This window comes from Streptomyces sp. NPDC052301, assembly GCF_044593395.1.
GTDB lineage: Bacteria > Actinomycetota > Actinomycetes > Streptomycetales > Streptomycetaceae > Streptomyces.
Map to the genome: position 1 here is coordinate 1 of NZ_JBIUBE010000013.1, position 53,479 is coordinate 53,479.

The 53,479-nt window shown below is 72.4% G+C and carries 55 protein-coding genes, 1 tRNA gene and 6 pseudogenes (1 of these 62 cut by a window edge); 34 read left to right on the top strand and 28 right to left on the bottom strand.

Going from position 1 to position 53,479, the window contains the following annotated elements:
* Positions 1-210 precede the first annotated feature (210 nt).
* Positions 211-285, top strand: a tRNA-Leu gene (locus tag ACIHEJ_RS30250).
* Between the two features lie 27 nt (positions 286-312).
* Here ACIHEJ_RS30250 and ACIHEJ_RS30255 read toward each other — a convergent pair.
* Both ACIHEJ_RS30255 and ACIHEJ_RS30260 read right to left on the bottom strand, forming a co-directional pair.
* Positions 313-762 (bottom strand): hypothetical protein, encoded by a 450-nt coding sequence (locus ACIHEJ_RS30255; RefSeq protein WP_400140270.1) that lies wholly within the window; start codon positions 760-762, stop codon positions 313-315.
* Between the two features lie 128 nt (positions 763-890).
* Positions 891-1,196 (bottom strand): annotated as a pseudogene (locus ACIHEJ_RS30260) (TetR family transcriptional regulator C-terminal domain-containing protein); the annotation flags it as partial.
* Between ACIHEJ_RS30260 and ACIHEJ_RS30265 the strand changes: the two are divergent.
* Both ACIHEJ_RS30265 and ACIHEJ_RS30270 read left to right on the top strand, forming a co-directional pair.
* Positions 1,196-1,670, top strand: a pseudogene (locus tag ACIHEJ_RS30265) (SDR family NAD(P)-dependent oxidoreductase); the annotation flags it as partial. The pseudogenes ACIHEJ_RS30260 and ACIHEJ_RS30265 overlap by 1 nt on opposite strands.
* 162 nt (positions 1,671-1,832) lie before the next feature.
* Positions 1,833-2,885 (top strand): LAETG motif-containing sortase-dependent surface protein, encoded by a 1,053-nt coding sequence (locus ACIHEJ_RS30270; protein WP_400140271.1) that lies wholly within the window; start codon positions 1,833-1,835, stop codon positions 2,883-2,885.
* Between the two features lie 246 nt (positions 2,886-3,131).
* Here the strand turns inward: ACIHEJ_RS30270 and ACIHEJ_RS30275 are convergent, their stop codons facing one another.
* Together ACIHEJ_RS30275 and ACIHEJ_RS30280 are read right to left on the bottom strand one after the other, a co-directional pair.
* Positions 3,132-3,215, bottom strand: a complete 84-nt coding sequence (locus ACIHEJ_RS30275) for a hypothetical protein (RefSeq protein ID WP_400140473.1) — start codon at positions 3,213-3,215, stop codon at positions 3,132-3,134.
* Complete coding sequence (locus tag ACIHEJ_RS30280) at positions 3,212-3,484, bottom strand: winged helix-turn-helix transcriptional regulator (RefSeq protein WP_400140272.1); 273 nt, start codon at positions 3,482-3,484, stop codon at positions 3,212-3,214. Before ACIHEJ_RS30280 ends, ACIHEJ_RS30275 begins: the two co-directional genes overlap by 4 nt.
* Before the next feature lie 111 nt (positions 3,485-3,595).
* On the opposite strand from ACIHEJ_RS30280, the gene ACIHEJ_RS30285 reads away from it, so the two are divergent.
* Complete coding sequence (locus ACIHEJ_RS30285) at positions 3,596-4,450, top strand: MBL fold metallo-hydrolase (protein WP_400140273.1); 855 nt, start codon at positions 3,596-3,598, stop codon at positions 4,448-4,450.
* A gap of 59 nt (positions 4,451-4,509) precedes the next feature.
* On the opposite strand, the gene ACIHEJ_RS30290 is transcribed toward ACIHEJ_RS30285, so the two are convergent.
* Positions 4,510-5,040 (bottom strand): winged helix-turn-helix transcriptional regulator, encoded by a 531-nt coding sequence (locus ACIHEJ_RS30290; RefSeq protein ID WP_400140274.1) that lies wholly within the window; start codon positions 5,038-5,040, stop codon positions 4,510-4,512.
* A gap of 119 nt (positions 5,041-5,159) precedes the next feature.
* Between ACIHEJ_RS30290 and ACIHEJ_RS30295 the strand changes: the two genes are divergently transcribed.
* The 4 genes from ACIHEJ_RS30295 to ACIHEJ_RS30310 all read left to right on the top strand — a co-directional run bounded on the left by ACIHEJ_RS30295 (position 5,160) and on the right by ACIHEJ_RS30310 (position 7,789).
* Complete coding sequence (locus ACIHEJ_RS30295; RefSeq protein ID WP_400140275.1) at positions 5,160-5,687, top strand: SRPBCC family protein; 528 nt, start codon at positions 5,160-5,162, stop codon at positions 5,685-5,687.
* Positions 5,687-6,733 (top strand): LLM class flavin-dependent oxidoreductase, encoded by a 1,047-nt coding sequence (locus ACIHEJ_RS30300; RefSeq protein ID WP_400140276.1) that lies wholly within the window; start codon positions 5,687-5,689, stop codon positions 6,731-6,733. The genes ACIHEJ_RS30295 and ACIHEJ_RS30300 overlap by 1 nt, the downstream gene beginning before the upstream one ends.
* Before the next feature lie 246 nt (positions 6,734-6,979).
* Complete coding sequence (locus tag ACIHEJ_RS30305; protein WP_400140277.1) at positions 6,980-7,450, top strand: flavodoxin family protein; 471 nt, start codon at positions 6,980-6,982, stop codon at positions 7,448-7,450.
* Positions 7,451-7,537: 87 nt separating this feature from the next.
* Positions 7,538-7,789, top strand: coding sequence for a hypothetical protein (locus tag ACIHEJ_RS30310; RefSeq protein WP_400140278.1), 252 nt, complete (start codon positions 7,538-7,540; stop codon positions 7,787-7,789).
* On the opposite strand, the gene ACIHEJ_RS30315 is transcribed toward ACIHEJ_RS30310, so the two are convergent.
* Positions 7,786-8,466 (bottom strand): hypothetical protein, encoded by a 681-nt coding sequence (locus ACIHEJ_RS30315; protein ID WP_400140279.1) that lies wholly within the window; start codon positions 8,464-8,466, stop codon positions 7,786-7,788. The genes ACIHEJ_RS30310 and ACIHEJ_RS30315 overlap by 4 nt on opposite strands.
* A 74-nt stretch (positions 8,467-8,540) precedes the next feature.
* Positions 8,541-9,056, bottom strand: coding sequence for an NUDIX hydrolase (locus tag ACIHEJ_RS30320; protein ID WP_400140280.1), 516 nt, complete (start codon positions 9,054-9,056; stop codon positions 8,541-8,543).
* Between the two features lie 53 nt (positions 9,057-9,109).
* Here ACIHEJ_RS30320 and ACIHEJ_RS30325 point away from each other — a divergent pair, with 53 nt between their 5' ends.
* The 8 genes from ACIHEJ_RS30325 (at position 9,110) to ACIHEJ_RS30360 (ending at position 16,833) form a co-directional block, all read left to right on the top strand.
* Complete coding sequence (locus ACIHEJ_RS30325) at positions 9,110-9,853, top strand: PIG-L deacetylase family protein (protein WP_400140281.1); 744 nt, start codon at positions 9,110-9,112, stop codon at positions 9,851-9,853.
* Between the two features lie 171 nt (positions 9,854-10,024).
* Positions 10,025-11,053, top strand: coding sequence for a 3-oxoacyl-ACP synthase III family protein (locus tag ACIHEJ_RS30330; RefSeq protein ID WP_400140282.1), 1,029 nt, complete (start codon positions 10,025-10,027; stop codon positions 11,051-11,053).
* Positions 11,050-11,790 (top strand): glycosyltransferase family A protein, encoded by a 741-nt coding sequence (locus ACIHEJ_RS30335; protein WP_400140283.1) that lies wholly within the window; start codon positions 11,050-11,052, stop codon positions 11,788-11,790. The genes ACIHEJ_RS30330 and ACIHEJ_RS30335 overlap by 4 nt, the downstream gene beginning before the upstream one ends.
* Entirely contained in the window at positions 11,790-13,268 is a 1,479-nt protein-coding gene (locus ACIHEJ_RS30340; RefSeq protein ID WP_400140284.1) for a class I adenylate-forming enzyme family protein, read from the top strand. The genes ACIHEJ_RS30335 and ACIHEJ_RS30340 overlap by 1 nt, the downstream gene beginning before the upstream one ends.
* The gene (locus ACIHEJ_RS30345) at positions 13,265-14,032 is read left to right on the top strand and encodes a glycosyltransferase family A protein (protein WP_400140285.1); all 768 of its coding nucleotides are present in this window, start codon (positions 13,265-13,267) and stop codon (positions 14,030-14,032) included. Before ACIHEJ_RS30340 ends, ACIHEJ_RS30345 begins: the two co-directional genes overlap by 4 nt.
* 41 nt (positions 14,033-14,073) lie before the next feature.
* Positions 14,074-15,153 (top strand): cytochrome P450, encoded by a 1,080-nt coding sequence (locus ACIHEJ_RS30350; protein ID WP_400140286.1) that lies wholly within the window; start codon positions 14,074-14,076, stop codon positions 15,151-15,153.
* Positions 15,150-16,139: an NAD-dependent epimerase/dehydratase family protein gene (locus tag ACIHEJ_RS30355; RefSeq protein ID WP_400140287.1), complete on the top strand. Its 990-nt coding sequence runs from the start codon at positions 15,150-15,152 to the stop codon at positions 16,137-16,139. The genes ACIHEJ_RS30350 and ACIHEJ_RS30355 overlap by 4 nt, the downstream gene beginning before the upstream one ends.
* Positions 16,132-16,833, top strand: coding sequence for a class I SAM-dependent methyltransferase (locus tag ACIHEJ_RS30360; RefSeq protein ID WP_400140288.1), 702 nt, complete (start codon positions 16,132-16,134; stop codon positions 16,831-16,833). The genes ACIHEJ_RS30355 and ACIHEJ_RS30360 overlap by 8 nt, the downstream gene beginning before the upstream one ends.
* 9 nt (positions 16,834-16,842) lie before the next feature.
* Here the strand turns inward: ACIHEJ_RS30360 and denD are convergent, their stop codons facing one another.
* Complete coding sequence (gene denD / locus ACIHEJ_RS30365; protein WP_400140289.1) at positions 16,843-17,844, bottom strand: D-erythronate dehydrogenase; 1,002 nt, start codon at positions 17,842-17,844, stop codon at positions 16,843-16,845.
* 233 nt (positions 17,845-18,077) lie between these two features.
* Between denD and ACIHEJ_RS30370 the strand changes: the two genes are divergently transcribed.
* The 3 genes from ACIHEJ_RS30370 (at position 18,078) to ACIHEJ_RS30380 (ending at position 20,997) form a co-directional block, all read left to right on the top strand.
* Positions 18,078-18,245, top strand: coding sequence for a hypothetical protein (locus ACIHEJ_RS30370; protein WP_400140290.1), 168 nt, complete (start codon positions 18,078-18,080; stop codon positions 18,243-18,245).
* A gap of 87 nt (positions 18,246-18,332) precedes the next feature.
* On the top strand, positions 18,333-19,718 hold the full coding sequence (locus tag ACIHEJ_RS30375; protein WP_400140291.1) for a Fic family protein: 1,386 nt from the start codon (positions 18,333-18,335) through the stop codon (positions 19,716-19,718).
* Positions 19,719-19,818: 100 nt separating this feature from the next.
* Positions 19,819-20,997, top strand: a complete 1,179-nt coding sequence (locus ACIHEJ_RS30380) for a DSD1 family PLP-dependent enzyme (RefSeq protein WP_400140292.1) — start codon at positions 19,819-19,821, stop codon at positions 20,995-20,997.
* A gap of 136 nt (positions 20,998-21,133) precedes the next feature.
* Here ACIHEJ_RS30380 and ACIHEJ_RS30385 read toward each other — a convergent pair whose 3' ends face one another.
* Entirely contained in the window at positions 21,134-21,541 is a 408-nt protein-coding gene (locus tag ACIHEJ_RS30385; protein ID WP_400140293.1) for a peptidase inhibitor family I36 protein, read from the bottom strand.
* A 170-nt stretch (positions 21,542-21,711) separates the two neighbouring features.
* Here ACIHEJ_RS30385 and ACIHEJ_RS30390 point away from each other — a divergent pair, with 170 nt between their 5' ends.
* Together ACIHEJ_RS30390 and ACIHEJ_RS30395 are read left to right on the top strand one after the other, a co-directional pair.
* Positions 21,712-22,722 carry a helix-turn-helix domain-containing protein gene (locus tag ACIHEJ_RS30390; RefSeq protein WP_400140294.1) on the top strand — a complete coding sequence of 337 codons (1,011 nt, stop codon included), beginning with the start codon at positions 21,712-21,714 and terminating at the stop codon, positions 22,720-22,722.
* A complete protein-coding gene (locus tag ACIHEJ_RS30395; protein WP_400140295.1) occupies positions 22,719-23,198 on the top strand; it encodes an HIT family protein in 480 nt (159 codons plus the stop codon). Before ACIHEJ_RS30390 ends, ACIHEJ_RS30395 begins: the two co-directional genes overlap by 4 nt.
* Positions 23,199-23,218: 20 nt before the next feature.
* Here ACIHEJ_RS30395 and glpK read toward each other — a convergent pair whose 3' ends face one another.
* Both glpK and ACIHEJ_RS30405 read right to left on the bottom strand, forming a co-directional pair.
* Positions 23,219-24,733, bottom strand: coding sequence for a glycerol kinase GlpK (gene glpK / locus ACIHEJ_RS30400; RefSeq protein WP_400140296.1), 1,515 nt, complete (start codon positions 24,731-24,733; stop codon positions 23,219-23,221).
* 42 nt (positions 24,734-24,775) lie between these two features.
* Entirely contained in the window at positions 24,776-25,543 is a 768-nt protein-coding gene (locus ACIHEJ_RS30405; protein ID WP_400140297.1) for an IclR family transcriptional regulator, read from the bottom strand.
* Positions 25,544-25,734: 191 nt separating this feature from the next.
* Between ACIHEJ_RS30405 and ACIHEJ_RS30410 the strand changes: the two genes are divergently transcribed.
* Positions 25,735-26,160 carry an ATP-binding protein gene (locus ACIHEJ_RS30410; RefSeq protein ID WP_400140298.1) on the top strand — a complete coding sequence of 142 codons (426 nt, stop codon included), beginning with the start codon at positions 25,735-25,737 and terminating at the stop codon, positions 26,158-26,160.
* A gap of 20 nt (positions 26,161-26,180) precedes the next feature.
* On the opposite strand, the gene ACIHEJ_RS30415 is transcribed toward ACIHEJ_RS30410, so the two are convergent.
* The 3 genes and pseudogenes from ACIHEJ_RS30415 to ACIHEJ_RS30425 all read right to left on the bottom strand — a co-directional run.
* A complete protein-coding gene (locus tag ACIHEJ_RS30415) occupies positions 26,181-27,338 on the bottom strand; it encodes a PP2C family protein-serine/threonine phosphatase (RefSeq protein ID WP_400140299.1) in 1,158 nt (385 codons plus the stop codon).
* Positions 27,339-27,430: 92 nt separating this feature from the next.
* Positions 27,431-28,189, bottom strand: a complete 759-nt coding sequence (locus tag ACIHEJ_RS30420) for an IclR family transcriptional regulator (protein ID WP_400140300.1) — start codon at positions 28,187-28,189, stop codon at positions 27,431-27,433.
* A gap of 54 nt (positions 28,190-28,243) precedes the next feature.
* A pseudogene (locus ACIHEJ_RS30425) lies at positions 28,244-28,621 on the bottom strand (LysR substrate-binding domain-containing protein); the annotation flags it as partial.
* On the opposite strand from ACIHEJ_RS30425, the gene ACIHEJ_RS30430 reads away from it, so the two are divergent.
* The 3 genes and pseudogenes from ACIHEJ_RS30430 to ACIHEJ_RS30440 all read left to right on the top strand — a co-directional run.
* Positions 28,620-28,796, top strand: a complete 177-nt coding sequence (locus ACIHEJ_RS30430; RefSeq protein WP_400140301.1) for a hypothetical protein — start codon at positions 28,620-28,622, stop codon at positions 28,794-28,796. The pseudogene ACIHEJ_RS30425 and the gene ACIHEJ_RS30430 sit on opposite strands and share 2 nt — an antisense overlap.
* Before the next feature lie 193 nt (positions 28,797-28,989).
* A pseudogene (locus ACIHEJ_RS30435) lies at positions 28,990-29,223 on the top strand (aldehyde dehydrogenase family protein); the annotation flags it as partial.
* A gap of 56 nt (positions 29,224-29,279) precedes the next feature.
* Positions 29,280-29,504, top strand: a pseudogene (locus tag ACIHEJ_RS30440) (MFS transporter); the annotation flags it as partial.
* On the opposite strand, the gene ACIHEJ_RS30445 reads toward ACIHEJ_RS30440, so the two are convergent.
* From ACIHEJ_RS30445 to ACIHEJ_RS30455, 3 genes are all read right to left on the bottom strand, one after another.
* The gene (locus ACIHEJ_RS30445) at positions 29,497-30,564 is read right to left on the bottom strand and encodes an alpha/beta hydrolase family protein (RefSeq protein ID WP_400140302.1); all 1,068 of its coding nucleotides are present in this window, start codon (positions 30,562-30,564) and stop codon (positions 29,497-29,499) included. The pseudogene ACIHEJ_RS30440 and the gene ACIHEJ_RS30445 overlap by 8 nt on opposite strands.
* 247 nt (positions 30,565-30,811) lie before the next feature.
* The gene (locus tag ACIHEJ_RS30450; protein ID WP_400140303.1) at positions 30,812-31,246 is read right to left on the bottom strand and encodes a nuclear transport factor 2 family protein; all 435 of its coding nucleotides are present in this window, start codon (positions 31,244-31,246) and stop codon (positions 30,812-30,814) included.
* 71 nt (positions 31,247-31,317) lie between these two features.
* A complete protein-coding gene (locus ACIHEJ_RS30455) occupies positions 31,318-32,238 on the bottom strand; it encodes a zinc-binding dehydrogenase (protein ID WP_400140304.1) in 921 nt (306 codons plus the stop codon).
* 118 nt (positions 32,239-32,356) lie between these two features.
* On the opposite strand from ACIHEJ_RS30455, the gene ACIHEJ_RS30460 reads away from it, so the two are divergent.
* Complete coding sequence (locus tag ACIHEJ_RS30460) at positions 32,357-33,406, top strand: LysR family transcriptional regulator (protein ID WP_400140305.1); 1,050 nt, start codon at positions 32,357-32,359, stop codon at positions 33,404-33,406.
* Between the two features lie 310 nt (positions 33,407-33,716).
* Positions 33,717-33,962 carry a hypothetical protein gene (locus ACIHEJ_RS30465; protein ID WP_400140306.1) on the top strand — a complete coding sequence of 82 codons (246 nt, stop codon included), beginning with the start codon at positions 33,717-33,719 and terminating at the stop codon, positions 33,960-33,962.
* Positions 33,963-34,081: 119 nt separating this feature from the next.
* Here the strand turns inward: ACIHEJ_RS30465 and ACIHEJ_RS30470 are convergent, their stop codons facing one another.
* From ACIHEJ_RS30470 to ACIHEJ_RS30480, 3 genes are all read right to left on the bottom strand, one after another.
* Complete coding sequence (locus tag ACIHEJ_RS30470; RefSeq protein ID WP_400140307.1) at positions 34,082-34,678, bottom strand: DUF4232 domain-containing protein; 597 nt, start codon at positions 34,676-34,678, stop codon at positions 34,082-34,084.
* A 128-nt stretch (positions 34,679-34,806) separates the two neighbouring features.
* Positions 34,807-36,438 carry a sigma-70 family RNA polymerase sigma factor gene (locus tag ACIHEJ_RS30475; RefSeq protein ID WP_400140308.1) on the bottom strand — a complete coding sequence of 544 codons (1,632 nt, stop codon included), beginning with the start codon at positions 36,436-36,438 and terminating at the stop codon, positions 34,807-34,809.
* A 198-nt stretch (positions 36,439-36,636) separates the two neighbouring features.
* Positions 36,637-37,452, bottom strand: coding sequence for an SAM-dependent methyltransferase (locus ACIHEJ_RS30480; RefSeq protein ID WP_400140309.1), 816 nt, complete (start codon positions 37,450-37,452; stop codon positions 36,637-36,639).
* 295 nt (positions 37,453-37,747) lie between these two features.
* On the opposite strand from ACIHEJ_RS30480, the pseudogene ACIHEJ_RS30485 reads away from it, so the two are divergent.
* Together ACIHEJ_RS30485 and ACIHEJ_RS30490 are read left to right on the top strand one after the other, a co-directional pair.
* A pseudogene (locus ACIHEJ_RS30485) lies at positions 37,748-39,042 on the top strand (MFS transporter).
* Positions 38,990-39,649: a dienelactone hydrolase family protein gene (locus ACIHEJ_RS30490; RefSeq protein ID WP_400140310.1), complete on the top strand. Its 660-nt coding sequence runs from the start codon at positions 38,990-38,992 to the stop codon at positions 39,647-39,649. Before ACIHEJ_RS30485 ends, ACIHEJ_RS30490 begins: the two are co-directional and overlap by 53 nt.
* A gap of 80 nt (positions 39,650-39,729) precedes the next feature.
* Here the strand turns inward: ACIHEJ_RS30490 and ACIHEJ_RS30495 are convergent, their stop codons facing one another.
* The 3 genes from ACIHEJ_RS30495 to ACIHEJ_RS30505 form a co-directional block, all read right to left on the bottom strand.
* Entirely contained in the window at positions 39,730-40,014 is a 285-nt protein-coding gene (locus ACIHEJ_RS30495; RefSeq protein ID WP_400140311.1) for a hypothetical protein, read from the bottom strand.
* 65 nt (positions 40,015-40,079) lie between these two features.
* Positions 40,080-41,213: a CapA family protein gene (locus ACIHEJ_RS30500; protein WP_400140312.1), complete on the bottom strand. Its 1,134-nt coding sequence runs from the start codon at positions 41,211-41,213 to the stop codon at positions 40,080-40,082.
* 63 nt (positions 41,214-41,276) lie between these two features.
* Positions 41,277-41,636, bottom strand: a complete 360-nt coding sequence (locus ACIHEJ_RS30505; RefSeq protein ID WP_400140313.1) for a hypothetical protein — start codon at positions 41,634-41,636, stop codon at positions 41,277-41,279.
* 159 nt (positions 41,637-41,795) lie between these two features.
* Between ACIHEJ_RS30505 and ACIHEJ_RS30510 the strand changes: the two genes are divergently transcribed.
* From ACIHEJ_RS30510 to ACIHEJ_RS30520, 3 genes are all read left to right on the top strand, one after another.
* Entirely contained in the window at positions 41,796-43,064 is a 1,269-nt protein-coding gene (locus ACIHEJ_RS30510) for an MFS transporter (protein WP_400140314.1), read from the top strand.
* A gap of 180 nt (positions 43,065-43,244) precedes the next feature.
* The gene (locus tag ACIHEJ_RS30515) at positions 43,245-43,805 is read left to right on the top strand and encodes a DUF2243 domain-containing protein (RefSeq protein WP_400140315.1); all 561 of its coding nucleotides are present in this window, start codon (positions 43,245-43,247) and stop codon (positions 43,803-43,805) included.
* 20 nt (positions 43,806-43,825) lie between these two features.
* A complete protein-coding gene (locus ACIHEJ_RS30520) occupies positions 43,826-44,629 on the top strand; it encodes a cytochrome c oxidase assembly protein (protein WP_400140474.1) in 804 nt (267 codons plus the stop codon).
* A gap of 7 nt (positions 44,630-44,636) precedes the next feature.
* Here ACIHEJ_RS30520 and ACIHEJ_RS30525 read toward each other — a convergent pair whose 3' ends face one another.
* Complete coding sequence (locus ACIHEJ_RS30525; protein ID WP_400140316.1) at positions 44,637-45,257, bottom strand: TetR/AcrR family transcriptional regulator; 621 nt, start codon at positions 45,255-45,257, stop codon at positions 44,637-44,639.
* 162 nt (positions 45,258-45,419) lie between these two features.
* Between ACIHEJ_RS30525 and ACIHEJ_RS30530 the strand changes: the two genes are divergently transcribed.
* Both ACIHEJ_RS30530 and ACIHEJ_RS30535 read left to right on the top strand, forming a co-directional pair.
* A complete protein-coding gene (locus ACIHEJ_RS30530; protein WP_400140317.1) occupies positions 45,420-47,612 on the top strand; it encodes an MMPL family transporter in 2,193 nt (730 codons plus the stop codon).
* 44 nt (positions 47,613-47,656) lie between these two features.
* The gene (locus ACIHEJ_RS30535; RefSeq protein ID WP_400140318.1) at positions 47,657-48,355 is read left to right on the top strand and encodes an LmeA family phospholipid-binding protein; all 699 of its coding nucleotides are present in this window, start codon (positions 47,657-47,659) and stop codon (positions 48,353-48,355) included.
* Between the two features lie 37 nt (positions 48,356-48,392).
* Here the strand turns inward: ACIHEJ_RS30535 and gap are convergent, their stop codons facing one another.
* From gap to ACIHEJ_RS30555, 4 genes are all read right to left on the bottom strand, one after another.
* Complete coding sequence (gap, locus tag ACIHEJ_RS30540; RefSeq protein WP_400140319.1) at positions 48,393-49,388, bottom strand: type I glyceraldehyde-3-phosphate dehydrogenase; 996 nt, start codon at positions 49,386-49,388, stop codon at positions 48,393-48,395.
* Between the two features lie 104 nt (positions 49,389-49,492).
* Positions 49,493-50,449 carry a GlxA family transcriptional regulator gene (locus tag ACIHEJ_RS30545; RefSeq protein ID WP_400140320.1) on the bottom strand — a complete coding sequence of 319 codons (957 nt, stop codon included), beginning with the start codon at positions 50,447-50,449 and terminating at the stop codon, positions 49,493-49,495.
* 244 nt (positions 50,450-50,693) lie between these two features.
* Positions 50,694-53,441 (bottom strand): bifunctional YncE family protein/alkaline phosphatase family protein, encoded by a 2,748-nt coding sequence (locus ACIHEJ_RS30550; protein ID WP_400140321.1) that lies wholly within the window; start codon positions 53,439-53,441, stop codon positions 50,694-50,696.
* A gap of 4 nt (positions 53,442-53,445) precedes the next feature.
* Positions 53,446-53,479 carry the 3' portion of an ABC transporter permease gene (locus ACIHEJ_RS30555; RefSeq protein ID WP_400140322.1) on the bottom strand. It continues 1,328 nt past the right edge of the window, so the window shows 34 of its 1,362 coding nt (coding positions 1,329-1,362); the start codon falls outside the window, past its right edge — the gene reads right to left on this strand; the stop codon is at positions 53,446-53,448.

The following is a 53,479-nucleotide window of genomic DNA, read 5'->3' on the forward strand; positions in this document are numbered from 1 at the left end:
CGCCTCACCGGCGAGAACACCATCTCCTGGCGCGACCCGACATCACCGGAACAAACCCGCATCACGGGATAAAACACCGGGATGAAACGACCTCTCAGGACGGTGGCTGACATCGGGTGCAGTGGCTGGTTCCGTGCCCTCCCCCTGGTGCCCGGTCGACGGCAGTCCCCCGCCGTGCCCACCGAGTTCCGGGTTATGATCAACGGCAAGGCGGGGTCGTAGCACAGAGGTAGTGCGCCGCGACAGCATCTCGGAGGACGTCGGTTCGAATCCGACCGCCCCGCCCCTCACCTGCCTCACCCGCCTCGCGCGTCAGCCGGCGAAGACCTTGCCCTGCTTGACGACGTAGTGGGTCGGCCGGGAGCAGCCGATCGACGGTGTGATCAGCAGGCTCACGCTCAGCGGTGCGGGCTCCGTGCTCGCGGTCGAGAACTCGCAGACGGCTCCGCTGCCCGTGAGCGGGTACCAGAACCACCCGTCGGCCTCGCCCACGGTGACCCGGTCGGACTCCTTCCACGCCCCCTTGGTGTGCGTGTAGACCTGCAGCCGCACGGACGCGGCGTACGGATCCTGCGCCGACCGCAGCGCGGTCAGCGTGACCTTGTAGTCGCTCCCGAGTGCGGAGGAGGCGATCAGCCGGGTCCTCGGTGCCGCGGTGCCGGCGCCGGACGCCCCGGCCTCGGCGGCACCGAGGCCGATCGCCATGAGGAGAGCGCAGGCGGCGGTCGCGACGCCGCGGACGTGGGTGCGGACGATGCTCATGGGGTCCCCCGTTCGAACGAGTTGTACCGAAAGGCCGGTTTGGTTCGTACGGTGATGCAGACCCGCCAGGCGGCTTCAGGGTTGTACGGCTGCGCGGCGGATTCACCGGACGACACGGCCCCGGGCTGTCAGGTGCGATCCGGCTCGCCGGTCGTCGCCGCGGCCGCACGGAAGTGCTCGATGCCCGTGTCGAGAGCCGCTTCGAGGTGGGTGGAGTCGGCCGTGGACATCATGATGGCCACGCCTCCCCGGATGCCCGCCAGCAGCGCGGCGGCCGTCCGGTCCACCTCGAGGGCCGCCGACACCAGGCCGTTCGCCTGCAAGGCACGTATGCCGTGGGCGAGTTGCTGCTGCCATTGACGCATCAGCTCCGTCACGACGGCCCGGGCACCGGGGCGGGACCTAACGACCTGCATGAACAGTGATCCCAAGGGACCTCGACGGCAGCGCGGAGGCGTCGCAGGACCTGGCCGATCGGGCCCGGAAGGCCCTGGGCGGGCGGATCGACATCCTGGTGAACAACGCCGGCGTCCACCCCGCCGTCCGGTGGCGGGGCGATCATCAACCTCGGCTCATGGATCGCACGCCTGGGCGTGCCCCTCGGCGCGCTCCACAGCTCCACCAAGGGAGCCGTGGAGACGCTCACGCGGGCGTGGGCCGCGGAGTTCGGCCCGCTGGGCGTGCGGGTGAACGCCGTCTCGCCGGGCGTCATCCTGCCCCCGGCCCCGGAGGGCAGTGAGCCCCATCCCGGCGAGACCATGATGAAGGGCACCCCGGCCGGCGGCGTCGGCACGCCGGACGCCGTCGCGCATGCCGCGGTCCGGCCGGCCAGTGACGAAGCGGCCTTCGTGCACGGCACGGTGGTGGACGTCGACGGGGGCAGGACGGGGGTGGCCGTCATCGCCGCACGGGAAGCGGGTGCGCGAGGCCTGCTCTCGCGCGCTCCACAGCACACTTTCAGCCATGTGTGACGTGACTCACATAAAGAAAGTGTGAGAGATCGTGCAACTCTTGACGGTCTCCTCGGGTCATGACTGCGAATACATTGATCACTCCCGCCCGAGGTTCACATGAAGCTTCGCCGTTCCCTGGCCCTCGCCGCCGCTACGGCCGCCATCACCCCGGCCGTGTTGCTCACGGCCCCGATCGCGTACGCGGACGAGGAGGGTCCGACGTCCGCCGTCACCGAGACGGCGCCGTCCGTGGACGAGTCCACGCCCGCTGCCGACGACACCACTCCGTCCACCGACGACACGACGCCGGCCGGTCAGGAATCCACGCCTGCGGCGGACGACAGCACGCCGGCGGCCGCTGGTTCCAGCCCGGCGGCCTCCGGGTCGGCGTCGCCCAGTGCCGTGACCTCCCCCTCGGCCTCGGCCTCGGTCTCCGCTTCGCCCTCCCCCTCCGGGTTCCCGACGGAATGTGCGGACAGTGACGAGCCGAAGTTCGACAAGGAGCTGCACACCAGCCTCTCCGGTCTGCCGTCGAAGATCGTCGCCGGCAGCGGCTTCCACGGCTTCACGCTGAACGTGAACAACACCGGTGACCACGCCTACCAGCGCGTGGACCTCGGCGTGTTCGCCACGCAGGTGAACGAGGACGACTTCTTCGACGACACCAGCCACCTCACGCTGCAGTTCAAGGACCCCTCGTCCGGCACCTGGGAGAACATCTCCCTGGACGAGAACGACGAGGGCGCGGGCTACGTCGGCTACACCGAGGTCAAGGCCCACGAGTCCTTCTCGATCGACATGCGCCTGAGCGTCGACAAGTCCGCCCCGGCGGGGCTCGGCTACGCCGTCAGCATCGGCATGTACGCCGACGACGAGGGCAACTGTGTCTACTCCGGTGACGACAGCTTCTACGAGTTCGACATCCTCAAGGCGGGATCGACCCCGGGCGACCCCGGTGACGCCAAGCCGCAGGGTGGCAAGAAGCCCCTGCCGAAGAAGCAGCCCACCGGCAACAACAAGATCGAGCCGCAGGGTCACCTCGCCGAGACCGGCTCCGACTCCGCGCTGCCTCTGATCGGCCTCGCGGGCGGTGCCGCGGTCGCGGTCGGCGCGGGCGCCGTGTTCGTCGTACGCCGTCGCAAGAGCGCCGGCGGCGGCGCGGCCGTCTGACCCACCGAGTGGTGAGCGGGAAGGGGCCGCACCCGTGGTGTCCATGGGTGCGGCCCCTTCGTGCGGACTGACACATCGGGCATCGCTCGGGGCCCGAGGTCCGCACGCTGTCGCGTCGGGCGGGGGTGAACGCGTGGTACAGGCGGCCGGGCGACCGGGGCGAAGTCGGCGAACGCGGCGGCACGATCCACGCGGCGGATCGTGTCGCACGGGTCCGACAGCGCCCCCGCCCGCACATCTCCGGAATCAGCCGAGAGTGTTCCGGCGTGCCAGGCCCCACTCCCACATGCTGTGCACCACGGGCTCCAGGGCACGGCCCTGGCTGGTCAGTACGTAGCGGACCCGGGGCGGCCAGCCCGGGGTGCGTGGCGCTCGATCACCCCCGCACCGGTCAGCTGGGCCAGCCGATCGGACAGCACCTTGTCCGAGAGGGCGGGCAGGGCGGCGGACAGCTCGGAGTACGTGGCCTGGCCACGGCGGAGGAACTCGCGGAGCACCAGCGGTGTCCACCGGCCGGCCACCACGGCGAGGGTGATGTCGACGGGGCAGCGCGGTTCGTGCGCGGGTGGGACGAGGGCGCTGTCCGGACAGTCCGCCAACGGACCGACCTCGCCCCCCGACACGTGTCCAACCGTTTGGTGAGTCACGAAAACGCCCCCTAACGTCCGTCCTGACCAGCCCGCCCACCCAGCGCGTCCTCAGGGGGCCTTGTGCGTGTCCACCACCTCAACTGCGGTTCTCTCCGGAAGATTCCACCGCTCGGCGACGAGCCCACGGCGGGCGCCGCGCATCGCGAACTGGCCGCCGTCTGCCATTGCCTGCTCATCGAGACGGACTCGGACGGGCTGATCCTGGTCGACTCCGGCATCGGCACCGGCGATGTACGGCACCCTGACCGGTCGCTGGGCGCGGACTGGGTGGCGTACGCCCAGCCCGCGCTGGACCCGGAGGAGACTGCGCTGCGCCAGGTCGTCCGTCTGGGATACGCGCCCGAGGACGTACGGCACGTCGTGCTCACCCATCTGCACCGCGATCACACGGGTGGGCTGCCGGACTTCCCTGGGGCGCGGGTGCATGTGCACCCCGACGAGTACCGGGCCGTCACCGACCCCGCGGCAGCACATCACCGGCACAGCCTCGACCGCTTCATGCCGGCGCACCGGGCGCACGGCCCACTGCTGACGCCCGCACCCGTGGCGAAGGGCACGGAGTGGTTCGGCTTCCCCGACGTGGCGCGACCGGAGGGTCTGACGAGCGAGGTGCTGCTGGTCCCGCTGGCCGGCCACTCGGCGGGGCATGCGGGTGTCGCCGTGCGCGACGGTGACGGGCGGTGGCTGCTGCACGCCGGGGACGCGTACATGTATCACGGCGAGCTGGCGCGCACGCCGCCCCTCGCCCACCCCGTCCTCGAGCCGGTCCAGCACGGAGCGCAGATCGACGCGACGGCCCGCGTCACCGCCCGCGACCGGCTGCGCGGCCTCCACCGCGATCACGGGGACGAGGTCACTGTCTTCAGCGCACACGACCCGTGGGAGTTCGCCCGCCTCGCTGCCCGCACCGCCTGAGAGGGCGTGCCGCCCGGCTCGTGCGGTCCTTGAACGCCGGCGAGCCGGGGTCGAGCAGGTCAGCCGACGACGGGCTTCGGATCTCCCGGGGCGTCGAGCTTGAACCTCCGTCGGACGTCCGGGCGGTCGAGCAGTTTGGGCGGGTATCCCGGGCCCGGTCGTGGGGTGACATCCTCCCAGGCCAGGGGCTGTTTGCAGTGCGAGCAGACGACTTCGGCGCGGGTGTCGTGGCCGCACGGCTCGTGGCGGGCGGCGACCGGCGCTCCCGTCTCCTCGGCGAGCCAGCGGTCGCCCCAGGCGCTGATGGCCAGGAGCACGGGGAAGAAGTCGCGGCCCGACTCGGTGAGCAGGTACTCGTGCCGGGTCGGCTGGGTCTCGTAGACGCGCTTCTCCATCAGGCCCGCGTCGACCAGCCGGCGAAGGCGTTCGGTCAGGGTGTTGCGGGCGATGCCCAGTTCCTGCTGGAAGTCGTCGAACCTGCGGATGCCGTAGAACGCCTCCCTCAGCACGAGGGGGGTCCACCAGTCGCCGAGCAGATCCATGCTCCTGGCCACCGAGCAGGGCCAGTTCGCGAACGTCGTGCGCCTCATGAGCCGATGATACGAGTCTCTCACCGAAACTCAGCAGGCCAATGCCTGTCCCAGACCTTGCGGCAGTCAGTCTTAATACGCAACTATGCACGTCATCTGCGAAGAGGAGTCACGCGCCCATGGAATGGACGGGACAGGTCTACGCGGACACCCCGACGGTGTCCGCGAGCACGTACATCGACGCACCGGTGGAACGGGTGTGGACGCTGGTGAGCGACATTCGCCTGATGCCGAGGCTGAGTTCCGAGCTTCAGGAGGTCGAGTGGCTGGACGGGACGGCCGTGCCGCAGCCGGGCAGCCGCTTCCTCGGCCGTAGCGCCCACCCCGACCTCGGCAGCTGGGAGACGATCAGCACCGTCGTGGAGTGCGCGGCCCCCCGGTGCTTCGGCTGGGCGGTGGGCGACCCCGACCGTCCCTCCAGCGTGTGGCGCTTCACGCTGACCCGGCGGGGTTCGGGGACCGTGCTGGAGCAGTGGGCGCAGATGGGCCCGGCGCCCTCCGGGCTGAGCTTCGCCATCGAGGCGATGCCCGACAAGGAACAGAAGATCGTTTTCGTCAGGCTCCGCGAGTTCGAGAGCGGCATGAAGGCCAACCTCGCAGCCCTCAAGGATCTCGCGGAGAAGGATCTCGCGGACGAGGAGAAGTGATGCGCACCGCGACCACCATCGAGGCCTCGGGCGGCGCCTGGCGCGAGACCGCCGACTTCGTCCTGGAGGCCGAGAAGCTGGGGCTGGACATCTGCTGGGTGGCCGAGGCCTGGGGCAGCGACGCTCCCTCACCGCTGGGATATCTGGCCGCCCGCACCGACCGGATGCTGCTGGGCTCCGGCGTCATCCAGCTCGCCACCCGCTCCCCGGTGACCATCGCGCAGACGGCGATGACCCTCGCCGAGTTGTCCGAGGGCCGCTTCCTGCTCGGTCTCGGCGCGTCCGGCCCCCAGGTCATCGAGGGCCTGCACGGCATCCCGTTCGCGCGTCCTCTGGCCCGGATGCGGGAGACCGTCGAGATCATCCGCAGCGCCTTCGCCGGGGACAGGATCGCCTACCAGGGGCGCCAGTTCACCATCCCGCTGCCCGGCGGCGAGGGCCGCTCCATGCGGCTGAGTCTGGCGCCGGTGCCGGTACCCGTGTACCTCGCCACGCTCTCCCCGAAGATGCTGGAGCTCACCGGTGAGATCGCCGACGGCTGGCTCGGCACGAGCTTCGTCCCCGAGGGCGCCGGCGCCTACTTCACCCCTCTCGACACGGGGCTCGCCCGTGCCGGCCGCACCCGGGCCCAGCTCGACGTGTGCCAGGGGGCCGAGATCAACATCGTCGCCGACGAAGACGACCTCGCCGGCATCGTGGGCAGCCGCAAGAAGGAACTCGCCTTCTCGCTCGGCGGCATGGGCTCCGGTTCCACCAACTTCTACAACAACGCGTACAGCCGCCAGGGATGGGCGGACGTCGCCGCCCGGGTACGGGACCGCTGGCAGGCCGGTGACCGCGACGGCGCCGCCGCACTGGTCACCGACGACATGGTCCTGGCCACGACTCTGATCGGCACCGAGCGCATGGTCCGCGAGCGCCTCGAGGTCTGGCAGCGGGCGGGCGTGGACACCGTACGCCTGTACCCGGCCGGCGACACCCTGCAGGCACGTCTGGACAATCTCGGCCGGGGTATCGACCTCGTCCGCTCGATCGCACCTCGCTGAGACCGGCCCGGCCGGGCGGGAGGACAGGGTCGGCCCCGGTCATCCCGCCCACCACGGTGTGTTCCGGGGCGCCGTGGAGGACTTGGGGAAGCTCGGGACAGGCACGACTCTCCTTCGAAGGCCGGCCCGGGCACCATGACACTGGAGCAGTGCTCCTGACGCCGGACCACTCCATCCGTCCGGAGGTGTCACATCCGGCGCGGCTGCGTGGTCCTCCCTGCACAAGCCGGAGAGGGGATCGTCAGGATGAAGGTCGTCATCGTGTGTGCCTCCGTGTCGCACGGCAATACGCGCCGGGTCGCCGACACCATGGCCCGGGTACTGGACGCGCAGGCCGTCCGACCCGGGGAAGCAGATCCGGCCCAGCTGGCCGGGGCCGATCTCGTGGGCTTCGGCTCGGGCGTCTTCCACGGCAGGCTCCATCCCGGCCTGAGCGAGTTCGTCAAGTCGCTTCCGCCCAGCCGTGGCCAGGCGTTCGTATTCGCCACCAGCGGGCTCCCCGAACTGCCGCCGACGCCCTTCACCCGGTCGCTGGTCCGGCTCCTCGAAAGCAAGGGCTTCGCGGTGAACGGGAGCTTCTCCTGCCGGGCGTTCGACACCTGGGCGCCCTTCAGGCTCGTCGGCGGCATCAACAAGCAGCGCCCGAACGCCGCGGATCTGGCCGCCGCACGGGCATTCGCCGAGCGGCTGAGGGACGGGAAGGGTGCGGTGTCCTGAAACACCCGGCGTCGACGAAGACTTGACTTTCCCTCAGCGGGAGACCTGAGGCAGCTCGCCATGATGGGCGAAGCGGAGAGGCGCCGCTTGATCGACGAGTTCCTCGTCGAAGAGTGTCTGGCGGATCTGCGCGAGGACGCCGCCGGGCCGCCACGCCCGGACGTCGTCGCCGTCACCCGGGGCGTCGTCGAAACGGCCGTGGCCTCGGGCATCAGTCCGGACTCGCCGCGGGCCGATTCCGTGGTCGCCACGCTCACCGCCGGGTGTGCGCTCGCCGTGGGCCGGCCCGACGAAGCCCGGACACGTCGTACCGCAGCACCTCGGACATACGCGGTCTAGACCCCCTTCCGCCGGGACCACCCGCGGCGCGGCGCGGGAGGGGCGGCGGTCGGGGCTGGGGACGGCGTGGGGCCGGTGAACGGCGGCAGGGTCTTGAACTGGTCGTGGAGAGTGATCGTGGGTGTGATGCGGTGCAACGCGGCGCGTACCAGGGTGAGGGGGTGGTCGGGGAACTGGGCGTCCCACTGCTCCAGGTCGGCCACGTGGTACGGCAGGCCGCCGAACTGGCCGCCGCCTGCGTAGGGATGAGGCTTGAAGTAGTCGGCCGGTCCGACCTGATTCATCACCACGGCTTCCCGCAGACCGGTGGTCGCGCCCTCTGCGGCCTGCACCTTCACCACCGTGCTGCAACGGTCCTTGGGCAGCGTCCAACTGCCGATGAAGGCCTGCCCCGGCCTGCTCTGCAGTGGCATCTTGAGCAGCTGGCACAGTGCCGGGAGCCCGTCCACCGTTCCCACGGTCGCCTCGACGAGGCCGCCACCGGCCTCCGCCGTCCCCTCGGCACAGCCGTACCTCAGGCGCTCCGGTTCGTGCAGCGGGGCCGGCAGGTCAGGGACGAGGGGGAAGAAGTGGACCGACAGGACGAGCCCCGCCTCGTCGGTCCACGAGCCGGGTTCGCGCTCGGTGAACCCGGTGAGGTCCAGGCCGGTGATCGGGGTCTGGGCGATCGACGTCATGCCGATCATCATGCCGGTTCGGTGGGAGGACGGGACACCTGGAGGGGGCCTCGGCGGTGTGGGTCGAGGCCGAGTCAGATCCATTCGAAGTTGGTGTCGTCCAGGGTCGGCAGGAAGGCCTGGGCGGCGTCCAGCGGTGCGGTGGGGGCGGGGAGTTCGGCGAGCGGGACCGGGGGGAAGAGTGCCTTGGCGGCCGTGTCCTTGTAATGGCTCCACGTGAGGTGGCCGGCGCCGACGGTGCCGTCGTATTCGACGGTCCGCAGGCGGGTGCGGACGTGGTGGGCGATGTGGACGCGGAAGACCAGGTGGAGCTTGCGCGGTGGGGTTGCGCCGGGGCGGGTGACCATGGCGTCCCGGATCCAGGTCAGTCGCGGCGCGCCGCTCGCCTCCGTGAGGTCCAGGCCCAGTTCCTCGTCGAGTTCGCGTGCGAGTGCCCCGAGAACGGGTTCGCCGGATTCGACGTTGCCGCCCGGCAAGGTGTAGTGGTCCTGGCCGCTCCTGGTGCGGTGGATGAGGGCGACCTCGTCGCCGTCGAACAGTGCCGCGGCGACACGGATCTTGATGCGGGCGAACGGTTCGGCCGGGGTCACGAGATTCTCTCCTTCGATGGGCCGGGTGCGCGGTCGAAGTAGTCTTCCGGTCCATGACCGAACCGAAGGTTACCGAGTTGCAGCCGATGCCCGGCGACTGGCAGCGGGCCCTCGCCGTGGTGGCACACCCCGACGACCTGGAGTACGGCTGCTCGGCGGCCGTCGCCGCCTGGACCGACGCCGGCCGTGAGGTCGCCTATGTGCTGGCGACCCGCGGCGAGGCGGGTATCGACACCCTCGACCCGGCTGTCTGCGGCCCGCTGCGCGAGCGCGAGCAACGGGCGAGCGCGGCCGTCGTCGGCGTCACCCGTGTGGAGTTCCTCGACCACCGGGACGGCGTGATCGAGTACGGTCCCGCGCTGCGCCGGGACATCGCCGCCGCGATCCGCCGCCACCGCCCCGAACTCGTCATCACCCTCAACCATCGCGACACCTGGGGCGGCGCCGCCTGGACCACCCCGGACCACGTGGCCGTCGGCCGGGCGACCCTGGACGCCGCCGCGGACGCCGGCAACCGCTGGATCTTCCCCGAACTCGCCGAGCAGGGCCTGGGACCCTGGAACGGCGTTCGCTGGGTGGCCGTCGCCGGTTCCGTCAGCCCCACGCACGCCGTCGACGCCACCCCGGGTCTGGAGCGTGCCGTGCGTTCACTCCTCGAACACCGCACGTACATAGAGGCGTTGACGGACAAGGATCCGGAGACCTACGTCCGCGACTTCCTGACCGCTCGGACGACAGCCGTCGCCGCGCGCTTCGGTGGGACGCCGGCGGTGGCCTTCGAGCTGTTCGGCCGGTAGTCCTTCCGCCGCTGCGAGGGGCTTGCATCCCGCTCGGCGCGTGCGGGCCCCGCCGGTCTTCGGCCCACTCCCGCGGCTCGGCCGTCGGCCTCCGCGAAGGACCGTGTACCCATGCCGGTTGAGTACGCGTGCTCAGGCCGGCCGTCCGGATCCGCTCGTAGCGTCGACCCCATGCACATAGACCACGCTGGTCACGGTCGGGCGCCCCGGGTGGGCATCACGGCGGTGGGTTCCTGCCTGCCCCGGCTCGAAGTGACGTCCCAGGAACTGCAGGAGCAGATCACCACGGCGTCCGGGCTGCGCCTGCCCGCGCGGATGCTCGAACGGGTCACCGGGATCGTCTCGCGCCGTGCCGTGACGGAGGGCGAGTACGCCTCGACGCTCGCGGTACGGGCGGCGCGCACGGCGCTGGCCCGGGCCGGGCTGACCCCGTACGACGTCGACCTGCTGGTCTTCGCCTCCGCCACGCGGGACATGGCCGAACCGGCGACCGCCCATGTGGTGCAGGCCGAGCTGGGGTGCCGGGCACATGCCCTGGATGTCACGAACGCCTGCAACAGCTTTGTCAACGGCATCGACACGGCTCGGGCGATGATCCTCGCCGGCCGGGCCCGCCGGGCCCTGGTGGTCACCGGGGAGACCCCGAGCCGGGCGGTACGGCGCGCCCCTTCCGGCCCCGACCAGCTCCGGGACGGCTTCGCGGGCTACACCTTCGGTGACGCGGGGGCGGCGGTGGTGCTGGAGGCGGTGGACCGGGGCGGCATCCTCGACGTCGACACCGAGACGCACTCCGAGCACTGGCACGTCGGCGGCATCTTCGGCGGCGGTTCGCGCCACCCCCGCGGTGACGAGCACACGTACTTCCGCGGCGACGGAGCCGAGCTGCGCGAGGTGTTCGAGAAGGTCGGCACGTCCGTGCTGGACCGTATGAGGGAGCGCACCGGCCTGGCCTGGGGCGACTTCCGGCACATCCTGGTGCACCAGGTCACCGTGCCGTACCTGGAGCGGTTCGTGGAAGTCACCGGCGTGCCGCGGGACCGGCTCGTCGTCACGGTCCCCGAGCTCGGCAACATGGCCGGCGCCACGCTGGGGGTACAGCTCGACCGCGTCCACGAGGGGCTGCTGCCCGGCGACCGGGTGCTGTTCGTGGGACTGGGCGGCGGCGTGAGCATCATGACGATGGTGTGGGAGAAGGCATGAGTGCCCTGTGGGTGGTGGTGCCCGCGCACCAGGAGGCCACGCGGATCGGCGCGACGCTGGACGCTCTCGCGGCCCAGCGGGACCGCGACTTCACGCTCGTCGTCGTGGACAACGCCTCCACCGACGGCACCGCGGCCGTCGCGCACGACTTCGCCCGCTGGGCCCCCTTCCCAGTACATGTCCTCGGCGAGCCGGAGAAGGGGGTGGGCTGCGCGGTGGACACCGGCTTCCGGTACGCGATCCGCAACGGCGCGACGCTGCTCGCCCGTACCGACGCCGACTGCCTGCCTCGCCCGGGCTGGACGGCCGCCGCCCGCGGTGCCCTCCGGCAGGGCGCGGGCCTGGTGTGCGGACGGCTCGACGCGCGTCGTGACGAGCACGGGCCGCTCGGGCGTGCCGTCTTCCGGGCCCTGGTGCGCGTCGCCGCGTTCTTCGGCCGGGTGCGCCCGGCCCACTGGCGCCGGCACGGCTACCTCACCCCGTACCGGATGCACGCCGGCAACAACATGGCCATCACGGCCGCCCTGTACGAGGCCGTCGGCGGCATGCCGCGCCGCCCCTCCCCGACCGACCGGCTGTTCCTGAACCGGGTCCGGCGCCGCACCACCGCCATCGTCCACGCCCGCGCGATGGTCGTGGAGAACTCCACCCGGCGGCTGCGCGCGTACGGGCCGGTCGGCACCGCCCGCTGGTACCTGGACAGGGGTCCGGGCCGTCATCAGGAGGACCCGCGCTGATGCTCGACGCTCTCGCCCACTCCCTTCGTGCGCACCCGGACCGGCCGGCCGTCCTCGGTACGACCCGGGCCGGGGCCGTCCGTGTCAAGACCACCCGCGGGGACCTGGCCGGCCTCGCCGACCGTTACGCCGCCGCCCTGCACGCACGCGGCATCGCACGCGGCGGCACCGTCGGCGTCGCCGTACGGCCCGGCCCCCGGGCGCTGGCCGTGATGCTCGCCGTCCACCGGCTCGGTGCGCGGGTCGCGGTCCTCGACCCCGGCGCCGGACCTGACGTGCTGCGCGCCCGGCTCGCCCTGGCCCGCCCCGATGTCGTCCTCGCCGACGCCACCGCCCAGGCGGTCGCCGGGTGGGCACGCCCGCTCGCCCACCGGGCGCGCCTGGCCCTGCCGGATCTCGCGGAGCTGGGTCCGGTCGCCACGGTCGGGCCCCGAACTCCCGGCTGTGCCGCTTCCCTCGACACCGGAGCACGGGCCGGGACGCTGCCGCGTCCGGTGGACGAGGACGGTGACGCCGTCATCGTCTTCACCTCGGGCACCACCGCGCGGCCCCGCGCCGTGGTGCACACCCGTTCCTCACTCGCCGCCGGGATGACCGCGGTGACCGGGCTCGTCGGACCGACGGCCGGGCGGCCGGTCCTCGGTGGCACGTTCTTCGTCCTCGTGCCGTCCCTCGCGAGCGGCGCGCCGGTCGCGCTGCCCGCCCGCTCGCCGCGTGTCCTGGCCCGGCAGATGAGCCGACTCCGCCCGCAGGCAACGTATCTGACGCCACCTCAGTTGCGGTCGGCGCTGGCGGCCGGGGCCCGGTTCACCGGGCGGGCGTGGACGGGATCGGCGCCGGCGAGCGCCGACCTGCTGACGCGCGTCAAGCAGGCGGGAGCCGAGGAGGCATGGGGGGTGTACGCGCTGACCGAACTGTTTCCCGCCGCTGCGGTGGAGCAGGCCGACAAGGCCGCGTTCACCGGGCGCGGCGACCTGGTGGGCGCCCCGCTTCCGGGGGTGACGGCGAAGACGGACGCCTCCGGTGAGCTGCTGCTGTGCGGTCCCGCCGTCCGCGACCGCTGTCTGGGCGAGGAGCCGGACCCGTGGGTCGCCACCGGCGACCGGGCCCACCTCGACGGCGGCCGGATCGTGCTGGAGGGCCGCTGCAAGGACATGGTGCTGCGGAAGGCGGAGAACATCTACCCAGGGCTGTACGAGCCCGCGTTGCACGTACCCGGCGTGGAGTTGGCGCTGCTGGTCGGCGTGCCGGCCGGTGACGGCGACGAGCGCCTGGTCGCCGTGGTGCAGCCGCGCCCGGACACCGACCGTGAGTCGTTGCGCGCCTCGCTGGCCGGTCCGCTGGAGCGGATGGGGTCCGCCCGGCCGGACGCCGTACTGCTGGCGGACGTCCCGCTGTCCGGCCGTTCCCGAAAGCCGGATCGCGGCGCCACCGCGCGGCTCGCCGCCGCCCGGCTCACGGACGGGGACCGGGGATGACCGCGCCGGGTCAGGGGCCCCTGTGGGTCGTGGTGCCGGCCTGCGACGAAGAGGCCGGAATCGGGGCCACGCTCGCCGCGCCGGCCTGCCAGAGCGACACCCGCTTCGCTCCGGGCGTCGTCGACAACGCCTCCACCGACGCCACCGCCGCCGGGGTACGCCGTTTCGCCGCCGGCGCGCCCTTCCCCGTGCACCTCGTCCACGAGGACCGGCCGGGCACCGCAGCCGCCGCGGACACCGGATTCCGGTACGGCATCGGGCCGGGTGCAGCGCTGCTGGTGCCCACGGACGCCGACTGCGTGCCCGCGGCGGACCGGATCGCCGCGGCCCGCGCGGAGTTCGGGCGCGGGACGGAACCGGCCTGCGGCCGGAGTGTGCCGCGCCGGGACGAGCGTCCCGCGCTCGCCGAGCGGTATGCGCTGCCGGCGGCGATCCGGGCGGCGGCCCTGTACGGCCGGTACCGCGGGGAGCACCGCCACCTGCGCTGCCGCGCGCCCCACGTGCTGTGTCACGGCCACAATCCCGCCGTCACGGCCGCCTTCCACCTGCGCTGCGGAGGCACTCCCAGCGAGCCGCTCGAAGGGCCGCCCGAGGACGTCGCCTTCCGGGCGCGCGAGCACAGCGGCCGGATCGCGCGGGCCGAGCGGATGGTGGTGCACACCAGCCTGCGTCGGCTGCGTGCCCGGGGCGCCCGCCGGACCCTGCCGTGGTGCTGGGACCGCCGGTACCGCCCCGCCGACCTGAACGAGGTGCACGTGCGATGAGACCTGCCCCTGTGCAAGCGGCACGCCGCCGGGACCGGCGCGTGTACACCCGTTCCCACCCGGTGCTGTTCGCCCTGCTCGCCGCCGGCCGCCGCCGCACCGTGACACGGATCGGTGGGGCGCTGCTGGTGCACGGCAGCGATGCGTACCGCCGTGCCCTCACCCGTGTCCCGCTGGACCGTACGGCGGCCGGGACGACCGGCGGCGCCGCCCGGGACGTGTCCGTCGGCGGGACCCTCTTCGACCAGGAGGGCACCGGCCACCGCGACACCCGGCGCGCGGTCGCGGCGTCCCTCGGGGCATCCGGTGTGGAGCGGCTGCGTCCGGTGTGGCGGGAGGTGCTGGCCCGCCGGCTCGTCCCGCTCGGCACGGGCGGCACCGTCGATCTCGTGCCGCTGGCCCGCGAGTTGGCCGGGGCCACCGTCCGCGGACTCCTCGACGCCTCCGGAGACCCGGAGCGCCTCGCCGAGGCGGCCGCCCGTGTCGCGGCCGCCGCCGTACGCGAGCACCTGCCCGGTCCCCGCCCGGCCGGCGCGGTCCGGGCCGTGGCCGCGGCGACGGCCCGGCTGGAGGACCTGCTCGCCGGGGACGCGACCGGCGGGAGCGGGGAATCGGCGTTGCGGGCGATGCTCGCGGTCGCCGCCGTCAACACCACCGTGGCGGCCCTGCCGCGTGCCGTCGCCTGGTGCGCCGACGCGCAGTTGTGGGACCAGGCGGCCGACGACCGGCTGCGGCCGGTCCTGGTGGGCGAACTGCTGCGGGTGATCGCCCCGTCCCCGCTGCTGCCGCGAGTGGCGGCAGCCGACGCCGTCCTCGACGGATGCCCGGTGCGGGCCGGGGACCGTCTGATCCTGGTCGCGCGGCACGCCGCACGCGCCCACACCGATCCCCCGGACGCCCACCACCCCGCGCCGCCCGCCGTGGCCCAGCTCGTCTTCGGTGCCGGCAACCATGCCTGCCCCGGGGCACGGCTGGCCCGCGCGCAGCTGGACGACACCCTCGCCGCGCTCGTCCCGTACCGGCCCACCGTGGTGCGTGCCCGGGTCGACCGGGGCGCGGCCCTGCCCGGCTGGCGCTCCCTCACCGTCCGTGGCACGACCGGCGCTGGGGAGGAACGATGACCACGGTCGCCGTCACCGGGGCGAGCGGCTTCTGCGGCTCCCACGTCGCCGCGACGGCCGCCGCCCGCGGCGCGGACGTGCTGTGCGTCGGGCGCCGCCCCGGTCCGGTCGGCCGGCACCGTGCGTGGGACGCCGCACGCGAGGTGCCGGACCTGTCCGGCGCCGACGTCGTCGTGCACTGCGCGGCGGCGGTCGGCGACCCCGTGCCCGGCTCCGGGGCCGAGGCGGCGATGCGGGCCGTCAACGTCGACGGCACCGCGCGGCTGCTGCGGGCGGCCGCAGGCCGGCCGGTGGTGTGGGTGAGCAGCGCCAGCGTGTACGCGCCCGGGCCAGGCCGTGCCCTGATCACCGAGGACCATCCGGTGCGCGGCCAGCTCAACGCGTACGGCCGTACCAAGGCCGCGGGTGAGGCTCTCGCGCTCGCCGCCGGCGCCGTGGTGCTGCGCCCCCGTGCGGTCTACGGCGCCGGGGACCCCCATCTGGTGCCGCGGCTGCTGTCCCGCGTCCGTCGCGGCCTGCTCCTGCTGCCGGGGCCCAGTGTCCGCCTCAGCCTGACGGCCGTCGAGAACCTCGCCGAAGCGTGCCTCGCCGCCGCCGACTGGCCGCCCGGCGCGTACAACATCGCCGACCCGGAACCGTACGAGCGGGACGAGGCGGTGCGGCAGGTTCTGCGGGCCCATGGCGTACGGGCGCGGATCCGCCACGTTCCGGCGACGGCCGCCCGCAGCGTGGCGAGCGCGGCTCAGACGCTGGCCCGGCTGCGTCCGCACGCGGAGCCGTTCCTGACCCGGTACGCGGTCGACCAGTTGGCCCATGGCGTGGTCCTGGACGTGTCGAAGGCCGAGTCCCGGGGGTGGGCGGCCGGCCGAACCCTCGAGGACTATGCGGCGGCCCTGCCTGTCGCGCAGAACGGCCGCGCCACGCCGTCCTTCGGAGGAAGATGCTCTGTCGGTGGGAAGGACGGCCGGGACGGTGGACATGGATGAGCGCAGGGAGCGGGTCCGCGAGGTGCGGCGTCGGCTCGCGCGCGAGGGGCCCGGGTGGACGCGGGACCGTGAGGCGGACTTCGAGACCGTGACCGTGCCCGGACGCCACTGCGACCAGCTGCGCGACCTGCTGGTCGCCGAGGGTGTGCAGACGGTGGTGGAGGTCGGTCTCGCGTACGCCAGTTCGGCGCTCGCCATCGGTGAGGCACTGATCACTGTCGACGCGCCGCGCCCCCGGCATGTCGTCATCGACCCGTTCCAGGCACGTGACTGGTGCAACGTCGGCTGGGATCTGCTGTGTTCCGCCGGGCTGGACGCGATCGCCTCGCTCGTCCTCGCTCCGTCGTCGATCGCGCTCCCCCAGCTCCTCGTCGAGGGTCTCGTGGCCGACGCGGCGTTCGTGGACGGCAGCCACCGGTTCCATGAGGTCTTCGTCGATCTCTACTTCCTGCGCAAGATCGTCCGGCCGGGCGGGCTGATCGTGGTCGACGACGACTGGGCGCCGTCGGTGCGCACCGCTGTGCGCTACTTCGAGCGGAACCTGGGATGGTCGGTGATCGCCGACGCCTTTCCCCTCGAAGCGGTGACGGTGGAGGGTGCCGGTCCCCCGGCCGGGCCGAGGACTCGATTCCGGGCTCTTCGCCTGCCGGATCCCTCGTTCGAGCCGCCCTTCGAGGAATTCGACGCGTTCTGAGGCGGCCGTTCAGGACGCGTCCGTCTGCTCGGCGAGGTGGTCCCGCACCACCGACAGGAAGTCCGGGTCGGGTTCGAGGCCGAGGGCGCCGGCGCGTGCGTTGTCGAACACGGCGGGCCACGAGCCCACGACGGCCTCCACGGCAGGGTCGGGCGTGACGGTCACCAGATCGGCGACGGCGTCTCCGGCCACCTGTCGCAGCGTGGCCAGCATCTCGGCGACCGAGATCGTGAGGGCCGGAAGGTTGACCGGCAGCGGCCCGTCGAGCTGTCCGGGCCCGGCCCCGCGCTCGGCCTCCGCGAGCCGGAGGATCGCCTGGACCGTGCGGCGCGGTGAGGCCAGTGCCACACGCAGGCCTGGGTCGACCGGGCAGGTCGCCGGGCGCCCCGCGAGGGGTTCGCGGATGATGCCGGACAGGAAGCCGGAGGCGGCCGCGTTCGGCCGGCCCGGCCTGACCGCGACGGTCATCAGGCGGGCGACACGTCCGTCGAGGAAGCCGCGGCGGGTGTAGTCGGCGATCAGGTGCTCGCAGATCAGCTTCTGGATTCCGTAACTCGACTGCGGCAGCGGCAGCGTCGACTCGCTGATCGCCGGTGGCAGGGGCAGCGCCGGGTGGGAGCCGTAGACGGCGAGGCTGCTGGAGAACACCACCCGCGCCCTCGGCCCGCCATCGGCCGTCTGGGCCCGGGCGGCGTCGAGCAGGGCCCGGGTGGTGTCCACGTTGGCGCGCAGGCCGAGGTCCAGGTCGGCCTCGCACTCGGCCGAGACGGCGCCGGCGAGATGGAACAGGACGTCGACCGGGCGCGCGAACACGTCGTCGAGGCGGTCGGCCAGGTCGCCGTGCACGACGTCCACCACAGGGTCGGTCGCCGCCGGGGAGCCGGGCCGTACGATCCGGTCGGCGAGGACCAACTGTTCGATCGGCGTGCCGCCGAAGCTCCGTGTGCGCAGCAGCGCGTCGGCGAGCCGGCGCCCCAGGAAACCGAACGCGCCCGTGATGACGACCCTCATGTGACCTCCCCTCGGTGGCGGTCCCCTCCGGCTGAGAACCTGCACGGCGAGCTGCCGGGCCAAACCCCCGGCAGCTCGCCGGTGACCGGCGGACCGGGCGGGGCCCACGACGTGCGCTGGGCTCGACGAGCCGTCGGCAGGGCCGCGTGACAGGCTGTGCGAGAACGGCGACACCGGCGCCGTCCCGGGCAGCACCGGCACCGGCACCGGCACCGAGGGATCGGAGACAGACCATGGAACAGCTGGGTGACAAGCCGGAGGAGGTGCGCGAGCACCTCGAGAAGGAGCAGGCGCAGGCCGGCAAGGAGAAGCCGTCGCGCACCGCCGAGCCCAAGCGGGAGGAACGCGCCGAAGGCCGGGCCGCGGACCCGGAGCCCGGCTCGTCCGCGGCGGACCGCTAGCCGGCTCGCCGACCTGGCGTTGCCCGTCTTCCGGACCCGCGGAAATTCGCTTGCACGGGAACCCGGTCGACCCGGCAGCCTTGGGCGGTGATTCTCGCTCATTCTCCCGGCAGTCTGAGCTGGGACGAGGTGGACCCCGCCCGGCTTCCTTTCGACAGTGCGGCGGCGGCGCGGGTGGTGCGCTCTCTCGCGCCGGCCCGGCGTGTGCCACGCCGCCCCGACGTCGCCATCGTCGATCCGGCCTTGTACGCCTGGTGCCGGGAGAAGGGCGAGCCCTGGGCCGACGCCATGTCGCACGCCCTCGTGGAACACTACGGCCGCTGGACCGTCGGCTGGCGCTGGTCGCACGACGAAGGGGACTTCGACGGAGGGCCGGTCGGCCACTGGTGCTGCCCGCGGGACTCGATCACCACCCCGGAGGAGACGCTCGACCGTGCCGTCGCGGCGCTCTGCGAGTGGCGCGAGTGGCTGGAGCGCCTCGCCTGGCGGTTCGAGGCCCACCCGCTGGATCTGGGCGACATCGAGGACCAGCGGATCCTGTGGGAACGCGCCGCCCGGAACCTGATCCTGCAGGTGACCGACCGCACTGGTTGCGGCAGCGGCTGGTACGGGCACTGCAAGCAGGTCCTCAGGTGGTTCCTCAGCCGCTGGGGTGTCGCACCCGATGTGGCGGGCGACCTGGTCGACGAGGCCGTCGGCGGCCGGTTCCTGAGCTGGACCGGCCCCGACGACGCGCTGGTCGACGATGTCGCGGAACGGCTCGCGCTGTCACTGCGGCCGGATGCCGCGGCAGCACCCGCCGAGCCGACGCCCGACCACCTGCAGCGCTGGCTGGCGATACGCGACGCCGTGCCCTGGCAGGACTGCCCGCAGGACGGCGGAGCCGGACCGGTGACCCCCGTGCGCGACGGCGCCGCCGAGGACATCCGCGTGTTCGACCACGCCGTGGACCCCGCCCGCGCCGAAGGCCTGCTCGCCGCCCTGGAACTCGTGCGCTCCGCCGCGGCCGGCGACGCCCTGCTCGACTTCGAGCTGCTCCGCGGCTGGCAGCAGCACGTGCTGGGCACACCGCAACCCCCGCCGTTGCGCGAGCTGCCCGCCTTCGCCAAGCGCGGCCGGGAGCGCTACGGCATCGGCCCGGACACCCGCGTCCGTCTCGACGCCTGCCTGGCCGAGAGCGCGAAGGACGCAGAACGGCCCCTCCCACTGACCGCACGCGCCGCACGTGCCTGTCTCGACGTCTGCTTCTTCCACCCCTTCGACGACGGCAACGCCCGGTCCGCCTTCCTCGTCCTCGTGTTCGTGCTGGCTCGCGAGGGCGTCGCGCTGGACGCGGTCGGCCTGCTCCGCCGTATCACGTTCCAGGCGGACAACCCGCTGGACGGACCGGCCCTCGCCCGGTACATCGACATTCATCTCACGCAGACCCGCCGTGGGGCGTCGAAGGTGGTGCAGCAGCCGGACCGACCTTGAGCGACACCGTGGAGGGTGGACAGCCACAGGGAAGATCCTTAGGCTGATTGTCCAGATCTAGATAACCAGTCCAGTCAGGCGAAGGAGCGGACACCTTCCTGTGAACACGCCCGCGAGCACCACCCTCCCCGAGGCCGCCCTGACCCTGGCCGACCCCGACACCCCGTTCGCCGTCGTCGACCTCCACCGGGCCAGGCGGAACATCGAACGCCTGGCCGCCAGGGCCGGCCGGCTCGGCGTCGCGTTGCGTCCCCATGTGAAGACGGCCAAGAGCCTCGACGTCGCCGCCCTCCTGGGGCACGGCACGCCCTGCCCCGTGACCGTCTCCACCCTGGCCGAGGCCGAGGCGTTCGCCGACGCCGGCTACACCGACATCACCTACGCCGTCGGCATCGACCCCCACAAGCTCCCCCGCGTCCTCGCCCTACTGCGCCGTGGTGTCCGACTGCGCATCCTGCTGGACAGCTCCGAACAGGCGGCGTTCGTCGCCGAAGCCGCCCGCCGGGCCGGTCTTCCGATCCCGGCCCAGATCGAGATCGACTGCGACGGCCACCGCGGCGGCCTCAAGCCCGACGCCCCCGGGCTCCCGGAGATCGGCCGCGTCCTGCACGAGGCGGGCTGCCTGGACGGCGTGCTCACGCACGCGGGCGAGTCCTACCACGCCTGCACCGCCGAGGACCGGCGCCTGGCGGCGAAGAACGAACGGGACAGCGCCGTCGCCGCCGCCGCACGGCTGCGCGCGGCCGGCCTGCCCGTGACCACGGTCAGCGTCGGCTCCACCCCCACCGCCCACGCCGCCGAGGACCTCACCGGAGTCACCGAACTGCGCGCGGGCAACTACGTCTTCTTCGACCTGGTGATGGCCGGCCTCGGCGTCTGCGGTCTCGACGACCTCGCCCTGTCCGTCGTCGTCACCGTCATCGGCCACCGCCCCGAATACGGATGGATCATCACCGACGGCGGCTGGATGGCCCTGTCCCGCGACCGCGGCACCGCCGCGCAGGCCCAGGACCAGGGCTACGGCCTCGTCACCGACCTGGACGGCCGTCTGATCCCCGGCCTGGTCATGACCGCCGCCAGCCAGGAACACGGCACCCTCACCGCCCGCGACGGCGCCCACCTGCCCGATCTGCCCGTGGGCACCCGGCTGCGCGTCCTGCCCAACCACGCCTGCGCCACCGCGGCACAGCACCGCGGTTACCACGTGATCGACAGCGCGCAGCCGGCGACGAAGGCCCCGGCCGTACAGGCACGGTGGAACCGCATCAGCGGCTGGTGAGCACGACCCTCCCCCCGTTCAGCAGGACCGTCCCCGCGTCCGCGACGTCTTCCCGGAGCTCACCGCAGAGCCGATGAGCTTCCGCACCGCACCCCGTCCGGAGGGACAGCCGTACGGCCCCGGCCATCGGTGCGGATCAGCCGCAGGAACCGTCCACCCACCGGTGTGAGAGCACCTTGTACGACCCCTGCAGGTTCCCGCCGTGCCCCTGCCGGGTGCAGCCGACGCGGTCGCCGTAGTTCTTCTTCAGGTAGTACGCGACGCCGGTGAGCGACGGGTCGGTGCCGGCGTTCCACACCGACATCACGTTGTTCTTCGTCGCCCAGGAGCACTTGTACGTGCCGGACGTCCAGTCCGGATCCTGCACGTCCCACTTGCACGGCGTGCCCTTCCAGTCCTTGTAGCGGTAGAAGCAGACGAAGCCGCTGGGACAGCTGTCCTTGACCGCCGCCTTCGGTGCCGCGGTGGCCGTACCCGGAGCGGCCACGACGACCGCCACGGCCGCCGCGGCGACCGCCATCACCCCCGTGCGCATCGAGCGCATGAACTCGCTCCTTTTCCTCCGTGTGTGTATCGGTGGCTTCATCATGCGGACGAGGCATGCGTCCGGTCGTCAGCGGTGAGCGCACTCGGCTTGGCTCGCAACGCACTTCCGCCCGCTGCGCGGCACCGCGGATCATCGAGGGTGACCGCACGACCTGTTGGGGGAACGCCATGCCGACCACGGTGCTGGACACAGCTCAACTGCCGCCCGCGGAGAGGAGAGCGGCCTGGAGCGAGACCACGGAAGCGGCCCTCATGCCGACCCGGACCAGCTTTGCCGACGGCAGCGGAATGAGGGCGCGGATCCAGACCATGACCTGCGGCCCCGTCCAGCTCTCGGAGCTGTCGTACACGCCGCTCACCTCCCGGCGCACGCCCCGCCTCATCCGCAGGGGCGACCCCGAGCTGTACCAGCTCGCATGGATCGTCTCAGGTGGCCAGGGCATGGAACAGGCCGGACACCGCACCGCACTCGGCCCGGACGACCTGGTGTTCTACGACAGTTCACGGCCCTTCGAAGCCATGGTGGGCCCGCGACCGGACGGCGACGACGCGCGCAGCCTCGTCCTGCAGTTCCCCAGGCGTCTGCTGCCCCTGCGCGAGCAGATCGTGGCGCCCCAGTGCGGCAGAGCGTTCTCCGGGCGGTCCGGCCTCGGGCGGCTGCTGTGCCAGATGCTGACCGGACTGGCCGAGACGCATGCCGACCTCACCCTCCAGGACGGCTCCCGGATCGGCGCCACGGCGATCGAGCTCGTGGCGGCCCTGCTCGCGCATCACGGCGGAGCGCAGAGCGCGCTGCCGGCCGAGTCCAGGCAGCGCGTCCTGTTCGAGCAGATCGGTGACTTCATCGACGCGCACCTGAACGACCCCGACCTGACCCCGGCCTCCATCGCCGCCGCACACTTCGTCTCGACGCGCTATCTGCACCGCGTCTTCCACGACCAGGGCACCACCGTCTGCGCCTTCGTCCGGCGGCAGCGTCTCGCGCAGTGCCGCCGGGAACTCGCCGACCCGGCCCGGCAGAACGTCCCCATCCACGCCATCGGCGCCCGCTGGGGCTTCCCCCGGGCGTCCGACTTCACCCGCGCCTTCCGGGCGACCATGGGCATGACGCCCAGCGAGTACCGCGCCGCCTACCTGGCGTCGGCACGGCCGCCCGGCGACGGTAGGTTGCGATCATGACGACAGACTGGCGGACGGACCGGATCGGGGCCGCGCTGCGGGGCGAGAACCCGACGGTGCTGCGGCGGCTCGCGTCGGGGTTCGCGGTGATCGGAGATGTCCAGTTCCTGCCCGGCTACTCGGTTCTCCTCGTCGACGAACCGGGGGTGCAGCGGCTGTCCGACCTGCCGAGGGCCAAGCGGCTGGCGTTCCTGTCCGACATGGACCGGCTCGGTGAAGCGGTCGAGCGGGCCTGCCAGCGTCTGGACGGCGACTTCCGCCGGGTCAATCTGGAGATCCTGGGAAACACGGACCCCTTCCTGCACGCCCACGTCTGGCCGCGGTTCGCGTGGGAGCCGGACGAGGTGGCGGGCAAGCCCGTGTGGCTGTATCCGCCCGAGCGGTGGAGCGACGAGCAGTACCGACTGGGGCCGCGGCACGACCCGCTGCGGGCGGCGATCGGCGGAGAACTGGACCGGCTGAGCGCGGTGGCCTGACGGCGTGGGTGTCGGACCGGTCAGGTGGGTCCTGACGGCCTGGCCCAGCCCAGGGAACGTTCCACGGCTCGTTGCCAGTCCTCGTACTCCGCCTCCCGGCGGCCGGGGTCCATCATGGGCAGCCATTCGGCGGCCCGGTGCCAGTTGCGGCGCAGGACCTCCAGGTCCGGCCAGTAGCCCGCGGCGAGACCGGCGGCGTAGGCGGCGCCGAGCGAGACCGTCTCCGCGACCATCGGTCGTACCACGGGGACGTCGAGCACGTCGGCGACGAACTGCATGAGGAGGTTGTCCGCCGTCATGCCGCCGTCCACCTTGAGCTGCTTCAGGGGGACGGAGGAGTCGGCGTTCATGGCGTCGACGACCTCGCGTGTCTGCCAGCCGGTGGCCTCCAGCACGGCACGGGCCAGGTGCCCTTTGGTGATGTAGGAGGTGAGGCCGACGATGACCCCGCGGGCGTCGCTGCGCCACCGGGGTGCGAACAGACCGGAGAAGGCCGGGACGATGTAGCAACCGCCGTTGTCCTCGACCGTCCGTGCCAGGGTCTCGATCTCGGGCGCGCTGCTGATCAGCCCCAGACGGTCACGGAACCACTGGACGAGCGAGCCGGTGACGGCGATCGAACCCTCCAGGGCGTAGACCGGCGGCTGGTCCCCGATCTTGTAGGCCACGGTCGTCAGCAGCCCGTGACGCGACCGTACGAGATCGGTGCCCGTGTTGAGCAGCAGGAAGCTGCCCGTTCCGTACGTGCACTTCGCCTCCCCCGGGGAGAAGCAGGTCTGGCCGAAGAGGGCGGCCTGCTGGTCGCCGAGGGCTGCGGTGATACGGACGCCGGGGAGCAGTGCGCCGGCCTCGGCGTACGGCTCGGCGGAGGGCCTGATCTCGGGCAGCATGGGCCGGGGGACGCCGAAGAGGGCCAGCAGCTCGTCGTCCCAGGTGAGGGTGCGGATGTTCATGAGCATGGTGCGGCTGGCATTGGTGACGTCGGTGATGTGCAGGCCGCCGTCGGCGCCTCCGGTGAGGTTCCAGATCAGCCAGCTCTCCATCGTCCCGAACAGCACCTCGCCGTCCTGCGCGCGCTGCCGCAGTCCTTTGACGTGGTCGAACAGCCAGCGCAGCCGCAGTGCCGAGAAATAGGTGGAGGGTACGAGGCTGCAGCGTTCCTGGAAGAACTCGTCTCCCGGTTGTCGTCTGAGTTCCTCCACCAGCGACGCCGTGCGGGTGTCCTGCCAGACGATCGCCCTGCCGATGGGGGCGCCCGTCCGCCGGTCCCAGACCACCGTCGTCTCCCGCTGGTTGGCCAGCCCGACGGCGGCGATCCGGTCTGCGTCGACGGCGGCGACGGACAGTGCCTCGGGGACGACGCGCTGCAGGTTCTGCCAGATCTCGACGGCGTCGTGCTCGACCCATCCGGGCCGGGGGAAATGCTGTTGGTGCTCCCGCTGGGCGACCGAGACGAGCCGACCGCGGTGGTCGAACAGGATGCATCGGGTGGAATTGGTGCCCTGGTCGATGGACAGTACGTACCGTTCCACCATGATCGCTGTGCCTTCCGACGGTTGAGGAAGACCGGGCCGGCCCTACCAGCGCGCGGCGCCCAGGTCTCTGGAGATCGCCCGCGCGGCCTCGCGGAGCAGGGTGAGCAGAGTCGGCCGCGGGCGCCCCTGGCTGTCACAGATCCTCTCCACGGGGCCGGAGACACCGATGGCACCCACGACGAGGCCGCCTTGTCCTCGGATCGGGGCGGCGAGCCCGGCGTCCCCCATGCTCATCTCCTGGACCTCGGTGGCCCACCCGTGTTCCCGGACCTCGGCGAGCGCCCGGTCGAGCTGCTCCAGGGTGATCAGGGTGTGCCGCGTGTAGGCGTCCAGTCCCGTTTCCGTGGCCGACTCCAGGGACGCGGTCCCGTAGGCCAGCAGGACCTTGCCCAGCGAGGAGGCGTGCAGCGGCAGCAGCGAGCCGACGTCCAGGGTCTGCAGCGTGTCGTCCGGCCGGAAGACGTGGTGGATGACGAGGACCTGGCCCTCCAGGGGCGTGCCCAGGCGGACGGCTTCGCCGCTGCGGGCGGCCAGCGCGTCGGCCCAGTTGATCGAGCGTGAGCGCAGCTCGTTGACGTCCAGGTAGCTCGTTCCGAGGTGCAGCAGCGCGGCTCCGAGCTGGTACTTCCCGGTCGCCGCGTCGCGTTCCACGAAGTCCACGTGCTGGAGCGTGCGCAGAATGCCGTAGGCGGTGCCCTTCGCCAGTCCCAGCGAGGCGGCCACCTCGCCGAGCCCGAGTCGGCGGGGGCCGCCGGCGAGCAGACGCAGGATCGCCGCCGCCCGTTCGATCGACTGGACTGGGCCGGCCATGAGGCGAGCCTATTACCGCCGGGGACGGTTCGCTGGTCGTGCGGGTACCGGCTTCGGCTCTGCCGAGCTGCGGCGTTCGGTAATGCCGACCCTCGTTCATTGACCGCCTCCGACCCACTCCCTAGCGTGCTTGGAGGTCGGCAACCTGCGGCCGGTGCCCCGGCGGGGGCGATGATCACCCAGGAGACAAGATGGCGATGCAGCTCAATACGCTGGTTCGGGAGGCTTGCGAACACATGTGTCCGCTGCCGCCCGTCGCCGGGGCCGTCTCGGCCGTCCGCCGCCGCGTGGGCGCGGTCCTCGCCGACTGGCGCGTGTCCCCGGAGATCGTCGAGGACTCTCTGCTCGTGGTGTCGGAGCTGGTCACCAATGCGGTGATCCACGCGGCACCGCCGGCCATGCTGCGGCTGTCGTGGGTCCGTGCCGGCGGCACGGGCACGTTGCACATCGAGGTCACCGACGCGGGACCCGCGCTTCCGCCGGGGCAGTCGCGGTTGGGGATCGACCCCGACGAGTGCGGTCGCGGTCAGGAGATCGTGCGCGCGCTGGCGACTCGCCATGGGTCGCGTACCCATGCGGGCGGTGTCACCCGCTGGGCCGATCTCGTCGCGGTCTGAGCCAGGAGTCGCGGGCTGGGCTAGGAGGCGAGTGCCGGTTCCGGCACGGGCTGCTTGCGGAGCAGCAGCAGGGCCGCGTCGTCGTGCAGCCGGCCACCCACGTGTGCCAGCAGTTCGTCGTGCACCGCGGTGAGGGTGCGGGCCGGCTCGTCGCTGACGTGCCGGGCCACCGCTTCGGCGAGCGGATAGAAGGCGCGGGCGTGATCACGGGCCTCGGTGACGCCGTCGGTGTAGAGCAGCAGCTGGTCGCCGTCGGCGAACGGCAGGCGCTGCAGATGGGGGGTCTCCCCGGAGAGGGCGCGCAGCCCGAGGGGCGGAGCCGGACGGACGGGCTCCACGACCTCGACGTCTCCCGATGCGGAGATGAGCAGCGGAGGCCCGTGACCGCAGTTGACCATCTCCAGGTGCCCCGGCCGCGGATGTCCGGCGACCACGGCGGTGACGAAGTCGTCGGGGCCGAGATTGCGCGCCAGGCTCCGTTCGATCCTGTTGACGACGGCGAGGAGGTCGGGCTCGTCGTAGGCGGCCTCGCGGAAGACACCGAGCACGAGCGCGGCGGTACTGACCGCCGGCAACCCCTTGCCGCGCACGTCACCGACGATCAGCCGGACCCCGTGCGGGGTGGGCACCAGGGCGTAGAGATCGCCGCCGATCCGGGCTTCCGCCGCCGCGGCGCTGTAGCGGACCGCCACCCGGAACGGGCCGACGGTCTCCGGTACGGGCTTCAGCAGGGCCTGCTGGGCGGCCTCCGCCACCGAACGGACGGCGGCGAGCACCCGTTCCTTGCGGCCACGCAGCGCGCTGGCCAGGCCGCTGGCCAGGGTGACGGCCACCAGCGCCGCCAGTACGGCCGGCAGCCCGCGGTGCGGAACCCCGTCCCTGCCCATCACCGCGCCCACCACGACGGCGAGCAGACCGACGCAGAGCACGCCCCGCGGCCCGTTGGTGGCGGCGGCCAGTGCGGGCCCGGCCGCCAGCAGCGGCAGCCAGATCAGTCCGGCCCCGCCGACGACGTCGACGAGCACGATGAAGGCGATGAGCACGGTCGGCAGCACGGGCGTGCCGGCCGCCAGCGGGTTGGCGGCACGCCCCAGGGCCGACGTACGCAGAGCGCTCACATGGTTGCTGGACGGCCGCCTGGGGCGGTGGTCGTGACCATGGTCGCGGGTCTCGCTCATCTGTGTCCGCAGTCCTCACCTGTCGGGGCACCCTGGAATACCGGTGTTTCCAGGAAACGGGTTCCGGTCAGGCGGTCACAAGGAGCGGCTTTTCAGATAGTGAGCGACAGGCTCCTGGTCACGCGGTCCGCGACCGGGACCAGTCGTGAGCGGATCTCCGCGAGCCGTGACTGCTGCTCCTTCGGGAGGGAGACACCGAGCGAGCCGAGGATGTCCCCGCAGTGGACGGGTACGGCGACGCACACCGTGCCCAGCGCATACTCCTCGAGGTCGGTGACGGCCGGATCCGCGGGCGCGCAGTCGAGCCTGCGGAGCAGTTCCGGGAGGCTGGTGGCGGTCCTCGGGGTGAGGTCGGCGAGGTGGTGCCTGGCCAGGTAGTCCCGGCGGGCGTCGTCGTCCAGTTCGCGCAGCACGGACTTGCCGAGTGCGGTGGCGTGCCCCGCGTCCTCGAATCCCACCCAGAGGTCGACCCGGGGAGCCCGGGGGCCGTCGACGATCTCGGCGACCCTGATCTCGCCCTCCTCGTAGAACGTGAGGTAGGCGGGGGCGCCCAGCTGGTCGCGCAGAGCGGCGAGGGCGGGGCGGACGCGGCTCAGCAGCACCTGGTCACGCCCGGCGGTGTGCAGGGCCTGCAGTTTGTCACCCAGCACGAAGCCGCCGTCGTCCAGCTTGCGCACGTATCCGTCGTGGACCAGCGTCCGCAGCAGGTGGTAGGCGGTGGCCAGGGGCAGGTCCGTCTCGCGTGCCAGCTGCTTCGCCGGCGCGCCGTTCTGGTGCGTGCTCACCGCTTCCAGCAATCGCAGGGCCCGCTGGACGGACGTGATGAGCGTCGGGCCGTTGTCACTGGACATGGGACCAGCGTGCGCGCAGGCACTCGGCCGTGGCAAGGTCCGTCCGGCCCCTGCTCAGCCGGCCGTCGGTGGCAGCTGTGCAGGACTGACCAGCTCGCCCAGGACCTCGGCCATGAACTGGACCAGCCAGCGCTGCGAGGGGCTGCGAGAGGCTTCGTGCCGGGCGTAGAGCGCGACCTCGATCGGCTCGGTCTCGAAGGGGAGCCGTACCAGGCGAAGCCGGTGGGAGGCGGTGAAGACCTCGCGGACGTACTCGGGGACGCTCGCGATGAGGTCGGTCCGCTCGAGCAGGTAGGGCAGCATCGTGAAGCGGGTGGCGTCCACGGCCACGCGGTCGAGGAGCCCGTGGGTGGCCGCCGTGGACCGCGGGACGACATGACCGCTCGGGCCGTACACCGTCGCGTGGTGCTCGGCCGTGAGCTCGGCGAGGGTGCCGGACGCGCCGGGCACGGACGTCCCGGGGATCGACTTCACCCGCATCGCGGAGGGCTGCGGGGTGGACGCCCGGCACGTCGACGGCGTGGACGAGCTGCGGGCCGTGCTCTCCGAACGCCCGGACGGCCCCCGGCTGGTGCAGGTCGACACGGCGCTCACCGAGCCCTCCTGAGCGGGCTCCCCCACTCACCCGAGTTCATCCGCCACGGGGCGACGGAACGGAAACCGATGACACTCCTGGACAGCGACGTCTGGAGCAAGAAGTGCTACAGCGACGGCCGGCAGGCCGCCGCCCTCGAGCAGCCGGTGACCGAGCCGGCGACGGCGGCCCAGCTCGCACCGTGGGCCTGGCCACGGCCGAGGACGTGGGCCGCGCCGCCGCACGGGCCGCCGAGGCGCAGCGGGCCTGGGCCGCGACCCCGCAGCAGCGGTCGGCCGTACTGCGGCGCGCGGGCGAGCTGTTCACCGAGCACGCCGCCGAGATCGAGGACTGGCTGGGGCGCGAGGCGGGCTCGGTGCGGGCCAAGGCCGGTTTCGGGGTGCAGCTGGCCCCGGGCGAGTGCTTCGGGTGCGCGGCGCTGCCGACGCATCCGCAGGGTGAGGTGCTCACCTCCGAGGAGGCGCGCTGGTCGTTCGCCCGGCGCCGCCCGGCCGGTCGGCGATCCGCGGCACGGCCCTCGGCTCGGCCTCCGGTATCGGCCGCATCCGCTCGATCGTCGGCCCGTCGATCACGGGCTCCCTGGTCACAGCCGGGATCGGGCACCCGTGGGGCTTCTACTTCTTCGCCGCCGTGGCCGTCGCCGGCTTCCTGGCGGTGCTCACGCTGCCGGGCCGGACCGGCACCGCCCCGGTGGAGGCCGTCGAACCGGCAGTCACCTGAGCGCGCCGACGAGCCAGTCGCACGTGGACGGCAGCCAGTCGGCCCGGGCGTTGCCGAGCAGATGGTCACCGTGCGGCACGAGCAGGTACTCGCCCCGCGGTGCCTCGCGGGCCAGCGGCTCGCCGTTGGTGACGCCCGGGATGACGTCCGCTCCGCCGTCCACGACGCGCAGCGGGCAGCCGATGCGTGCGGCGATGCCACGCAGATCGACGCGCCCGGCGAACTCCTCGGCCTGCAGCCGGCCGCCGGTGCGCTGGGAGAGCGTGTCGGTGACGAACGGCGGTGCCTCCTCCCAGCGCAGTCGGTACGGCCCCGAGACGGTCGCGGTGGCCCGGATCCGCGGCTCGTACGCGGCGCAGACGGCGGCGTAGAAGCCGCCCAGGCTCAGGCCGATGACCCCGGTCGCGGTGGCGTCGACGTCGCCGTGCGCCTCCAGGGCGTCGATCACCTCGCCGATGACGTGGTGGTAGTCCGCACGGGGTGTGGTCGTCGCCGCCAGCACCCCTTGTCCCGGGCCGTCCATGGTGAACGTCGCCACGCCGCGCCGCAGCAGTGCGTCGGTGACGTCGTGGAACTCCTCCTTGCCCGAGTCGAGCCCGGGCACCACGATCACCACGGGGGGCCGGGGCGTCGCGGCCCGCGCGGGGCGCCTGAGCCATCCGGCGAACGACGGGCCCGCGAGCCGTACCGCGTCCGGGTCGAGGTGGGCCAGGGCCCGGCCCATGGCCTGGTCGGCCTCCGTGGCGGCGAGCGCCGCTGTCTCCCGGTCCGGATGAGGGAGCAGGACGGCGTAGTGGAACCAGCGGGCCGCCGTGCGGAACGCCTCGCCGGCCGAGATGCCGTGGCCCGCGGCCTCGCTTCGTTCGGCGGCTTCGAGGTGGCCGCGCGCCGCCGTGCGGAAGGCCTCCGGCCAGTCCTGGAGGGCGGTCAGCTGTGCGGTGACCCGGGCGTACTCGTGCGGATCGAGCCCGGCGCCCGTGGCACGGGAGTGGTGGGAGGCGATGAACTGCGGCAGCACGTCGGGCAGTTCGAGGAAGGGGGTGGTCGTGTCGTCAGCCATCGTCATTCCTGGTCGTCGTGGTCGTCGTGGTCGTCGTGGTGGTCGTGGTCGTGGTCGGCCGGTGGTCGTCGTGGGCGTCCGGTGGTCGAGGGCGGATCCTCGGTGGCCAGGTCAGACCGCCGTGAGCGGATCCTCGGTGGCCAGGTCAGACCGCCGCGAGCGGATCCTCGGTGGCCAGGTCAGACCGCCGCGAGCGGATCCTCGTTGGCCAGGTCAGGCCGCCGTGAGCGGATCCTCGGTGGCCAGGTCAGGCCGCCGTGTCCGGGGTGCGCTCGGGAAAGAGCACCGTGGCGGCGTGGAGGGTGTCGGTGAACTCCCGGACCGCGGCGATGCGTCCGCCGCGCACGGTGAAGACGCCGACGTTGCGGTTGTCGTACGTCCCGCCGCCGGTGGCCGCCTCCGCCTTCGACGTCCATTCGGCGACCACCCGGTCGCCCTCGGCGATGATCCAGGTGAGCTCGATCGCCACACTGCCGGGGACGAACAGCCGGCCGCCCGCCGCGCCGAGGAAGTCGTCGACGATGGTGTCGCGTCCGGTCCAGGTGCCGGACAGCACCGGGACGTCGCCCGGGTAGGTCCAGGTGGCGTCCTCGGCGAAGCTGTCGCGGATCGCGTCGACGTCTCCGGCGATCACGGCCTCGACGTAGCGGGTGACGACGGCCTTCGGGTCGGTGGTGCGCATGGTGAACTCCTCGTGAGTCGGGAAGGGCCGGTGGTGGTCGGCCCGGTGGCCGGCTGAGGGCCGTGGACGTGTCAGCCGAGCGTGAGCACGGCGTTGCCGCGGATACGGCGGTCGCGCAGGTCGGCCAGGACCTCGGCGGTGCCGCCCCAGTCCTCGGTCCGGCCGATCTCCGGGTGCAGGCGTCCCTCGGCCACCAGGCGGACCAGGGCGTCGAGGTCGGTGCCGAACGGCTCGTCGGCGTCCAGGTAGTGGAAGTGCTGGACGGTCGCCGACCGCGGACCGGCGAAGAAGTCGAAGAAGTTCAAGCAGGCGGGCTCGCCCGAGGCCTGGCCGAACCAGATCATCCGGCCGCGCGGCCGCAGCAGCGACAGCGCCTGGGCGGTCGACGGCCCGCCGATGGACTCGAGGACCACGTGGTACGGCCCGCACGCGTCGTCGAGGTGGTGGATCACCTCGGCGCCCAGCTCGGCGAGGCGCCTGCCGCGCTCCGGCGTCGCGGTGACGGCGGTGACCTTCGTACCGGCGCCCACGGCCAGCTCGGTGAAGTAGTGCCCCACTCCCCCGGAGGCCCCGGTGATCAGCACGCGGTGCCCGGAGACGCACCCGGCCGCACGCAGCAGCCGCAGCGCGGCCAGTCCCGCCAGCGGCAGCGCCGCCGCCGTGACCGTCGAGACGACCTGCGGCAGCACGGCGAGCGCATCGGTGGGCACGGCCACGTACTCGGCCCACCCGCCGGCCGGCGGATGTCCCACGACCCGCTGACCGACCTGGGGGCCGGTGCCGTCCGCGGCGGCCTGGACGACGAGTCCGGCGATGTCCTTGCCGGGCCGTTCACCGCCCGCCAGCACCCCGTCGAGCTGGAGCATCTCGCCCCGGTTGACGGAGAACGCCTCGACCTTGACCACGGCTTCCCCCGCCGCGGGCCTGGGCTGATCGACCTCACCGAACCCGACCGGCTCCTCGGCCCGTCCCGTGGGCAGCAGCGCCTTCACCGGGTCCCCCGTCTCGGCTGCAGATGGGCAGGCATGACACACTCCTTGATCAGCGGTGGGTTGCCAGGGGGCCGGTGTCCGTCAGCTCCGTGACCGGCCGGATCCAGGAAAACCCCTGGTGGGAGGGGGTGTCCAACAGCCGTTCGGCGGACTCGACAACCGCCGGTTGTCGCAGGAGGTCAAGGCAGTGGATCTCGACCTGGCACAGGTCAGGGCGTTCGTCGCGGCGGCCCGGCGGCTGCACTTCGGCCAGGCGGCGGCCCAACTCCACCTCACCCAGCAGGCGTTGTCCAAGCGGATCGCCCGCCTCGAGGAGACGCTCGGCGTCAAGCTGTTCGAACGCGTCGGAGGAGGCGTGGAACTCACCGCTGCGGGACGCCGTTTCCTCGACCCGGCGGCGGAGGCGCTGCGCACCGGGGACGAGGCGGTCGCCGCCGCCCGCGAGGAACGGCCGCGCCGACTGCGGATGAGCGTGTGGGGCCATATGTTCGCGCCCCTGCGCACGATCAGGGCCGTCCTGGCCGAGGCGCCCGAGGTCGACCTCGAGGTGAGTCCTCATCCGGGTTTCCCCGCCGCCCTGGACGCCCTGCGCGACGGCCGCATCGACGTGGCGCTCGGCCGCGTCCACGCCCTCGACGAGCCGTGGCCGACCGGACTGACCAGTCGGCTGGTGCGCCTGGAACCCGTCAAAGCCGTCATGGCCGGGGACAGCCCGTTGGCGTCGGTCAGCCCGCTCCGGCCGGCCGAGGCGCGCGGCGGTCGGCTGTGGTTCCCGGCGTCGGCGCACCAGGTCACCTTCCTCGGCCGGTTCGCCGAACGGTTCGGTGTGCCGGGCGACTTCGGCGGCGTCAACCTCGGGCTCGACGCGTTCTTCGACCACCTCCGCGACCACCCCGAGGCCTTCTCCCTGCTCCCCGCCGACGTGGACATCCCGCCGCACGCCGGTCTGCGGGAGCTGCCCGTGGCCGACCCCACCCCGCTCTACGCCTGGCACCTCGTGTGGCGCACCGACGTCGGGCACCCCCATCTGCCCCGCCTGCTCGACGCCTTCGCCCACCGCGCACGCGAAGACGGCTGGCTGAGCTACGACCCGGCGCGGCACTGGCTGCCCGAGACGGACCATGACGCCCTCGGGTCGGCGGGGGCCGGGCTGGGCGTCAAAAAGTGAACTTCATGGCCTCTGACCTGCGGAAATGCACGATGCGTGACGGCGCGAGATGCCGGGTCGGCGCGGTGCGGCTAGCGTGATGAGAAAGGGCCGCGTGCCGGAGGTACGCCCGCCATCGGTGATGATCCTCATCATCGGGGCCGTCAGCCGATGACGTGCAAGACAGTGTTTCCTCCGTACGTGGCGACACCCGTGGTCGCACCGTGGGTTCCCACGCGACAGCGACCGTCCCCCTCGTCCTGCGATGGCCCGCGAGGGGTGGAAAGAAGGTAGGCCCATGATTGGACAGCGAGCGAGGCGTCGCCTCGCAATGTCTGCAGCCGGCGTTCTCATGGCCGGCGGCGCCGCAGTAGGCGCCGCAGGTACGGCCTCGGCAGCCACCCCGACGAACGTCCCCGCCCACTTCAGCCACAACTGCTTCAACGGTGGCTTCTACGGTGGCTGTGACGGTTTCGGCGGCCGCGGCGGCTTCTTCAACAACGGCTTCAACAACGGCTTCAACAACGGCTTCCGCAACGGCTTCGTCGGCGGCGGCTTCGTGGTGATCGTCTTCTAGGGGACGACCGCAGGCAGGAACGGCAGGGACAGGAGGATGGCCGGCGGCCCAGCGGCCGCCGGCCTCGCCCGGCCGTTCCTGCCTCTTCCACGTCCGGGCCGGAATCCGGGCGTCGACTGTCAGTCCTCGACGGGGATCCGGTACGCGAGTGCGGTGACCCGGAGGTCGCCGTGGTCGACCCACTGCGGGAACTTGAGCGTCTTGTGGCTGGTCGCCGCCGGCGGCGTGACCTCGAGGTAGGCGGCGTGGACGGCGTCGGACGTGCCGGTGTTGGCATGCGTCCAGGCCATGACGGCCTCGACGCTCTGCCCCGTCCCGAGGGTCAGGGTGGCCTTGGCGGGGCTCTTCGCGTACCAGGTGTCTCCCCAGTGAGTCGTCGAAGGGAGCGTCCGGTGAGCGGAGTCCTCCAGGCCGAGGCCCGGGTAGCCCCGCAACAGGCAGGCGTGGGCGCTCGTGTTCTTCAGTTTGATCACAACGCCCTGATGGTTCATACCGCCGGCCAGGCCCTTGCCGAACGACGCCTTCAGGCCGGACACGGCGCAGGTCGGCGCCCCGGTCGTGGCACCCGCCTGTCCGGCCTGCGCGACACCGGCTCCGGTGATCCCCAGCCCGACGACGGTCGTCGCGGCGAGCGTCGCTCGTGCGAGGCGCCGGCCGCGGTCGGAGCGCGCGGCCGGAGCGCCCTGGGACTCGTGGCTGTGGTGCTTCTGCGTCATGGTGAGCGTTCTCCCTCTCGTTCGGCTCTCTGTTTCGCCTTCCCTCAGGTGTGATGAGCACAGCGCGGGAAAAGTTCACTGCGGACAGAACCCGCCACCGAAGGCCCCCCGTCTCGCCGGGGGTGGCGTCACAGCTCGGCGCCGAAGTCCTGGGTCCACCAGGGGCCGCCCGGGCCCTGGTGGACGCCCACGCCGATGTCCTTGAAGGAGCAGTTGAGGATGTTCGCGCGGTGGCCGGGGCTGTTCATCCAGGCCTGCATCACGGAGTCGGCGGTCTGCTGGCCCTGGGCGATGTTCTCCCCTTCGGTGGACCAGCGGTAGCCGGCCGCGGTGATGCGCTGCCCCGGGTCGGCTCCGTCCGGATTGGTGTGGTCGAAGAAGTGGCGGGCGGCCATGTCGTCGGAGTGGCCCTGTGCCGCCTTCTCCAGTTGCGGATCCTCGGTGAGCGGACCGCAGCCGGCGGCCGCACGCTCCTTGTTGACCAGCGCGACCACTTGGCCGACGGTGCCTGCCGGAGCCGACTGTGCCTGCGGTGCACTGGCCGACGGCGCGGCCGGCGGCGTGGAGCGCCGCGGCGCCGACTGGCTCTTCGTGGCGGGCTTCGGCGTCTTGGAGGGGCGCGGCTTCTTCGACTTCGAGGCGGACGGCGACGGGGAGGGCGACGCCGACGGCGTGGTCTCGGCGGCGCTGGGTGCGGAGAGGTCCACGGCGGGGACGTCCGCGGCTCGGTCGGCGGTCGTCCCCTCGGATCCGGTTCCGGGGCCCGTGCCGAAGTACCAGAGGCCGCCTCCCGCGACGCACGCGGCGACGACGGCACCGGTCAGGGTGCGACGCCGGTAGCGCCGGCGTCGGCGGGACTCGCTGCGGGAGGCCGTCCGGCCCTGTGCGGCACGTGGTCCGGTTCCCGGACCCGTCCGGCTCCCGGAGGTGCCGAGCGGGGTGGCGAAGCCGGCCGCTGCCGTCCCGCCGGTGGCGGAGCGCACGCCCTCGACGAGCACGGCGGACGCCGCGACCAGCGCCAGACCGGCCAGCAGCCCCTCGGCGGGCATCAGTCCGCTCCACAGACCGGAGCAGCGGACGCAGCCGCGGGCATGCCGGGCTATTCGCTTGCGCCACAACGCCGAGGGCCTGCCGTCCCAGGGGGCGAGCACGACGCGGAGTTCCTCGCACAGCGGGCGTGCGTCGAGCGCGCGTACCACCACGCGGGCGGCCTCCAGCTGCGCCTTCATCCGCTGCACGCGGACAGCCGTGTGCTGGGGCGACAGGTCCAGGGCCGCGGCGACCTCGGCCCGGGTCAGCTCGCCGGCGCACTCCAGCCACCACAGTGAGAGCAGTCCGCGGTCGTCCGGCTCCAGCCAGCGCGTCGCGCGCGCGGTCTCCTGGCGCTGCCCGGAGAGCTGCAACTGCATCACCGTCAGATCGACGAAGTCGGCGCCCGGATCGGCCAGGTCCTCGGCCTCCTCCACGCCGGCCGGGGCGGACTGCCGGTCCTGCCAGTGCGTGCGGACCTGGTTCATCGCGATCGCGACCAGCCAGGAGCGGAAACGTTCGGGAGTACGCAGACCGCCGAGACCGTCGAGAGCGCGCAGCATGGTCTCCTGCACCACGTCGTCCACATCCACCGAGCCGTTCAGGGCACGGCCCACGATGTTGTAGACCAGGGGGAGGTATGCGTTGACCAGGGCGTCCTGGGCCCGTATGTCACCCTCCCGGGCAGCGGTCACCAGTGCCGCCGTCTCCACGGCGTGCTGTGCGCTCATCAAATGCTTCCTGTCCTCGACGCCGAACGATTGTGTCCGATACTTGGGAGACAGTTCGATGCGCCCCGGATAACACTTGTTCGAAAAAGACAGACTTTTTCTGCGCGGTGCTCGGCGTGGGAGGGGGCCCGGTCCGCCACCGCGGGCAACGGTGGCGGACGGCCCGTGCTGCGGGTTACGGCTTCTGCCGTGCCGCGGTTACGGCTTCAGGGCGAGGCCGCCGTGCTCGGCGACGATCTCCGGAGCCGGCGAGCCGGGCTCCGGACGCCACTGCGTGACCGGGACGACGCCGGGCTCGATGAGTTTCAGGCCGTCGAAGAACCCGGTGATCTCCTCGACGCTGCGCAGGTTGTACGGGACGGCGCCGCTGCTGTTGTAGGAGTCCTGAGCCTCCTCGAAGACCGGGTCGATCCCCCGTGACCCGTCGTTGACGGACAGGTGACTGCCCGCGGGCAGCGCGTCCATCAGCCGGTCCACGATGCCGCGGGCCTGTGCGTAGTCGGCGACGTGGCCGAGGATGTTGCTCAGGATGAGCCCGGTCGGGCGGCTGAGGTCCAGTGTCTCGGCGGCCGCCGCGAGGATCCGCTCGGGATCCGTCACGTCGGCGTCGACGTACGCGGTCGCGCCTTCAGCGGAGGAGTAGAGCAGGGCACGGGCGTGCGCCAGCACCATCGGGTCGTTGTCGACGTACACGATCCGGGCCTCCGCAGCGAGCCGCTGGGCGACCTCGTGGGTGTTCTCGGCGGTCGGCAGGCCGGTGCCGACGTCCAGGAACTGCCGGATGCCGGCCTCGCGGACCAGGTAGGTGATGTTGCGGCGCAGGAAGGCACGGCTGCTGCGGGCGATGGTGACGATGCCGGGGAAGACGGCGCTGTACGCGTCGCCGGCCTCCTCGTCGACGGGGTAGTTGTCCTTGCCGCCCAGCCAGTAGTTCCAGATGCGGGCCGAGTGCGGTACCGACGTGTCGATCTTCCGGTGCTCCGCCGGCTCCGGCGTCGTCGCGGGATCAGTCATGAGTTCGTGTCCGTCTTCCAACCGAGGCATGGATCATTCACCGCACAACATACGGCCGAACCTCCGCCCCGCGCCCACCAGTTCGCATCTCCGTCAGGCGGACAGCCATCGGTCTCGGTCCTCGCGCTCCCCCACCGGGCGTCGACGAATTCGGTTGCGGTCAGGCCTGCGATCCCGGTGAGCTGGATCCACGGACGGTGCCACGGACCAGGCGCGTCGGACGAGGGCGGCACCGGTTCGTACGCGTACGGGGCGACCGGCTCCCCGGCGGGGGCCGGCGGTGCTCGCGGCCCTCATGCCGGCCGCCTTCACCTTCAACACGGCGGAGAACCTGCCGATCGGCCTCCGAACCTGCCGATCGGCCTCCTGGAGCTCATCTCCGCGAGCCTGCGGGTCTCGGTGTCGGCGGTCGGCCTGCTGGTCACCGGGTACGGCGTGACCGTGGCCCTGGTGTCCCTGCCGCTCGCCCATGTCACGCGGGCCGTGCCCCGGCGTCATGTGCTCACGGGGCTGCTCGCCACGCTCGTGGTGTCCAGTCTGGCCGCGGCTCCGGCCACCTCCTACTGGCTGCTCCTCGGGGCGCGGCTGCTGACTGCGCTCGCCCAGGCGCTGTTCTGGGCCGTGATGGGGCCGGTGGCGGTGGGCCTGTTCGCACCCGAGGTCCGCGGGCGTGTGACGGCGGCGCTGTCCGTCGCCGGTTCACTCGCCCTGGTGCTCGGGGTGCCCGCCGGGACCTGGCTGGGCCGGCGGAGCGAGTGGCAGGTGCCGGCCGCCCTGCCGGCCGGGCTGGGCCTGGTCTCGCTCGTGACGATCGCCGTCTCGCTGCCGGCCTCGCGTCCGGACGAGGAGCCGGCGGCCTACGGCACCGGTCCCGACGTCCGCCGGTTCGGGATCGTCCTGGCGGCCGGGACGCTGTCGGCCACGGGGGCGTTCGCGGGCTACACCTACGTCGGAGGTGTCTGGGCGACGTGAGCGGGTTCTCCCCGAACGGCGTCAGCGTCCTGCTGGTGGCGTTCGGCGGTGCGTGGCTGGCCGGTGTGACCCTCACGGGGGCGCTTGTGGACCGTCGTCCACGCTCCGCGCTGACCGCTGCCGTGGCCACGCAGGCGGTGGGCATGCTCGGCCTGTGCGCGGCCGGCGCCGACCAGGTGGCCGTGGTGGTGTTCCTGGCGCAGACAGGCACTCGGGCCGGTGTTCATGATCACCCAGCACGGGATGCTGGGGTGCGCGCCGGGCCGCACGGACATCGCGCTCGCGGCGAACTCCGGTGCCTACAACGCCGGTATCGCGGCGGGCGCGGCACTCGGCGCACTGGTCCTGCGCTACGCCGGCGTGCGGGGCGCCTTCCTCGCGGGCGGGCTGCTGACCGCCGGAGCCTGCACGGTGCTGCTGGCCGGCCGTCGGGTGAACAACCGTGCACCGCGCCGCGCCGCCGTGCCGGGCCTCGCGTCGGTAGCCGGACCGGCACCGGGGTACCTGGCGTATGGAGCAACGCACGCGCTCCGAGCCGCACAGTCTTCCGGAGAAGTTGATCGCCATGAACACCGAGACGGTTGTGGTGCCCGCCGGCGGCGGCGTGCTCCCGGGTGATCTCGTGGTGCCCGAGTCCGCGCGGGCCGTGGTGCTGTTCGCGCACGGCAGCGGCAGTTCCCGGCACAGTCCGCGCAACCGGGCGGTCGCCGCCGCGCTGCGGGAGGCCGGGCTGGGCACCCTCCTGATCGATCTGCTGACCGAGGAGGAGGAACGCCGGGACGTCGTCACGGCCGAGCACCGCTTCGACATCCCGTTGCTGGGGCGTCGCCTCGTGGCCGCCATGGAGTGGCTCGGCACGCAGCCCCGTACCCGTGACCTGCCCGTCGTCCTCTTCGGCGCGAGCACGGGTGCCGCCGCTGCGCTGCGAGCCGCCGCCGAGCACCCCGACCGCGTCCTGACCGTGGTCTCCCGCGGCGGCCGGCCGGACCTGGCCGGGGACGTGCTGCCCGCCGTACGCGCGCCGGTCCTGCTCGTCGTCGGCGGCCGGGACCACGAGGTGCTGCGGCTCAACGAGGAGGCGGCGCGGCGCCTCCGCGTCACCGCCGAGGTGCACGTGGTCCCGGGTGCCACCCACCTCTTCGAGGAACCCGGCGCCCTGGAGCAGGTCGCGGAGACGGTCCGTCAGTGGTGCAGGGAGTGTCTGCGCGCGAGGCCGGCGTCCTAGGGGCAGGCCCTGCGTCGCAGGGACAGGCCCTGGCCGTGCCCGGCCGCCCTTCCCGCTGTTCGACCGCCCGTGTGGTCCGGTCATCCCGCCGACCGCGGTGGTGTCCCGCGTCCCGCGCCCCCGTGGATCACGGGGCCGTGATGACGATGGCGATGTACGGCCGCCCTGGTCGTCATCGCCAGGCCCAGGCAGAAGAGGAGCGCCAGCGTGAGGCCGGCGCTGAAGAGCGCGAGCCCGTTCACGGTGGCGATGGTGTGATGGAGGACGGACACGGTGTACTCGGGTCCGCCGGCGAGGTTGCCGGCGATCGCCAGGGCGGTGAACGCGCCGGTGCCCACCAGGAGAAGCAGTCCGAGAAAGATCATTCGAGTCATCTCCCCATCGGACGAAAGATGTGGCAGCTCACGGGTACCCAGCCACGTTCAGCGGCTCACCGGCCGCGCTCCGGCCCGGGGGCCGCGGCCGGTACGAGGGTGAGCATGCCGTCGCGCCCCGCGCCGATGCCGACGCCTTCGCTGATCCGCTCGAGGGTCGCGCGCAGCCAGGCGCGCTCCGCGTCCGCGGCGGGTTCCAGCCGCATCCGCCGCGCTCGCAGGCACATCATCCGTACGCCGGCCAGCCGCCCGGTGTCCGCCTCCACCGAGACCAGGTGGCCGACGCGGAGGTCGTCGCGGTACTCCTCGTAGCCGGAGATGCCCTCGTAGTCGTCGATGAAGTCGCCGCAGCCGTGCAGGATCAGCCGGTCGCGGTACACCTCGACGGGGCGGGGATGGTGCGAGGAGTGCCCGTGGACGACGTCCACGCCGCCGTCGACCAGGGCATGCGCGAAGCGGATCTGGTGGCGGGGGACGTGATAGCCCCAGTTGGAGCCCCAGTGGACGGACACGACCGCGATGTCGCCCGGACGCTTCGCAAGCCGCACTCGCCGGACGACGGCCTCGGCGGCCGCGACCGACAGCTCACGGAGGTAGGCGACGCCGGACCGGCCCGCGGTCGCCGCCCAGTCCGGCGGGATTCCGCTGGACAGCGCGCCGAGGCCGAAGACCAGCACGCGGCGTCCGGAACCGACCGGGACGGCCACCGGGGCGCGGGCCTCGTCGGCACTGCGTCCCGCTCCCGCCGTCCGCAGCCCCACGCCGGCCAGCGAGTCCAGCGTCTCCGCCAGGCCCGGCCGGCCGAAGTCCAGCACATGGTTGTTGGCCAGGACGCACACGTCGGGCCGGGCCACCGCCAGGGCCGGCAGGTTGGCCGGATGCATCCGGTAGTGGATCGCCTTGCCCGGTGCGAACGTAGCGCTGCTGGTGACGGCGGTCTCGAGGTTCACGATGCGGACGTCCGGGGCGGTCCGCTCCAGCACCGGCAGGGCCGCGCCCCACGGCCAGGCAGGGTCGACGGGGGCGGGGATCGGCCCGTTGACCGCCTCGGCGAGTTCCACGTACGAGCGTGCGTCCACGACGTAGTCCTCGCGCAGCACCGGGCTTCCGGGGTGCGCGAGGATCTGGTCGACGCCGCGTCCGAGCATCACGTCACCGCACAGGAACAGCGTCACCACACCACCGCCCACACCTCCACGCTAGGGCAGCGGCCGGGGGCCGAGTGCACATCGCCCGCCTGGTGCGTCCGCGGGTCATCTCGCGCGTGGCCCGTCGACGGTGAGCCGGCCGTCGGGTGCCAGCGTGAACCGGGTGCCGTCCATCACGGTGGCGGCCGTGGCCGGGGTGCCGTAGGCCTTCAGGCTGAAGTCGTCCGCCTTGCCGTAGGCACCGTTCGCCTCGGCGGCGTCGCTCCAGGAGTTGACCCGCACCCACACCGACCAGCCGTGCACCTGCTTCTGCCGCCACGGTCCCCAGCTGTCCTGCGGCAGCAGCCCGGCACCCCGGCCGGAGAACAGGTACCAGCCGACAAGTCCGAGCAGGGTCACGGCGGCCACGGCCACGGCCATGAGCCGTGTCGCGGTCGGCCGGCGGCGGACTCGGATGACGGGCATGAGGATTCCTTCCGTTCGGAGCGCGTTCTGTCGGAGTCGAAGACGGTTCGTCTCCCGGCCGCGCTCCGGCCCGGCAATTACTGCGAATAGATTGCTCTTGCAAGTAAGATGCAACAAGCTGGTCGGGTCCTTACCCCCTCTGCGACATGGAGCCCAGCCATGCCCCGCCTGATGCCGGACACCGGACCCCAGCGCGTCCTCGCGGCCTCGAACTTCGTCTACACCGTCGGCAGCGGCCTCTACCTGACCGCCGGAGTGCTGTACTTCACCGAGGCGGTCCACCTGCCGGCCGGACAGGTGGGGCTCGGGCTCGGCATCGCCGGTCTCGTCGCGTTGGTCCTGGGCGTCGCGGTCGGTCATCTGGCGGACCGATGCGGAGCACGCGGCGTCTACGCGGCCACCCTCGCCGTCCAGGCGCTGGCCACCGCCGGCTTCGTCCTGGTCGACGGCTTCTGGCCGTTCGTGCTCGCGGTCTGTGCGGCCGCCGGGGCGAAGGCAGCCGGTACAGCCGCTCGCAGTCCCCTCGTCCGGCACTACGGAGGAGACCGGCCGCAGGAGTTCCGGGCCTATCTCCGCGCGGTGACCAACGTCGGCGTCTCCCTCGGTGCGGTGGGGGCGGGCTGGGTGGTGCAGGTGGGCACCCTCACCGCCTATCAGCTCATGGCCGTCGGCAACGCGGTCGCCTTCGTGCTCTCCGCGGCGCTCCTGGCCCTCCTTCCGCCGGTGGCGCCCGTCCCCGTCACCGGCGGCCCGCGCCGGATCGCCCTGCGCGACCGCCCCTACCTGCTGCTCACCGCCCTCGACGGCATCATCGCCATCCAGTTCAAGGTGCTCACCGTGGCCGTCCCGCTCTGGCTGGTCGGCGCCACGGCCGCCCCGCACTGGCTCATCTCGGGCACCATGCTCACCGGCACGGTCATGGTCGTGCTGTTCCAGGTGCGGGCGGGACGCAGCGTCGACTCCCCCGAAGCCGGCGGACACGCCTACCGGCGCGCGGGTGTGGCCTTCCTCGTCTCCTGCTCGGTGATCTCGCTGTCCGCGGGGACACCGGCGTGGGCCGCCGCGGTGCTGCTCCTCACCGCGGTGGTGATCCACACGGTCGGCGAGCTGTGGCACTCGGCCGCCGGCTTCGAGCTGTCCTTCGCCCTGGCTCCCCGGCACGCCACCGGCCAGTATCTGGGCGTGTTCGGTCTGGGCGCCGGACTGGCCGAGGCCTTCGGGCCCGGTCTGCTCATCTCGCTCTGCATCACCTGGGGCCGCCCCGGCTGGTACGTCCTGGGCGCCGCGTTCGCCCTGACGGGCATGGCAGCGCCCCCCGCCGTCCGCTGGGCACAGCGCCGCACAAGTCCCGCTGAGAGCGATCGTGTTGACCGTGAGGGACACCTCGGCAGTCATCGAATATCCGTCAACACCTCACCGTCGGCGTGAGGTCGACGAGCGGTACGCGGCAGCCCGCCCCACCTGTCCCGAAGCAGCGACGGCGGCTCGGGTGAGCGCAGCCGTTTCGGGCCGATGCCGGTCCGCGGGGTGGTTCCGACTGCTTCGTGGGGAAGGCGTCTTCATCCGGGACCCGGCAGCGCCAGGCGCGTCACTGGATGGAGGAAGACCATGACCACTCCCACCGGCAGGGCTCAGGGCACCGCTCCCGCAAGCCTTCAGCTGCCGGGCATCGTCCTGGGTGTGGGACTGGGCGGCTTCCTCGACGGCATCCTGCTGCACCAGCTCCTGCAATGGCACCACATGCTCTCCAGTACGAACCACGACCGCATCGGGGTGAAGTACTACGACCCCCACACCGTGTCCGGTCTGGAGATGAACACCGTGTGGGACGGCGTCTTCCACGTCGTCTGCTGGCTGGCCGTCCTGACCGGTCTGGCCGTCCTGTACTCCCGCGTCACCCACGACCGGCGCCGGGTGTGGACCTCACGCGTGCTGTGGGGCTGGATCCTCGCGGGCTGGGGCCTGTTCAACGTCGTCGAAGGGCTCCTGGACCACCAGATCCTCGGCATCCACCACGTGCACGGCGGCCCGCACCAGATCTGGTGGGACATGGGCTTCCTCGCACTGGGTGTCCTGCTGCTGATCGGCGGGTACCTCCTGCAAGGCGGCGGCCGGCCCTTCGATCCCGGCGCACCGGCCGACGCCGGCCGTCGAGCGCGGAGCGCCTGATGGGGCATCACGACATGCCCATGCACGGTCACGGCACGACCGTCGGCGCGTCGGCTGTGGCAGGCCCCGCGGTGGCGCTGCTGATCGCCGCCGGCCTGTACGTGTACCTGGCCCGTCGGGCCCGGCGCAAGAACCCGGTTCTCGGGTGGGGACGGTGGCGGACGGTCTCCTTCCTGGCCGGCCTCGCGCTGCTCGGCGTGGCCCTGCTGCCGCCGCTCGCCCCGTTCGCGCACGCCGACTTCCGCGGCCACACGGTCCAGCATCTGCTCATCGGCATGTACGCGCCGCCGGCCCTCGTGCTCGGCGCCCCCGTCACCCTGCTGCTGCGCACCCTGCCCGCCGCACGGGGCCGGCGGCTGACGGCCGTACTGCACAGCCTGCCCGCCCGCGCGCTCGCTCACCCCGCCTCGGCACTGCTCCTGTCCACCGGCAGCCTGGCCGTGCTCTACTTCACCCCGCTGTACGACGTGATGAGCGGTCACATGGCGGCCCACTGGCTCCTGCACGCCCACTTCCTGCTGTCGGGGTGCCTGTTCGCGTACGTCATCGCCGGTCCCGATCCCGCGCCCGCCCGGCCGGGCGTACGGACCCGCCTGGTCTACCTGGGTGTCGCGATCGCCGCGCACGCCGTGATGTCCCAGCTCATGTACGGCGGTTTCGGGGTCGCCGTCCACGCCCCGGTCGAGCAGGTCCAGGGCGGCGCGGAGATCATGTACTACGGCGGCGACATCGCCGAACTGCTGCTGGCCGCCGCACTGGTCACCACATGGCGTCCCGCCCCCCGGCGAGCGCATCCGCCGTTTCCTCCCCTGCCGACGGCGTGACCCGCCGTCAGGGCTGCTCGGACGAGCCGATGGCACGCAGGATGCCGAAGGCCCGCAACAGCGGTGCGCTACCGGTGTCCGTGACGCCGGAGGCCCGGCGCGCCCGGCGGGTGCGCAGGACCGCGCGCACCGCGGAGAGGGCCGCGCACGCGATCACGGCCGCCTCGAGGTCGGCGTCGGGCGTGTCCGGGGGCAGCCTGCGCTGGACCAGGACGGTGAGCCGCTCCTCGAAGTCGGAGAACGCCTGGACGAGGCGGGTCGTGACGACGTTCTCGATGTCCTCGAGCGGGTGACTGAGCGCGGTGAGGGTGGAGGCCGCGAACGGTTCGGCGGCCTCCAGCAGCGCGTTGCACACGGCGTCCAGCGGCCCCTCGTCGGCCGGGCGACGGGACAGCGCGTGCTCCACGTAGGCGAAGATCTCGACGCCGTCCGGCAGCAGCAGCGCTTCCTTGCTCTCGAAGTACCGGAAGAAGGTGCGCACGGAGACGTTCGCGTATGCGGCGATGTCCGCGACGGTGGCACCCTCGAAACCGCGCTCCCCGAACAGGCGCGCGGCCCCCTCCAGCAGCAGGCGCCGCGTCTCCTCCTTTTTGCGTTCGCGCAGTCCACCGGCGATCTCACTCTGCATGGGCCGAGCCTCCGCCAAGGGGTCGCGACTGTCAATCGGCACGCCTGTCACGTCGAACCGGGACACGATCCACCCCGAATTCTGTCATGCATGCCAATTGTCACGCGTGCCAGTTTGACTCTAGAGTTCGTGTCACTCGTGCCACGTTCCATTGGAGATCCGGTGCCCCGACCCACTCAGCACGCCCCCGCGCCCACCGCGGCGCTCACGCCGACGGACCCCGACCCTGTGCGCGGCGGGCTCGGCGGCCTCGGCCGGTTCTGCGCACGGCATCCGGCCGCGGTCGTCGCCGTATGGCTGCTGGTGCTCCTCGTCGCTCTGGCCGGACGGCACTTCGCCGCTCCCACCTTCAGCGACCAGGTCAGCCTGCCGGGCACCGCCTCGGCGACCGGTGCCGACCTCCTCGCCGGCTCGATGCCGCAGGCGGGCAGGCCCAGCGGCAAGGTCGTCCTCCACGCCGGCTCGGGCACGGTGGCCCACCGGCAGTCCGCGGTCGACCGGACCGTGGCCGACCTGCGCGGTCTGCCGCACGTCACCGCCGTGTCCGCGCTCGTGACCAGCACGGACGGCCGTACGGCGTACACCACCGTGTCCTTCGACGAACAGCTCAAGAGCCTCGGACACGACTACACCGCACGACTCGACACGGCGACGGCGCCCGCCCGGGCGGCGGGGCTCGACGTCGGTTACGGCGGCGATCTCGACCAGGTGGTCCGGGAACCCGCCGACGACAAGCTGAGCGAGGGCGTGGGCGTGATCACCGCCCTGGTGATCCTGCTGCTGGCCTTCGGCAGCGTCCTCGCCGCGCTGCTGCCCCTGGTCACCGCGCTGATCAGCGTCGGCGTGGGGCTCGGCCTCGTGGGCATCGTCGCGGCCACCCTCTCCTTCGCGACGTCCGCCACCACCCTGGCCGGCATGATCGGGTTGGGTGTGGGCATCGACTACGCCCTGTTCCTGACGACGCGCTTCCGCCAGGACCTCGTCGACGGGCACGATCCGGTCGAGGCGGCGGCCCGTACGGTGCGCACCAGCGGACGCGCCGTCCTCATCGCCGCTGTGACCGTCGCGGTGGCGATGCTGAGCCTGTACGCGTGCGGGCTGAGCTTCATCGGCAAGATCGGCCTGGCGGCCACCCTCGCCGTCGTCGTCACCGCGGCAGCCGCGCTCACCCTGGTTCCCGCGGCGCTGGGGCTGGTCGGGCGGCGCATCGACCGTCTCCGGGTGCGGCGCCCCGTCGCCGAGAGCACGGGAGCGGGCGACGGCTGGCACCGCTATGCGCAGCTCGTCTCCCGGCGCCCCTGGACATTCCTGGTCGTCGGGCTCGCCGTTCTCGGCCTGTGCTCCGTGCCGCTGTTCGCGATGCGCCTCGGCCACGTCGACGCAGGTGCCGACCGGCCCGGCAGCAGCACCCGCACCGCCTACGACTGGATCGCGCACGCGGACGGGCCCGGCTTCGGCGCGGGGGCGAACGGTCCGGTCGTCGCCGTGGTCGACGTGCGCGCGGCGGACACGTCCGTCGACCGGATCTCCGCCGACGTGACCGCGGCTCTGCGGGACACCACCGGCGTGGCGTCCTTCACCCCGGTCAAGGCGAGCGACGACGGAAGGATCCTCGTCACCACGGTCACACCGGCCACGGGTCCCCAGGACGCCGCCACCGGATCCCTGCTCGGCACCCTGTCCGGGCAGTCGCTGCCCGAGGCCCTCGACGGCACGGGCGCCCGGGCCTATCTCACCGGCAGCGTGGCCGGCCAGGCCGACTTCCGTGACACGGTCGGGCAGCGGCTCCCGATCGTCATCGGCATCGTGCTGGTGCTCGCCTTCCTGCTGCTGATGACCGTGTTCCGCAGCGTGGTGATCCCGCTCAAGGCCGTGCTGCTCAATCTGCTCACCACCGCCGCCTCGTACGGCGTGCTCGTCGCGGTCTTCCAATGGGGCTGGGGCGACTCGCTGTTGGGACTGTCCGAGGCGGTGCCGATCGAGTCGTACGTCCCGATGATGATGTTCGCGATCGTCTTCGGGCTGTCCATGGACTACGAGATCTTCCTGCTGTCGCGGATCGCCGAGGCGTGGCGTCGTACCGGGGACAACCGGCTGTCCGTCGGCGAGGGTCTGTCGGCGACGGCGCGTGTCATCTCCGCCGCGGCCTTCATCATGACCGCGGTGTTCCTGTCCTTCACGGCCTCGCCGACCGTGGTCGTGAAGATGCTCGCCCTGGGGCTGGCGATCAGCGTGGTCGTCGACGCCACGGTGGTGCGTCTGGTCCTGGTGCCGTCGGCCATGTTCCTCATGGGCCGGGCGAACTGGTGGATACCCCGGCGGCTCGACCGGGTTCTTCCGCAGGTGCACGCGTGACCGCTGTCCCGCCCCCGACCCGACCGAACCGGAGCAGTGACCCCATGACCTCGAACCGCCGGAACAGGATCCTCGTCCTGGTCGCGTCGACCGCGGCCCTGGCCGCCCTGACCTGCGTGACCGATCTCCTCGTCGAGCACAGGACCGAGGGACGGATCGCCGCCCGGGCGTCCCACCGGCTGGAGCCGCACGGCCCGGTGCACGCCGATCTGACCACGCCGCTCGCGGGGCTGCGCACCCTCGCCGGGGACGTCGGCGACGTCGAGGTGAGCGCGCGGGGCGTACACCGCCAGCACACCGTGATGGACGTCGACATCCGTCTGAAGGACGTCACCACGGACGGCGACAGCGCCGGCGGCACCGGGACCGCCACCGTCGGGTACGACCAGGTGACCCGGCGTCTGGGCGCCCTCGGTGACGGCCTGACAGCCGCCGGCCAGGACGGCGACCTGCTGCTGAGCGGGAACGCCGGGCGTCTCGGGCTGCCGTTCACGGTCCGGGCCAGGGTGTCCGCGACCGCGCACGCGTTCACCGTCACGCCGACGACGGTGGACGTGCTCGGCCGCAGCGTGGCGGTCGACGACCTCGCCTCCCTGCCGGCCGCCTCCGGGCTGCGCAGCAGGCTCCGGCCCCGGACCGTGGCCGTCACCGGACTCCCCCGCGGCGTCGCCCTGACCTCGGCGCGGGCGGCCGACGACGGCCTCGTCCTCGGCTTCTCGATCGCCGCCGGGCAGCGTCTGTAGGGGACGCGCCCGGCTCACGGCACCGAGCGGTGTCCGGTCAGCGGGCGAGGAGTTCGAGGGTGTCGATCACCCGGTTGGAGAAGCCCCACTCGTTGTCGTACCAGGCGACCACCTTGACGTGCCGGCCGTCGACGCGGGTCAGGGCCGAGTCGAAGATCGACGAGGCCGGGTTGCCCGTGATGTCGGACGACACGAGCGGGTCCTCGGAGTACTCCAGGATCCCGGCGAGCGGGCCCCGGGCCGCGGCGCGGTACGCCTCCAGCACCTCGTCGCGCGTCACCGCGCGCGTGACCGTCGTGTTGAGTTCGACGATCGAGCCGACCGGCACCGGCACACGGATCGAGTCGCCCGACAGCTTGCCGTCGAGGCCGGGCAGGACCAGGCCGATCGCCTTGGCGGCGCCCGTCGTGGTCGGCACGATGTTGACCGCCGCGGCGCGGGCGCGGCGGGCGTCGCGGTGCGGACCGTCCTGCAGGTTCTGCTCCTGCGTATAGGCGTGCACGGTCGTCATGAACCCGTGCTCGATACCGGCGAGTTCGTCCAGCACGGCGGCGAGGGGCGCCAGCGCGTTGGTGGTGCACGACGCGTTCGAGACGAGCGTGTGCACGGCCGGATCGTAGGCGTCGGTGTTGACCCCGAACGCGAGGGTGACATCGGCGCCGTCCGACGGCGCGCCGACGAGCACCTTCTTCGCGCCGGCGTCCAGGTGGGCGCGGGCCGCCTCGGCCGAGGTGAAGCGGCCGGTCGCCTCGAGGACGATGTCCACCCCCAGCTCGCCCCACGGCAGCCGGGCGGGTTCGCGTTCGGCGAGCACCCTGATGCGCCGGCCGTCCACGACGAGGGCGTCGCCGTCGGCGGTCACCGGGCGGCCGAGCCGGCCGGCCGTCGTGTCGTAGGCGAGCAGCCGGGCGAGGGTGGCGGGCTCCGTGAGGTCGTTGACGGCGACGACGTCGAGGGTGCTGTGGCGTTCGAGCAGGGCGCGCAGCACATTGCGTCCGATGCGGCCGAATCCGTTGATGGCGATACGCGTCATGAGTGGTGTCCCTTCCGTTCGCCACCAGGTTCGCGTGCGGCATCCGGCCGTGACAGCGGCGTGATCGCCATGGTTCGCAAGGATCGCGCCACGGCGCCCGCGGGCTACTCGCCCCGGGCGAAGGTGCGCCGGTACTCGGTCGGGGTGGTGCCGAGGATGCGCTGGAAGTGCAGCCGCAGATTGGCACCGGTGCCGAGACCGACGTCGGCGGCGATCTGCTCGATGCCGCGCGCCGAACGCTCCAGCAGCTCGCGGGCCATGTCGATGCGGGCGCGCATGACCCACTGCATGGGTGTGTAGCCGGTGTCCTCCGCGAAACGCCGGGAGAAGGTACGCGCCGAGACCCCGGCGTGCCGGGCGAGGGCCTCCAGCGTGAGGTGCTCGCCGAGCCGGTGGAGCGCCCACTCGCGGGTCGCGGCGAACCGCTCGCCGAGCGGCTCGGGCACGCTGCGCGGTACGTACTGCGCCTGGCCGCCGCTGCGGTAGGGAGCCGCGACCAGGCGCCGGGCCGCGTGGTTCGACGCGGCCACCCCGAGGTCGCCGCGCAGGACGTGCAGGCACAGGTCGATGCCCGAGGCCGCGCCGGCCGACGTCAGCACGCTGCCCTCGTCGACGAACAGGACGTTCTCGTCGACCCGGACGAGTGGGTGCTTCGCCGCGAGCGCCCGCGTGTAGTGCCAGTGCGTCGTCGCGCGTCTGCCGTCGAGCAGTCCGGTGGCGGCCAGCGCGAAGGCCCCCGTGGAGATCGCGGCGAGGCGCGCGCCCCGGTCGTGGGCCGCGCGCAGGGCGTCGACCACGGTCCGGGGCGGGTCGTCGCGGTCCGGGAACCGGTATCCGGGCACGAAGACGATGTCGGCCCACTCCAGCGCGTCGAGGCCGTGGGCGACGGAGTACGACAGCCCGTCGCCGCCCGTGACGAGACCGGCCGTCGCGCCGCACACCCGCACCTCGTACGGCATGCTCGCGCGCGTAGTGAACACCTGGGCCGGGATGCCGACATCGAGCGGCTTGGCCCCTTCGAGCACCAGGACGGCGACACGGCGCAAGCGGGAGGACGGCACGGTGACCAGGGTAGGCGCGCCCGGCACCGGACGGGGTCATGGTGCCGCGGCCGGCTCGGGGACCGGCCGCGGCACACCCCAGGACCCTGGGCCGAGCAGGAGGAACTCGTCCAGGCAGGGATCGGGTTTCCAGATCGGGCGGCCGCAACCGGCGCCGTACGGGTGAACATGGGCATTCCGGGCAAAAGGCCGGGCCCCGGCCGGCGGTGACGCCGGCCGGGGCCCTCCGTGTGAGCGGGGCAGGTCAGCCGTCGGACTCCGACGACGGGATGTAGGCGCCCGGCACGTCGTTCGGCGCGTAGATCGTGTGCTCGCCCGGGTACGGCTTCGTCCAGTTGTGCGTCTGGTACCAGGTGAAGTGGTTCATCTGCGCGGGGTTGGCGAAGTCCGGGATGGCGTGGGTCCCGGTCAGGTGCTGCTTGGACTTCCACTTGTCCCACTGGGCCGCGAGCGTCCGCTTGTCCGCCGGCACCTCGGACGACGGCACGGCCGCCGCCTTCGGGTCCTGCGGGGCCGGGGTGTCCACGCCACAGGAGGGCGGGGTCTTCAGGCCGTCGGTCAGCGAGGTCCGGTTGGGCAGCGCGGTGAACGGCGTGTAGTCCGGACGCCGGGTGAAGGCGCCGGCCATCGGAGTGGCCGCGCTGTCCTTCTGGTTCATCGGGTGGACACCGAGGATCTGCTCGATCGTCCGGATCATCGTGATCTGGGAGTAGTAGTGGCTGTCGACGGCGCCGTGCTGGGCCCAGGGGCTGATGATCTGGATCGGCGCGCGGTGGCCGTCGACGTGGTCGAGGCCGGCCTGCGAGTCGTCCTCGACGACGAAGACCGCCGAGTCCTTCCAGTACTTGCTGTGGGAGATCTCGTCGACCATCTTGCCGACCGCGAGGTCGTTGTCCGCCACCTGGGCCGAGGCGCTCGCCGGACCACCGGTGTGGTCGTTGGAGAGCCAGAACATGTTCAGGTTCGCCGGGCCGTTCTTCTCGAAGTCCTGCTTCCAGATCTGGTACTTGTAGACGTCCGGGACGTCGAGGTCGAACATCGGGAAGCCGGGCGCCGACACGGAGTTGAGCGACGGGATCGCCGAGCCCGTCTGTATGGGGTACGCGGTCGGCCGGCCGGTCGCGTCCATGTCCTTGGCGTCGCAGTACAGGTTCTGCCAGGTCGCGCCGGCCGGCTTGCTCTCGATCGACTGGAACTCGCCGAAGTCCCGCACGGTCTTCCCGGCCGCCTGCGCACCGGTCCAGATGAAGCCGGTCCTCTGGTGGCCGAGGGCGTCGTTCTCGGTGTCGTAGCTGCGCGCGTACTCACCGGCCGAGGACTCGGTGTACTCCGGGTCGTCGGCCTGCATCAGCCAGTTGTGGCCCTCGGCGGAGTTGGTGCCGATGTCGTACGTGTTGTCGTACAGGCCGAACTGCTCGGCCAGTGCGTGCTGGTTCGGCGTCACGTTCTCGCCGAACTGCGTCACCGACGGATCGCCGTCGCCCTCCGGCACGTCACCGAAGACCTGGTCGTAGGTCCGGTTCTCCTTGACGATCAGGAAGACGTGCTTGATCGTCGAGGGGTCGCCGAGCCGCGTCGGGACCGGCACCGCCCTGGCGTGGCTCCTGCCCCTGGCCAGCGAGACCGAGCCGGGCGTCCAGCCGTTCTGCTTGAAGACCTTCGCCGTCTGGGATCTGATGACGCTGTCGTCGGGCAGCGTGAACCGCTGCACGCTCGACGTCGTGTCGTGCGTGCCGTGCCCGGCGGCGGTGGTGGGGCGGCGGGCGTCGATGCCACGGGTGTTGGAGACCAGCACCTGGTCTCCGACGGTCGTGATCTCGGCCGGGAAGTAGTCCGTGGGCAGCAGGCCGACGTAGCTCACCGGCTCCAGCGGGCTCCGGAACCGGTAGACGGCGACGGCGTCGGCACGGCCGAGCGTCACCAGCAGGTGGCCGTCGTCGGTCAGCGTCACGGCGTTGGGCTCGTACCCGACCGACGCCTCGGGCCACGGCTGGGCGGAGATGGTCTGGACGACCTTGTCGCGGCCGGTGTCGATGACCGACACGTTGTTGGAGGCCGTGTTGGTGACGAACAGCGCCTTGCCCTTGGCGTACAGGGCGGTCGGGTGCAGACCGACGGCGATGCTCGACGGGGCCGCGGACGGGTTCGCCAGATCGATGACGCTGACCGTGCCGGTGGTGGTGGCACCGGTCTTGGGGTCGGCCGGCACGTCCGTGCCGTACGAGTTCATGGTCGTGTCGCCGGACTGCGCCGGGCGTCCGCCCTCGTTGCTGACGTACAGCTTGCTGCCGACGACGACCAGGTCGCGCGGCGCGTTGCCCACGGACCAGCTCTGCTTGACGGAGCCGGTCGCCGCGTCGATGGCGACCACCCGGTTCTGGCCGTTGACCGCGGAGTACACGGTGGAGCCGTCGGACGAGAACACCGCCTGGCCGACCAGCGCGTGCTTGGCTCCGTCCGCCGGGATCTTCACCGACGTCGGGTTGGCGACGGTGCCGTCCGGGTTCACCGTGAACCTGGTGTAGCCGTCGGTCTGGCCGAGCCACAGCTGCGTGCCGTCGGGCGAGTAGGTGGGGCCTTCCTGGCCCACGGAGTTGCTGCTCAGGCGCGGGGTCGACGAGGCGGCGGTGCCGACGACCTGCTGCACCTTCCAGCTCTTGACGTCGACGATGGCCAGCGCGCTCCCGCCGTCGGTGACGGAGGCCGCGAGGTGGGTGCCGTCCGGGCTGGGCGAGGACGACATGATCTTGCCGTTGTTGATGACGAGGCGGTCGCCGTAGGGGGCGATGTACTGGTCGCTGGAGATGACCTGGCCGTGGTCGGTCACCTGGCCGACCTGGTCGGTGCCGAACTGACGGGTCTGGGCGTAGCCGATGCCGGCGGTGACCGCGAGGACGACCGCGGTGGCACCGGCCGTGAGGGTGCTCCGACGGCCGAGGCGTCTGCCGAGGAACTCCCTCTCGACGGGTCGGCGGTTGCGGGTTACCTGCATGGAGTCATCCCTTCGAAGAACGAAGAAGTTCGACATTG

Excerpts from the sequence above, each read along its gene's own strand:
- ACIHEJ_RS30370 (WP_400140290.1), top strand. The coding sequence starts at position 18,078 with ATGGAACAGCTGGGTGACAAGCCGGAGGAGGTGCGCGAGCACCTCGAG.
- ACIHEJ_RS30445 (WP_400140302.1), bottom strand. The coding sequence starts at position 30,564 with ATGGCTGACGACACGACCACCCCCTTCCTCGAACTGCCCGACGTGCTG.
- ACIHEJ_RS30390 (WP_400140294.1), top strand. The coding sequence starts at position 21,712 with ATGCCGACCACGGTGCTGGACACAGCTCAACTGCCGCCCGCGGAGAGG.
- ACIHEJ_RS30470 (WP_400140307.1), bottom strand. The coding sequence starts at position 34,678 with ATGACGCAGAAGCACCACAGCCACGAGTCCCAGGGCGCTCCGGCCGCG.
- ACIHEJ_RS30405 (WP_400140297.1), bottom strand. The coding sequence starts at position 25,543 with ATGGCCGGCCCAGTCCAGTCGATCGAACGGGCGGCGGCGATCCTGCGT.
- ACIHEJ_RS30450 (WP_400140303.1), bottom strand. The coding sequence starts at position 31,246 with ATGCGCACCACCGACCCGAAGGCCGTCGTCACCCGCTACGTCGAGGCC.
- ACIHEJ_RS30515 (WP_400140315.1), top strand. The coding sequence starts at position 43,245 with ATGACCACTCCCACCGGCAGGGCTCAGGGCACCGCTCCCGCAAGCCTT.
- ACIHEJ_RS30415 (WP_400140299.1), bottom strand. The coding sequence starts at position 27,338 with ATGAGCGAGACCCGCGACCATGGTCACGACCACCGCCCCAGGCGGCCG.
- ACIHEJ_RS30475 (WP_400140308.1), bottom strand. The coding sequence starts at position 36,438 with ATGAGCGCACAGCACGCCGTGGAGACGGCGGCACTGGTGACCGCTGCC.
- ACIHEJ_RS30420 (WP_400140300.1), bottom strand. The coding sequence starts at position 28,189 with ATGTCCAGTGACAACGGCCCGACGCTCATCACGTCCGTCCAGCGGGCC.
- ACIHEJ_RS30480 (WP_400140309.1), bottom strand. The coding sequence starts at position 37,452 with ATGACTGATCCCGCGACGACGCCGGAGCCGGCGGAGCACCGGAAGATC.
- ACIHEJ_RS30520 (WP_400140474.1), top strand. The coding sequence starts at position 43,826 with ATGCACGGTCACGGCACGACCGTCGGCGCGTCGGCTGTGGCAGGCCCC.
- ACIHEJ_RS30525 (WP_400140316.1), bottom strand. The coding sequence starts at position 45,257 with ATGCAGAGTGAGATCGCCGGTGGACTGCGCGAACGCAAAAAGGAGGAG.
- ACIHEJ_RS30300 (WP_400140276.1), top strand. The coding sequence starts at position 5,687 with ATGCGCACCGCGACCACCATCGAGGCCTCGGGCGGCGCCTGGCGCGAG.
- ACIHEJ_RS30490 (WP_400140310.1), top strand. The coding sequence starts at position 38,990 with ATGAACACCGAGACGGTTGTGGTGCCCGCCGGCGGCGGCGTGCTCCCG.
- ACIHEJ_RS30345 (WP_400140285.1), top strand. The coding sequence starts at position 13,265 with ATGACCGCGCCGGGTCAGGGGCCCCTGTGGGTCGTGGTGCCGGCCTGC.
- glpK (WP_400140296.1), bottom strand. The coding sequence starts at position 24,733 with ATGGTGGAACGGTACGTACTGTCCATCGACCAGGGCACCAATTCCACC.
- ACIHEJ_RS30535 (WP_400140318.1), top strand. The coding sequence starts at position 47,657 with ATGACCTCGAACCGCCGGAACAGGATCCTCGTCCTGGTCGCGTCGACC.
- ACIHEJ_RS30355 (WP_400140287.1), top strand. The coding sequence starts at position 15,150 with ATGACCACGGTCGCCGTCACCGGGGCGAGCGGCTTCTGCGGCTCCCAC.
- ACIHEJ_RS30505 (WP_400140313.1), bottom strand. The coding sequence starts at position 41,636 with ATGCCCGTCATCCGAGTCCGCCGCCGGCCGACCGCGACACGGCTCATG.
- denD (WP_400140289.1), bottom strand. The coding sequence starts at position 17,844 with ATGAGGGTCGTCATCACGGGCGCGTTCGGTTTCCTGGGGCGCCGGCTC.
- ACIHEJ_RS30360 (WP_400140288.1), top strand. The coding sequence starts at position 16,132 with ATGGATGAGCGCAGGGAGCGGGTCCGCGAGGTGCGGCGTCGGCTCGCG.
- ACIHEJ_RS30495 (WP_400140311.1), bottom strand. The coding sequence starts at position 40,014 with ATGATCTTTCTCGGACTGCTTCTCCTGGTGGGCACCGGCGCGTTCACC.
- ACIHEJ_RS30385 (WP_400140293.1), bottom strand. The coding sequence starts at position 21,541 with ATGCGCTCGATGCGCACGGGGGTGATGGCGGTCGCCGCGGCGGCCGTG.
- gap (WP_400140319.1), bottom strand. The coding sequence starts at position 49,388 with ATGACGCGTATCGCCATCAACGGATTCGGCCGCATCGGACGCAATGTG.
- ACIHEJ_RS30340 (WP_400140284.1), top strand. The coding sequence starts at position 11,790 with ATGCTCGACGCTCTCGCCCACTCCCTTCGTGCGCACCCGGACCGGCCG.
- ACIHEJ_RS30465 (WP_400140306.1), top strand. The coding sequence starts at position 33,717 with ATGTCTGCAGCCGGCGTTCTCATGGCCGGCGGCGCCGCAGTAGGCGCC.
- ACIHEJ_RS30255 (WP_400140270.1), bottom strand. The coding sequence starts at position 762 with ATGAGCATCGTCCGCACCCACGTCCGCGGCGTCGCGACCGCCGCCTGC.
- ACIHEJ_RS30295 (WP_400140275.1), top strand. The coding sequence starts at position 5,160 with ATGGAATGGACGGGACAGGTCTACGCGGACACCCCGACGGTGTCCGCG.
- ACIHEJ_RS30305 (WP_400140277.1), top strand. The coding sequence starts at position 6,980 with ATGAAGGTCGTCATCGTGTGTGCCTCCGTGTCGCACGGCAATACGCGC.
- ACIHEJ_RS30330 (WP_400140282.1), top strand. The coding sequence starts at position 10,025 with ATGCACATAGACCACGCTGGTCACGGTCGGGCGCCCCGGGTGGGCATC.
- ACIHEJ_RS30270 (WP_400140271.1), top strand. The coding sequence starts at position 1,833 with ATGAAGCTTCGCCGTTCCCTGGCCCTCGCCGCCGCTACGGCCGCCATC.
- ACIHEJ_RS30290 (WP_400140274.1), bottom strand. The coding sequence starts at position 5,040 with ATGAGGCGCACGACGTTCGCGAACTGGCCCTGCTCGGTGGCCAGGAGC.
- ACIHEJ_RS30325 (WP_400140281.1), top strand. The coding sequence starts at position 9,110 with ATGACCGAACCGAAGGTTACCGAGTTGCAGCCGATGCCCGGCGACTGG.
- ACIHEJ_RS30335 (WP_400140283.1), top strand. The coding sequence starts at position 11,050 with ATGAGTGCCCTGTGGGTGGTGGTGCCCGCGCACCAGGAGGCCACGCGG.
- ACIHEJ_RS30550 (WP_400140321.1), bottom strand. The coding sequence starts at position 53,441 with ATGCAGGTAACCCGCAACCGCCGACCCGTCGAGAGGGAGTTCCTCGGC.
- ACIHEJ_RS30510 (WP_400140314.1), top strand. The coding sequence starts at position 41,796 with ATGCCCCGCCTGATGCCGGACACCGGACCCCAGCGCGTCCTCGCGGCC.
- ACIHEJ_RS30395 (WP_400140295.1), top strand. The coding sequence starts at position 22,719 with ATGACGACAGACTGGCGGACGGACCGGATCGGGGCCGCGCTGCGGGGC.
- ACIHEJ_RS30410 (WP_400140298.1), top strand. The coding sequence starts at position 25,735 with ATGGCGATGCAGCTCAATACGCTGGTTCGGGAGGCTTGCGAACACATG.
- ACIHEJ_RS30315 (WP_400140279.1), bottom strand. The coding sequence starts at position 8,466 with ATGACGTCGATCGCCCAGACCCCGATCACCGGCCTGGACCTCACCGGG.